The organism is Nocardia lijiangensis NBRC 108240, from assembly GCF_001613045.1.
In the GTDB taxonomy this organism is placed as follows: Bacteria; Actinomycetota; Actinomycetes; order Mycobacteriales; family Mycobacteriaceae; genus Nocardia; species Nocardia lijiangensis.
In genome coordinates this window covers 1-56,342 of the sequence record NZ_BDBP01000051.1, presented here as the reverse complement: position 1 = coordinate 56,342, position 56,342 = coordinate 1, and the positions used below count along the sequence as shown (strand labels likewise).

The 56,342-nt window shown below is 69.2% G+C and carries 58 protein-coding genes and 1 pseudogene (1 of these 59 running past the window's edge); 24 read left to right on the top strand and 35 right to left on the bottom strand.

The genetic code is table 11. The annotated features are described in order from the left end of the window. Positions 1-75: the beginning of an amino acid permease gene (locus tag NL1_RS20050; RefSeq protein ID WP_067841547.1), read on the bottom strand. It extends 1,467 nt beyond the left edge of the window; the window shows 75 of its 1,542 coding nt (coding positions 1-75); its start codon is at positions 73-75; the stop codon falls past the left edge of the window. A gap of 211 nt (positions 76-286) precedes the next feature. Here NL1_RS20050 and NL1_RS20045 point away from each other — a divergent pair, with 211 nt between their 5' ends. After that, a complete protein-coding gene (locus tag NL1_RS20045; protein ID WP_067841544.1) occupies positions 287-955 on the top strand; it encodes a TetR/AcrR family transcriptional regulator in 669 nt (222 codons plus the stop codon). Positions 956-966: 11 nt separating this feature from the next. Here the strand turns inward: NL1_RS20045 and NL1_RS20040 are convergent, their stop codons facing one another. From NL1_RS20040 to NL1_RS20010, 7 genes are all read right to left on the bottom strand, one after another. Beyond that, a complete protein-coding gene (locus NL1_RS20040; protein ID WP_169813594.1) occupies positions 967-2,409 on the bottom strand; it encodes a TerD family protein in 1,443 nt (480 codons plus the stop codon). A gap of 88 nt (positions 2,410-2,497) precedes the next feature. Further along, positions 2,498-3,028, bottom strand: a complete 531-nt coding sequence (locus NL1_RS20035; RefSeq protein WP_067841540.1) for a hypothetical protein — start codon at positions 3,026-3,028, stop codon at positions 2,498-2,500. A 130-nt stretch (positions 3,029-3,158) separates the two neighbouring features. After that, positions 3,159-3,959: a family 1 encapsulin nanocompartment shell protein gene (locus NL1_RS20030; protein ID WP_067841538.1), complete on the bottom strand. Its 801-nt coding sequence runs from the start codon at positions 3,957-3,959 to the stop codon at positions 3,159-3,161. Continuing rightward, positions 3,956-4,999: a Dyp-type peroxidase gene (locus NL1_RS20025; RefSeq protein ID WP_067841536.1), complete on the bottom strand. Its 1,044-nt coding sequence runs from the start codon at positions 4,997-4,999 to the stop codon at positions 3,956-3,958. Before NL1_RS20025 ends, NL1_RS20030 begins: the two co-directional genes overlap by 4 nt. Before the next feature lie 221 nt (positions 5,000-5,220). Continuing rightward, on the bottom strand, positions 5,221-5,547 hold the full coding sequence (locus NL1_RS20020) for a cupin domain-containing protein (protein ID WP_067841534.1): 327 nt from the start codon (positions 5,545-5,547) through the stop codon (positions 5,221-5,223). A gap of 173 nt (positions 5,548-5,720) precedes the next feature. After that, the gene (locus NL1_RS20015; protein ID WP_067841532.1) at positions 5,721-6,236 is read right to left on the bottom strand and encodes a dihydrofolate reductase; all 516 of its coding nucleotides are present in this window, start codon (positions 6,234-6,236) and stop codon (positions 5,721-5,723) included. Continuing rightward, positions 6,233-7,033, bottom strand: coding sequence for a thymidylate synthase (locus tag NL1_RS20010; RefSeq protein WP_067841530.1), 801 nt, complete (start codon positions 7,031-7,033; stop codon positions 6,233-6,235). Before NL1_RS20010 ends, NL1_RS20015 begins: the two co-directional genes overlap by 4 nt. Before the next feature lie 82 nt (positions 7,034-7,115). Between NL1_RS20010 and cobF the strand changes: the two genes are divergently transcribed. From cobF to NL1_RS19995, 3 genes are all read left to right on the top strand, one after another. Next, a complete protein-coding gene (gene cobF, locus NL1_RS20005) occupies positions 7,116-7,856 on the top strand; it encodes a precorrin-6A synthase (deacetylating) (RefSeq protein WP_067841528.1) in 741 nt (246 codons plus the stop codon). A 46-nt stretch (positions 7,857-7,902) separates the two neighbouring features. Beyond that, positions 7,903-8,772: an Fpg/Nei family DNA glycosylase gene (locus tag NL1_RS20000; RefSeq protein ID WP_067841522.1), complete on the top strand. Its 870-nt coding sequence runs from the start codon at positions 7,903-7,905 to the stop codon at positions 8,770-8,772. A gap of 62 nt (positions 8,773-8,834) precedes the next feature. Next, on the top strand, positions 8,835-10,346 hold the full coding sequence (locus NL1_RS19995; RefSeq protein ID WP_067841520.1) for a carboxylesterase/lipase family protein: 1,512 nt from the start codon (positions 8,835-8,837) through the stop codon (positions 10,344-10,346). Positions 10,347-10,374: 28 nt separating this feature from the next. On the opposite strand, the gene NL1_RS19990 is transcribed toward NL1_RS19995, so the two are convergent. The 3 genes from NL1_RS19990 to pdxR form a co-directional block, all read right to left on the bottom strand. Further along, positions 10,375-11,811, bottom strand: coding sequence for a dihydrolipoyl dehydrogenase family protein (locus NL1_RS19990; protein WP_067841518.1), 1,437 nt, complete (start codon positions 11,809-11,811; stop codon positions 10,375-10,377). Further along, positions 11,808-12,053, bottom strand: a complete 246-nt coding sequence (locus NL1_RS19985) for a DUF2630 family protein (protein WP_067841516.1) — start codon at positions 12,051-12,053, stop codon at positions 11,808-11,810. The genes NL1_RS19990 and NL1_RS19985 overlap by 4 nt, the downstream gene beginning before the upstream one ends. A gap of 128 nt (positions 12,054-12,181) precedes the next feature. Further along, entirely contained in the window at positions 12,182-13,594 is a 1,413-nt protein-coding gene (gene pdxR / locus NL1_RS19980; RefSeq protein WP_067841514.1) for a MocR-like pyridoxine biosynthesis transcription factor PdxR, read from the bottom strand. An 80-nt stretch (positions 13,595-13,674) separates the two neighbouring features. On the opposite strand from pdxR, the gene NL1_RS19975 reads away from it, so the two are divergent. Beyond that, on the top strand, positions 13,675-14,409 hold the full coding sequence (locus NL1_RS19975; RefSeq protein ID WP_067841512.1) for a pyridoxamine 5'-phosphate oxidase family protein: 735 nt from the start codon (positions 13,675-13,677) through the stop codon (positions 14,407-14,409). Here the strand turns inward: NL1_RS19975 and NL1_RS19970 are convergent. Then, positions 14,343-15,005 (bottom strand): DUF4386 family protein, encoded by a 663-nt coding sequence (locus NL1_RS19970; RefSeq protein ID WP_067841510.1) that lies wholly within the window; start codon positions 15,003-15,005, stop codon positions 14,343-14,345. The genes NL1_RS19975 and NL1_RS19970 overlap by 67 nt on opposite strands. A gap of 59 nt (positions 15,006-15,064) precedes the next feature. On the opposite strand from NL1_RS19970, the gene NL1_RS19965 reads away from it, so the two are divergent. Then, complete coding sequence (locus tag NL1_RS19965) at positions 15,065-15,766, top strand: TetR/AcrR family transcriptional regulator (protein WP_245673414.1); 702 nt, start codon at positions 15,065-15,067, stop codon at positions 15,764-15,766. A gap of 483 nt (positions 15,767-16,249) precedes the next feature. Here NL1_RS19965 and NL1_RS19955 read toward each other — a convergent pair whose 3' ends face one another. Then, positions 16,250-17,638 (bottom strand): hypothetical protein, encoded by a 1,389-nt coding sequence (locus NL1_RS19955; protein WP_067841504.1) that lies wholly within the window; start codon positions 17,636-17,638, stop codon positions 16,250-16,252. Positions 17,639-17,640: 2 nt separating this feature from the next. Then, positions 17,641-18,402 carry a crotonase/enoyl-CoA hydratase family protein gene (locus NL1_RS19950; RefSeq protein WP_067841502.1) on the bottom strand — a complete coding sequence of 254 codons (762 nt, stop codon included), beginning with the start codon at positions 18,400-18,402 and terminating at the stop codon, positions 17,641-17,643. A 122-nt stretch (positions 18,403-18,524) separates the two neighbouring features. On the opposite strand from NL1_RS19950, the gene NL1_RS19945 reads away from it, so the two are divergent. From NL1_RS19945 to NL1_RS19930, 4 genes are all read left to right on the top strand, one after another. Further along, positions 18,525-19,163, top strand: a complete 639-nt coding sequence (locus NL1_RS19945; RefSeq protein WP_067841500.1) for a TetR/AcrR family transcriptional regulator — start codon at positions 18,525-18,527, stop codon at positions 19,161-19,163. Next, entirely contained in the window at positions 19,150-20,772 is a 1,623-nt protein-coding gene (locus NL1_RS19940; RefSeq protein WP_067841498.1) for an acyl-CoA dehydrogenase family protein, read from the top strand. Before NL1_RS19945 ends, NL1_RS19940 begins: the two co-directional genes overlap by 14 nt. Positions 20,773-20,796: 24 nt before the next feature. Further along, positions 20,797-21,462 (top strand): nucleoside/nucleotide kinase family protein, encoded by a 666-nt coding sequence (locus tag NL1_RS19935; RefSeq protein ID WP_067841496.1) that lies wholly within the window; start codon positions 20,797-20,799, stop codon positions 21,460-21,462. Positions 21,463-21,641: 179 nt separating this feature from the next. After that, positions 21,642-22,247, top strand: a complete 606-nt coding sequence (locus tag NL1_RS19930; protein WP_084510778.1) for a potassium channel family protein — start codon at positions 21,642-21,644, stop codon at positions 22,245-22,247. Here the strand turns inward: NL1_RS19930 and pgi are convergent, their stop codons facing one another. Beyond that, a complete protein-coding gene (gene pgi / locus NL1_RS19925; RefSeq protein ID WP_067841493.1) occupies positions 22,248-23,885 on the bottom strand; it encodes a glucose-6-phosphate isomerase in 1,638 nt (545 codons plus the stop codon). 234 nt (positions 23,886-24,119) lie between these two features. Here pgi and NL1_RS19920 point away from each other — a divergent pair, with 234 nt between their 5' ends. Further along, complete coding sequence (locus NL1_RS19920; RefSeq protein WP_067841491.1) at positions 24,120-25,574, top strand: NAD-dependent succinate-semialdehyde dehydrogenase; 1,455 nt, start codon at positions 24,120-24,122, stop codon at positions 25,572-25,574. A 134-nt stretch (positions 25,575-25,708) separates the two neighbouring features. Here the strand turns inward: NL1_RS19920 and NL1_RS19915 are convergent, their stop codons facing one another. Continuing rightward, positions 25,709-26,002 (bottom strand): chorismate mutase, encoded by a 294-nt coding sequence (locus tag NL1_RS19915; protein ID WP_084510784.1) that lies wholly within the window; start codon positions 26,000-26,002, stop codon positions 25,709-25,711. Between the two features lie 385 nt (positions 26,003-26,387). Between NL1_RS19915 and NL1_RS19910 the strand changes: the two genes are divergently transcribed. Beyond that, positions 26,388-28,994, top strand: coding sequence for a UvrD-helicase domain-containing protein (locus NL1_RS19910; protein ID WP_067841488.1), 2,607 nt, complete (start codon positions 26,388-26,390; stop codon positions 28,992-28,994). Positions 28,995-29,170: 176 nt separating this feature from the next. Beyond that, positions 29,171-29,557 (top strand): hypothetical protein, encoded by a 387-nt coding sequence (locus NL1_RS19905; protein ID WP_067841577.1) that lies wholly within the window; start codon positions 29,171-29,173, stop codon positions 29,555-29,557. 85 nt (positions 29,558-29,642) lie between these two features. On the opposite strand, the gene NL1_RS19900 is transcribed toward NL1_RS19905, so the two are convergent. Together NL1_RS19900 and NL1_RS19895 are read right to left on the bottom strand one after the other, a co-directional pair. After that, positions 29,643-31,022 (bottom strand): DUF1731 domain-containing protein, encoded by a 1,380-nt coding sequence (locus tag NL1_RS19900; protein ID WP_084510777.1) that lies wholly within the window; start codon positions 31,020-31,022, stop codon positions 29,643-29,645. A gap of 64 nt (positions 31,023-31,086) precedes the next feature. After that, positions 31,087-32,370, bottom strand: a complete 1,284-nt coding sequence (locus NL1_RS19895; RefSeq protein ID WP_067841573.1) for a M23 family metallopeptidase — start codon at positions 32,368-32,370, stop codon at positions 31,087-31,089. 567 nt (positions 32,371-32,937) lie between these two features. On the opposite strand from NL1_RS19895, the gene sucC reads away from it, so the two are divergent. The 7 genes from sucC to NL1_RS19860 all read left to right on the top strand — a co-directional run bounded on the left by sucC (position 32,938) and on the right by NL1_RS19860 (position 41,494). Beyond that, on the top strand, positions 32,938-34,104 hold the full coding sequence (sucC, locus tag NL1_RS19890) for an ADP-forming succinate--CoA ligase subunit beta (protein WP_067841486.1): 1,167 nt from the start codon (positions 32,938-32,940) through the stop codon (positions 34,102-34,104). A gap of 11 nt (positions 34,105-34,115) precedes the next feature. Beyond that, a complete protein-coding gene (sucD, locus tag NL1_RS19885; RefSeq protein ID WP_067841484.1) occupies positions 34,116-35,030 on the top strand; it encodes a succinate--CoA ligase subunit alpha in 915 nt (304 codons plus the stop codon). A gap of 163 nt (positions 35,031-35,193) precedes the next feature. Next, entirely contained in the window at positions 35,194-36,261 is a 1,068-nt protein-coding gene (locus tag NL1_RS39930) for a DUF5336 domain-containing protein (RefSeq protein ID WP_067841482.1), read from the top strand. Between the two features lie 172 nt (positions 36,262-36,433). Then, on the top strand, positions 36,434-38,002 hold the full coding sequence (locus tag NL1_RS38770) for a cell division protein PerM (protein ID WP_067841480.1): 1,569 nt from the start codon (positions 36,434-36,436) through the stop codon (positions 38,000-38,002). 127 nt (positions 38,003-38,129) lie between these two features. Further along, positions 38,130-38,804: a phosphoribosylglycinamide formyltransferase gene (gene purN, locus NL1_RS19870; protein ID WP_067841478.1), complete on the top strand. Its 675-nt coding sequence runs from the start codon at positions 38,130-38,132 to the stop codon at positions 38,802-38,804. Further along, complete coding sequence (purH, locus tag NL1_RS19865; RefSeq protein WP_067841476.1) at positions 38,801-40,402, top strand: bifunctional phosphoribosylaminoimidazolecarboxamide formyltransferase/IMP cyclohydrolase; 1,602 nt, start codon at positions 38,801-38,803, stop codon at positions 40,400-40,402. Before purN ends, purH begins: the two co-directional genes overlap by 4 nt. 204 nt (positions 40,403-40,606) lie before the next feature. Beyond that, positions 40,607-41,494 carry a TIGR01777 family oxidoreductase gene (locus NL1_RS19860; RefSeq protein WP_067841571.1) on the top strand — a complete coding sequence of 296 codons (888 nt, stop codon included), beginning with the start codon at positions 40,607-40,609 and terminating at the stop codon, positions 41,492-41,494. An 89-nt stretch (positions 41,495-41,583) separates the two neighbouring features. Here the strand turns inward: NL1_RS19860 and NL1_RS19855 are convergent, their stop codons facing one another. The 5 genes from NL1_RS19855 to NL1_RS19835 all read right to left on the bottom strand — a co-directional run bounded on the left by NL1_RS19855 (position 41,584) and on the right by NL1_RS19835 (position 45,990). Continuing rightward, complete coding sequence (locus NL1_RS19855; protein ID WP_067841474.1) at positions 41,584-42,036, bottom strand: hypothetical protein; 453 nt, start codon at positions 42,034-42,036, stop codon at positions 41,584-41,586. Between the two features lie 206 nt (positions 42,037-42,242). After that, positions 42,243-43,031 carry an AAA family ATPase gene (locus tag NL1_RS19850; protein ID WP_067841472.1) on the bottom strand — a complete coding sequence of 263 codons (789 nt, stop codon included), beginning with the start codon at positions 43,029-43,031 and terminating at the stop codon, positions 42,243-42,245. Positions 43,032-43,046: 15 nt separating this feature from the next. Beyond that, positions 43,047-43,715, bottom strand: coding sequence for an HAD family hydrolase (locus tag NL1_RS19845; RefSeq protein WP_162272752.1), 669 nt, complete (start codon positions 43,713-43,715; stop codon positions 43,047-43,049). Positions 43,716-43,717: 2 nt separating this feature from the next. Beyond that, positions 43,718-45,322, bottom strand: a complete 1,605-nt coding sequence (locus NL1_RS19840) for an MFS transporter (protein WP_067841470.1) — start codon at positions 45,320-45,322, stop codon at positions 43,718-43,720. A gap of 41 nt (positions 45,323-45,363) precedes the next feature. After that, a complete protein-coding gene (locus NL1_RS19835) occupies positions 45,364-45,990 on the bottom strand; it encodes a DEAD/DEAH box helicase family protein (protein WP_084510776.1) in 627 nt (208 codons plus the stop codon). A 129-nt stretch (positions 45,991-46,119) separates the two neighbouring features. Between NL1_RS19835 and NL1_RS19830 the strand changes: the two genes are divergently transcribed. Further along, positions 46,120-46,704, top strand: coding sequence for a TetR/AcrR family transcriptional regulator (locus NL1_RS19830; protein WP_067841466.1), 585 nt, complete (start codon positions 46,120-46,122; stop codon positions 46,702-46,704). Positions 46,705-46,739: 35 nt separating this feature from the next. On the opposite strand, the gene NL1_RS19825 is transcribed toward NL1_RS19830, so the two are convergent. From NL1_RS19825 to rpmB, 6 genes are all read right to left on the bottom strand, one after another. After that, positions 46,740-47,732 carry an AvrD family protein gene (locus tag NL1_RS19825; protein WP_067841464.1) on the bottom strand — a complete coding sequence of 331 codons (993 nt, stop codon included), beginning with the start codon at positions 47,730-47,732 and terminating at the stop codon, positions 46,740-46,742. Positions 47,733-47,771: 39 nt separating this feature from the next. Then, positions 47,772-48,767 (bottom strand): beta-ketoacyl-ACP synthase 3, encoded by a 996-nt coding sequence (locus tag NL1_RS19820; RefSeq protein WP_245673412.1) that lies wholly within the window; start codon positions 48,765-48,767, stop codon positions 47,772-47,774. A gap of 413 nt (positions 48,768-49,180) precedes the next feature. Continuing rightward, a complete protein-coding gene (gene rpsR / locus NL1_RS19815) occupies positions 49,181-49,435 on the bottom strand; it encodes a 30S ribosomal protein S18 (protein WP_011211513.1) in 255 nt (84 codons plus the stop codon). A 32-nt stretch (positions 49,436-49,467) separates the two neighbouring features. Further along, positions 49,468-49,773 (bottom strand): 30S ribosomal protein S14, encoded by a 306-nt coding sequence (rpsN, locus tag NL1_RS19810; RefSeq protein ID WP_067841461.1) that lies wholly within the window; start codon positions 49,771-49,773, stop codon positions 49,468-49,470. Position 49,774: 1 nt separating this feature from the next. Next, positions 49,775-49,945 carry a 50S ribosomal protein L33 gene (rpmG, locus tag NL1_RS19805; protein WP_067841459.1) on the bottom strand — a complete coding sequence of 57 codons (171 nt, stop codon included), beginning with the start codon at positions 49,943-49,945 and terminating at the stop codon, positions 49,775-49,777. Positions 49,946-49,953: 8 nt separating this feature from the next. Continuing rightward, entirely contained in the window at positions 49,954-50,190 is a 237-nt protein-coding gene (gene rpmB / locus NL1_RS19800) for a 50S ribosomal protein L28 (protein ID WP_067841457.1), read from the bottom strand. A gap of 141 nt (positions 50,191-50,331) precedes the next feature. Here rpmB and mrf point away from each other — a divergent pair, with 141 nt between their 5' ends. The 3 genes from mrf to rpmF are packed head-to-tail and all read left to right on the top strand — an operon-like array spanning position 50,332 to position 52,098. Further along, positions 50,332-51,660 (top strand): ribosome hibernation factor-recruiting GTPase MRF, encoded by a 1,329-nt coding sequence (gene mrf, locus NL1_RS19795; protein ID WP_174553438.1) that lies wholly within the window; start codon positions 50,332-50,334, stop codon positions 51,658-51,660. Continuing rightward, a complete protein-coding gene (locus tag NL1_RS19790; protein ID WP_067841455.1) occupies positions 51,657-51,923 on the top strand; it encodes a type B 50S ribosomal protein L31 in 267 nt (88 codons plus the stop codon). Before mrf ends, NL1_RS19790 begins: the two co-directional genes overlap by 4 nt. 1 nt (position 51,924) lies before the next feature. Further along, on the top strand, positions 51,925-52,098 hold the full coding sequence (gene rpmF / locus NL1_RS19785) for a 50S ribosomal protein L32 (RefSeq protein WP_067841453.1): 174 nt from the start codon (positions 51,925-51,927) through the stop codon (positions 52,096-52,098). 423 nt (positions 52,099-52,521) lie between these two features. Here the strand turns inward: rpmF and NL1_RS19780 are convergent, their stop codons facing one another. The 6 genes and pseudogenes from NL1_RS19780 to NL1_RS38195 all read right to left on the bottom strand — a co-directional run. Further along, positions 52,522-53,562, bottom strand: coding sequence for a DUF1906 domain-containing protein (locus tag NL1_RS19780; RefSeq protein WP_067841452.1), 1,041 nt, complete (start codon positions 53,560-53,562; stop codon positions 52,522-52,524). A gap of 41 nt (positions 53,563-53,603) precedes the next feature. Continuing rightward, positions 53,604-54,371, bottom strand: coding sequence for an MHYT domain-containing protein (locus tag NL1_RS19775; protein ID WP_067841450.1), 768 nt, complete (start codon positions 54,369-54,371; stop codon positions 53,604-53,606). Positions 54,372-54,382: 11 nt separating this feature from the next. Further along, complete coding sequence (locus tag NL1_RS19770) at positions 54,383-55,012, bottom strand: GTP-binding protein (protein WP_245673410.1); 630 nt, start codon at positions 55,010-55,012, stop codon at positions 54,383-54,385. Then, positions 54,993-55,367, bottom strand: coding sequence for a DUF742 domain-containing protein (locus tag NL1_RS19765; RefSeq protein ID WP_067784301.1), 375 nt, complete (start codon positions 55,365-55,367; stop codon positions 54,993-54,995). The genes NL1_RS19770 and NL1_RS19765 overlap by 20 nt, the downstream gene beginning before the upstream one ends. Before the next feature lie 8 nt (positions 55,368-55,375). Beyond that, positions 55,376-55,786 carry a roadblock/LC7 domain-containing protein gene (locus tag NL1_RS19760; RefSeq protein WP_067841448.1) on the bottom strand — a complete coding sequence of 137 codons (411 nt, stop codon included), beginning with the start codon at positions 55,784-55,786 and terminating at the stop codon, positions 55,376-55,378. Beyond that, a pseudogene (locus NL1_RS38195) lies at positions 55,783-56,342 on the bottom strand (sensor histidine kinase); the annotation flags it as partial. The gene NL1_RS19760 and the pseudogene NL1_RS38195, both read right to left, overlap by 4 nt.

The window sequence follows — 56,342 nt, the reverse complement described above, 5'->3', positions numbered from 1 at the left end:
ATAGCCGAAACTGGCGAGGTCGGCGCTGTCGATGTTGGCGTCGGAGGGCGGAGGCGGGACGACTGTTGTGGCCATGAGCGGGGTCCTTCGGCGTGCGGCCAATATCTATCGCATGACAGTTTTACGTCCACGGTCGCGCTTTCGGTGTCCGCCATGTATCGCTTGCGGCAACGCCGGTAACTTCTGCGTTGCCTGAGTTTCTATCAAGTGACAGAAATCTCTCCGTCGAATGACGGTCGCCGATGGCGTGGACCGCGGCTGTGGATCACGGTGCCAGAATGGGAAGGTGGCAAACCTCGGTCCGGGCCGTCCCCGGCTGGAACAGCGACCTCGCCGCGGGCACACGCCGCGCGCGGAAATCCTTGACGCGGCGGGTGAGCTGTTCACCACCAACGGCTACGCCAACACCTCGACCAGGGCGGTGGCCGACGCCGTAGGCATCCGCCAGGCCTCGCTGTACCACCATTTCGCCGCCAAGGACGACATCCTCGACGCGCTGCTCGCCGAAACCGTCGCCACCCCACTCGAACTCGCCGAGCGCCTGCGCGCCGAAGCGGAGCCCGCGCCCACCCTGCTGTATGCGCTGGCCTGGTTCGATGTGCGGCAACTCTGCGCGGCACGCTGGAATCTCGGTGCGCTGTACCTGCTTCCGGAGCTGCGCACCGAGCGGTTCGCGGCGTTCCGCCTGCGTCGCGACGAATTGCGCGGGCACTACGAGACATTGGCCGAGGCCGTGATCGAAGGCGCGGGCGAGGCGGGGATCCCCGGCGCGGAAGCGCTGCCGTTCCGGCTCGTCGAGACGGTGATCAGCATCCGGTCCGACGAGGGCAGCGCGCCCGCCTACGCCGAGCAGACCATTCCCGACGCCGCGCTGCGCATGCTCGGCTGGGCAGGAGACCTCGAGGAGGCGCGCGGCGACGCGGCCGTTCTCTTGGAACGGCTCGCCGAGGACTGAGACCGCTACGGTCAGCCCTTGCCGCGGCCCGCCTTGAAGCCGAAGTCCCAGTTGTACATTCGCGCGATCTCCATGACACCGGCGCCGGGGCGGCCCGCGGGCGGGCGGATGAAGGTGCCCTCGCGGCGGACCACCAGTTCGCCGTTGATGTTCTCGATGTGCGCGAGCACGGCGTCGCGCGAGTCGTCCATGCAGCCGTCGAGCGTCATTTCGATCGGCGGGCAGTTCAGCGGGTAGAGCGTCGCGGTGGCCTGGACGCCACGGAAATCGTTGGCGCCCTCGTAGATCGAGGTGAAGACCAGGATGCGGCGGAACTGGGCGGTGAAATCCAGGTTGATGTCCAGGTTTTCACCGGTGGCGCTGCCGCCGGTGCGGTCGTCCTGGTCCAGCCGGATGAACGGCGGTTGGTCCAGGGCGCCGAACGAACGGTCCAGGGAGCGCACCGAACCGATCCGGCCGTCGGCCAGCTCGAAGAAGCAGCTGAGATCCAGATCCAGGCCGCCTCCGCCGCGCCGCCTGCCGAACAGGCCGCCGCCGCGGTGGGATTGGCTGGTCCAGTTCAGGTTGATCCGCATGGTGCCGCCGGTGGCGCCCTGCTTGGTGAGCGACACCGAGGGCGCTTCCTTGGTGAGCGAGATCTTGCTCATGTTCACCGGCGCGCCGCCGCCCTGCGGAGGCGGCGGGGGAGCGTACTGCTGCTGCGCAGGCGGCGGTGCGTACTGCTGCTGTGGCGGGGGTGGCGCGTACTGCTGCTGAGGCGGCGCGAATTGCGGTGGTGGCGGGGCGTATTGCTGCTGCGGGGGCGGTGGTGCGTACTGCTGCTGGGGCGGCGCGTACGGCTGTTGCTGCTGCGGCGGCGCGTACTGCTGGGCAGGCGGCGGCGTGAACTGCTGGGTCGGCGCGGGAGGCGGTGTCTGCTGCTGCGCCGCGGGCGCCGGATCGTTGTCGACGGCGATGCCGAAATCGGTCGCCAGCCCGGCCAATCCGGAGTCGTAGCCCTGGCCCACCGCGCGGAACTTCCACGCACCTTGGCGGCGGTACAGCTCGCCGAGGACGAACGCGGTCTCGGTGCTGGCGCCGGTGCTGTCGAAGCGTGCCACCTCGGCGCCGTTCGAGGCGTCGAGCACCCGCACGTACAGGCCGCGGAACTGGCCGAAGGTGCCGCCGTCGGAGGATGCCGCGATGACGACGGTCTCGACCTGCGGTTCGACCTGCGCCAGCTGCACCGACAGCACGTCGAGCACCGTCGGGCCCTGCTGCTTGCCCTCGTGCCGGACCGCGCCCGACGGGTGCAGCGGCTGGTTGTAGAAAACGAAGTCGTTGTCGGAGCGGACCTTCCCGCCGACCAGCAACAAGGCCGAGGCGTCCGCGTCCGGAACGCCCGGACCCGATTGCCACCCCAGCTCGATGCGGACCGCGGACATCGGCACCGCCACGTTGGCGCCCTTCATCATCGACACAGCTGTCAACGTATACGACGCGGGTGGTGCTCGTCATCCGTGTTCGCCGCGACGGGCGCGACCGATTGAGACGCGCGCGGGATCAGCGCGTCGGCGGGGCGATGTTCCAGTGCGTGCTCAGCGCACCGGCGATCTCCGGCAGCACGGTCACCGGAACGTGCTTGTGGCGCAGCATCTCCCGTATCTGCCTCACCTGGTTGCGTTTGCGAAGGTCATAGGCGCCCGACACGGGGCGAATGACCGGCGGGATGGACAGCAGCACCAGTTCGCCGTGCCGCTCGTCGCTGCCCGCCAGATCGAGGGCCAGCGACCAGCGCGCCTGGTCGTCGAGGGTGAATCGGCCCGCGACCACCCGATCCCATTCGATGCTGGATTCCGCCCACGGCGTGCGGCGGTAGATGGCGCCCTCGGTGAGCACGATCGCGTCCCGCCCGAACAGCGCAACCAGGAGGGCGATGCCGCCGATCCCGCCCGCGAGCAGGCCGGTGAACACCCGATGCAGTCCGAAACCGGAGACGATCGCGGCGCACACGAGGACGGTCACCGCGATACCGAGCACGCCGTACAGCACGGCTCGCCGAGTCGGGACCACGCCCGCGCGCACCATCGTCATTCTGTCTCGCTTCCCGCGTACTACGGGCCTCACCGTACCCGCTCGTCCAGTTGGGCCGACGCGGGTGACGCCGTGCGTGCCCGGTACGCCGGGCCGAGACGCCCGGCATACCGACCGCTCGCGAGCAGCGTCAGGCGCGCAACGCGACCGCCGCCTCCGCGGTGTAGACCAGGAACTGCAGACTCTGCTGGAAGTAGAGCTGCACCGACTCGGCGTCGTGCGAGAGGTAGCCGATGGAGAGGTCCTGGCCGAGGCTCAGGTCGAAGTCGCCGCCCCGGGTGGTCAGCACGAACGCGCCGTCGATGGCCGGGGCCCAGATGATCTGGCCCTCCGGGATGAGCCGCTCGATGTGGGTGCGGATCGGGTGGCCGTGGTCGGAGGTCTCGCTCACCGCGGTGTAGAGGTCGGCGCTCAGCAGCACCGAGTACGGTCCGTCGACGCCGGCCAGGCGCAGCGCGCTCAGCGATTGCGCGACCGCCTCCGGGACCAAGCGCGGATCGCTGGGCACCTGGATCGCCTCGTTCGACGAACTGGCCCGGATACCCGTGATGTTCGCGCCGGGATAGCCCTCGAAGATGGCGCGGTCCTCGGCGAAGGCGATGCGTCGCGCGGCCTCCTTCACCGGGTCCAGATCGGTGTCCTTGGCGCCGCGCTCGACGTTGTCGAGTTCCTCGCGCGAGAGCGTGAACGGCACCCGCAGCTCGACCAGCGGCGCGACGACGCGCTGGCGCGCCTGCACGCCCTCGTCCGGTGCGTCGATCGCGGTGGTGCGGCCGAGCCCGACGGCGGAGTAGGCGGCGCCGTGCGGGCCGGACACATCGACCACCCGGCGGCCCGCGATATGCCGCTTGAAGGTGCGGCCCGCCTCTTCTTCGATCGCCGTCCATGCCTCGGAGGTGATCGGCGCGAGTTCGCGATGGAGGTTGTTCACAGCGTGCTCCTTTTCAACGTGCCGATACCGAGTGAGCCATCGCCCGCCACGGCGGACATAGAAACGTCGTTGGGCGGCAAAGATTCCCCGCCCGTCTCCGCGGCGGCCGCGTCCGGCGGAGGCGGCAGCTCGTCGAAGAAATCCAGTGGTGGCGTGAAGAACAGCGTGCCGGTGACCGCGACGGAGAAGTCCAGAATGCGGTCGTAGGCAGCCTCTTCGGTGCCCTCGAACATTCGCGAGAGCATGGTCTCGGTGACGCTCGGGGTGGCCGCGTAGGCGATGTAGTAGGTACCGAACTGGCCTTCGCGCACGCTGCCGAACGGCATGTTGGCGCGCACGATCTGGCGTTCGGTGCCGTCCGCGTCGACCACGGTGTTCACCGCGACATGCGAATTCGCGGGCTTGTCCTCGTCGGAGAGCTCGAAATCGTCCAGTTTGGTGCGGCCGATGACCTTCTCCTGCTCCTCGACCGTCAGCGCGCGCCACTCGTCGAGCGGATGCAGGTACTTCTGCACGATCACGTAACTGCCACCGGCGAATTCGGGATCCTCGGAGCCGATCAGCGCGGCGCCGACCGCGGACGCGCCCTCGGGATTCTCGGTGCCGTCCACGAAACCGAGCAGGTCGCGCTGCTCGAAATAGCGGAAGCCGACGGTCTCGTCGACGATGGTCGCGGCGCCCGCCAGCCGATCGCCGATCACCATCGCCAGCTCGAAACAGGCGTCGTGCACCTCGGACCTGATATGGAACAGCAGATCGCCCGGTGTGGAGGGCGCCCGATGGTGCGCGCCGACGAACTCACGCAGCGGATGCAGCTCGGCGGGCCGCGGCCCGGCGAACAGGCGGTCCCACGCGTCCGAGCCGATCGAGGCGACACAGCTCAACCCGGCGCCCGGTAACCGGAAACCGACCGAACGGCGCAAACCCGGCAGATCGGCGAGCAGATCACGCACCGCCGCTTCTCCGCCATGGTCGATGGTGGCGACGAGGAAGATCGCGGCCGGCGTGAGCGGTTCAAGGATCGGCTGCGGCTCACCCATGAGCGGAGTCTATTGGCGCGCTGGCGCGCGCGTGTTCGCGGCCCTTATGTCTCGCTTCCCAGCGGTCGAGACTCGCGCCTGCGGCGCATGCGCTTCGACCGCTGGGAAGCGAGACGGCCGCGAACGGTCGCTCGTCGGGCTCGCTCCGTGGGTGGTTGGGAGTGCGAGGAAGGCGCGTTTGCTCTGAGCGTGCGCGGATGGGCGGGCTGTGGGGAGGCGGCCTACTTCGCGACCGTCAGCAGGAATGCGACGTCGTCGACCGCTTTCACGCTGTGCCTTGCCTTGGGGACGACGAGCAGGTCACCCGCCGAGCCTTTCCATTCGTTCGCGCCGCTGATCAAGGTCAGGGTGCCGGTGAGCACCAGCAGGGTGGCGTCGCCCGCGTTGTCGTGTTCGGCCAGGCTCTGGCCCGCGGTGAGGCCGACGACGGTCTGACGCAGCGTTTGGGCGTGGCCGCCGAAGATGGTCTGCGAGCTGCGCCCGCTGGTGGCAGTTGCGGCCAATTTCAATTGCTGACGAGCGACCGCGGTCAGGGATTTCTTGTCCATGGACTGCCTTTCGCGTCACATCCGCCGGTGCAGGGCTGGTGTCACCGGCTCGGTGCGCTCGGGCGGACGATGGTCCGCGCCGCCGCATATCCAGGAGTATGCCCGACCTGGGCCGTCCGCGTGCCCGGTTTGCCGGGCCTGCCCGTACCCGGCGTGTTGCCGGGCGGGTCCGATCAGACCGCGGCGCGGCGCAGATACCGGCGGATGCGAAAGCGCAGACCGGTGGTGGACGTGCGCCACGGCTCCGGCTCATCGGCGTGCCATTCCGGACCGATCGCGGGGGCGTGCGCGTCGCCCTGAACGCTGATCTCCACTTCGGTCACCACCAGTTCGGTCGCGAAATCCATGGCGGTGCGGTAGATCTCGCCGCCGCCCGCGATCCACACCGAATCCGGCGCGCTCAGCTCCAGCGCCTCGGCCAGCGAACCGGCGCGTTCGGCGCCCGGCGCCGACCAGTTCGGCTGCCTGGTGACCACGATGTTGCGGCGCCCGGCCAGCGGGCGGAACTTCGGCGGCAGCGAATCCCAGGTGCGCCTGCCCATGATCACCGGGTGGCCCCAGGTCACGGTGCGGAAGTTGGCCATGTCCTCGGGGACGCGCCAGGGAATGGTGTTCTCGAAGCCGATCACGCCGTCGGGGGTCTGCGCCCAGATCAGGCCGATGGCGCGGGTGCGCAGCGCCGAACTCATACCGCCACCGGCGCCTTGATCGCCGGATGGTGCTGGTAGCCAACGACTTCCACGTCTTCGTAGGTGTAGTCGAACAGGCTCGGCGCGCGGCGAAGGCGCAGCTCGGGGAACAGGTACGGCGCGCGGCCCAGCTGCTCGGTGACCTGATCGACGTGGTTGTCGTAGATGTGGCAGTCGCCGCCGGTCCAGATGAAGTCGCCGGGTTCCAGCCCGGTCTGCTGCGCCACCATGTGGGTGAGCAGCGCGTAACTGGCGATGTTGAACGGCACGCCGAGGAACAGGTCGGCGCTGCGCTGATAGAGCTGGCAGGACAGCTTGCCGTCGGCCACGTAGAACTGGAAGAACGCGTGGCACGGGGCAAGCGCCATCTTGTCCAGCTCGCCGACGTTCCACGCGGAGACGATGATGCGGCGCGAATCCGGGTCGGTGCGCAGGGTGTCGAGCACCTGGCCGATCTGGTCGATGTGCGCGCCGTCGGGGGTCGGCCAGGAACGCCACTGCACGCCGTAGACGGGGCCGAGTTCACCCCGCGGGTCGGCCCACTCGTCCCAGATCGTGACGCCGTGCTCGCGCAGCCAGCCGACGTTGGAGTCGCCGCGCAGGAACCACAGCAGCTCGTACACGATCGACTTGAGGTGCACCTTCTTGGTGGTGATCAGCGGGAAGCCCGCCGCGAGGTCGTAGCGCAGCTGATGGCCGAACACGCTGCGGGTGCCGGTGCCGGTGCGATCCGCCTTCGCGGTCCCGGTCTCCAGCACCAGCCGGAGCAAATCCTCGTACTGCGTATCCGTCGCCACGAGTGGCAAGCTTACTGTCGGGCTCGCGCGGACCACCGCCTGGATTGCCGCCCGGAGTCGGGATGCTGGCAAGCTCACGCGCATGCGCAAGCTCTTCGTGATCGGCATCGGTGCGGGCGACCCGGACCAGGTGACCGTGCAGGCGATCAAGGCCATGCGGCAGGTCGACACGTTCTTCGTGATCGCCAAGGGCGTCGAGAAACAGGAGCTGCTCGACGTGCGGACCACGATCCTGGCCGAACACGTCGAGCGGCCGTACCGGGTCGTGGAGATCACCGATCCGCCGCGCGATCGCGATCCCGCCGACTATCGCGGCGTCGTCGCGGACTGGCACGAGCGCCGTGCCACGCGGCTCGCGGAGGCTTTCGCGGCCGAGGAGGGCGTCGGCGGGATCCTGGTGTGGGGCGATCCTTCGCTCTACGACAGCACCCTGCGCATGGTGGAGCTCGTGCTCGACAGCGGGCGGACCACCTTCGACTACGAGGTGATCCCCGGGGTGACCAGTGCGCAGGCGCTGGCCGCGCGGCACCGCATGGTGCTGCACCGAATCGGTGAACCGGTGCACGTCACCACCGGCCGCAGGCTGCGTGAGGAGGGGCTCGGTCCCGGTTCGACGCTGGTCATGCTGGACGGCGAATGCTCCTTCACCGAGGTGCCCGGCGCCGATGTGCACATCTGGTGGGGCGCCTACCTCGGCATGCCAGACGAGACGCTCGTCGCGGGTCCGCTGCGCGAGGTGGAGGCGGAGATCCTGCGGCGGCGGGCCGGGCTGCGCGCCGAGAAGGGCTGGATCATGGACATCTATCTGCTGCGCCGCGACTGATCGTTCGTCGGCCGCGCTGTCGGTGGTCCCTAGTAGCCTGGGACGCGTGCCCGAGCTACCGGAGGTGGAGGCGTTGGCGCAGTTCCTGCGGGAACACGCGGTCGGCGCGGTGGTGGGGCGTGTCGACGTCGCGGCGCTCAGTGCGGTCAAGACGTTCGATCCTCCGGTGACGGCATTGTCCGGGCGGGACGTGACCGGCGCCGATCGCTGGGGCAAGTTCCTCGGCATGGACTGCTCGGGAATCTGGCTGATCACCCACCTGTCCCGAGGCGGCTGGCTGCGCTGGATCGACGAACCGAGCCCGACCCCGCCGAAACCGGGCGGCAAGAGCCCGCTGGCGCTGCGGGTGCACTTCTTCACGCCCGAGGGCGCCACACCCGCTTTCGACTTGACCGAGGCGGGCACCAAGAAGCGGCTCGCGGTGTACATCGTCGAGGATCCGAAGAGGGTGCCCGGCATCGCGCGGCTCGGACCGGACGCGCTGGACGTCACCGAGCCGCAGTTCGCGGAAATCCTGCACAGCGCGTCGCAGCGGATCAAGACGGCCATCGTCGACCAGTCGCTGCTGGCGGGCATCGGCAACGCCTACTCCGACGAGATCCTGCACACCGCCAAGGTCTCGCCGTTCGCGAACACGAAGACCCTCTCCGCCGAGAAGATCGCGCAGCTGTACGAGGCGATGCGCGCCGTGCTCACCGACGCTGTCCAGCGCTCGGTCGGCCAGGACGCGGCGCGGCTCAAGGGCGAGAAGCGCTCCGGCATGCGGGTCCATGCCCGCACCGGGCTGCCGTGCCCGGTCTGCGGCGACACCGTCCGCGAGGTCTCCTACGCCGAACGGTCCTTTCAGTACTGCGCCACCTGTCAGACCGGAGGCAAGGTGCTCGCCGACCGCCGGATGTCGCGCCTGTTGAAGTGAGCCCGGTCGATGGCCGAAAGCGTTCGCCGCAGGTGAGAACCTGATCCAGTTACCATCGATCAATGGTGGCAACGATCGACATCGAGACCGCCGACGGTGTTGTCCGCGGTCGCCGCGGTCGCCGCGTGCTGCGCTGGCGCTCACTGCCCTACGCCGCACCGCCGGTGGGAGACCTGCGATTTCGCGCTCCGCAACCGGTGCCACCGTGGACCGGAGTGCGCATCGCCACCGAGTTCGGTTCCGCGTCCATGCAGCACCGGGCGGGCGCCCGCATCGGACCGCGGACCTACCAGCCGACCAGCGAAGACTCGCTGACGTTGAACGTCACCGTGCCCGCCGCGCCGTCCGCGGGCCCGCGACCGGTGCTGGTGTTCATCCACGGCGGCGGCTACCTGATCGGCACCTCGGCGCTGACGCTCTATTCGGGCTCCCGGCTCGCGCTGCGCGGCGATGCGGTCGTCGTGTCGCTGAACTACCGGCTCGGCGCCTTCGGCTATGTCGACTTCAGCGGCTTCGGCACGCCGCAGCGGCCCTTCGACTCGAACCTCGGCCTGCGCGACCAGGTCGCGGCGCTGAAATGGGTGCGGCGCAATATCGCCGCGTTCGGCGGCGACCCGGACAACGTCACGATCTTCGGTGAATCCGCGGGCGCGCACGCCGTGCTCGCGCTGCTCGCCACCCCCGCCGCGCGCGGACTGTTCCACCGCGGCATCGCCCAGAGCCCGCCCGCCGATTGGGCATTGAACGCCGAGGACGCCGCGACCTTCGCCCGCCGCTGCCTCGACGCCTTGGGCGCCGATCCCGCCGACGCGGCCCGCGCCCTGATCGAGGCGCCCGCCAACGACATCCGTAAGGCCGTCGACCGCACGAGCAGGGCGGTATTGAGCGAGCTGCCTGGCCTGTTTCCCATCTGCCCGGTGATAGACGGCGAATACTTGCCGCACTCCCCGGTCGACGCGATCTCCGACGGCACCGCGCACCGAGTGCCGCTCATCATCGGCACCAATCGCGAAGAGGGGGCGCTGTTCGCGCGGTTCGCCGACATGCTGCCCACCAATCCGGCTCGCCTGCACAAGATATTCGAACGCGCCGGTGCGGACACCGAGGCCCGGGTCACGGCGGCCTACCCGGGCTACCCGCAGCCGTCGGTCGCGGTGCGCATGGGCGGTGACTATGTGTTCTGGCGTCCCTCCGTCACGGTCATGGAGGGACACAGCCGTTACGCCCCGACCTATGCCTACCGCTACGACTTCGCCCCGCGCGCACTGCGACTCGCCGGCGTCGGCGCCACGCACGCCATCGATCTGATCCCGGTTTTCGGCGCCGCCGACAGCCCAATTGGGCGCGCCTTCACCGCGGCCGGCGGGCGCCGCGGCCTGCTCGCGGTGACCGATCAGTTCCAGGACAACTGGATATCGTTCGCCCGCACCGGCGTACCGCTGCCGTCCTGGCCCGTCTACACCGAGACCAGCCGAGCAACCCTGATCATCGATCACCCGACCCGGCTCGAATACGACCCGGAGGGCGCGAAACGATTGGCATGGAAGGGCATTCGCGTTCCGACCCTGACCTGAGCCGAATTTCGTTCTCGGCCATGCCGTGTCACCGGCGGCGAGCCTCCAGCAGGCGCAACCAGATCTCGCTGACCGTCGGGTATGCGGGCACGGCGTGCCACAGGGTGTCGAGCGGGACCTTGCCGACCACCGCGATGGTGGCGGCGTGCAGCAGTTCGCCGATCTCCGGTCCGGCGAAGGTCGCGCCGAGCAGGGTGTCGGCGGCGGTGTCGATGACGATTTTGGCTCGGCCCGAATAGTTTTCGCGGGCGAGCGAGGAGCCCGCGACCGCGATATCGATTTCCACGGTGTCGACGCGGTAGCCCGCGCGGCGGGCTGCCGACTCGGTGAGGCCGACCGAGGCCACCTCGGGGCTGGTGAACACCACCTGCGGGACCTGCTCGTGGTCGGCGGTCGCGGCGTAGCGCGCGCCGGTGAGCGGACGCTGCTCGGCGCGCGCAGCGATCACGTCGCCGCACACCCTGGCCTGGTATTTGCCCATATGCGTCAGTGCGGCACGGTGATTCACGTCGCCCACCGCGTACAGCCACTGGCCGGGTACGTCGCGCGCGGACAAATGGTCGTCGACCTCGACGTAGCCGTCCGCCAATCCGACTGCGGCGAGCCCGAGTTCGGCGGTCGCCGGTCCGCGCCCGGCCGCGACCACGATCTCGTCGGCCTCGATCGAGCCGGTGTGCGCGCCGCGCGTCTCCACGGTGACGGCGCCGCCGTGGATCCGGCCCTCGCCGGTGTCCTTCGGCTCCGAGCGCGTGACGCGCGCCGGTTCGGTCTCGAACAGCACCTGGACGCCCGCCTCGGCGAGCGCACCCGCGACCCGCTCGCCCGCGAACGGCTCGGCGTTGCCGAGCAGCGCCTTGCCGCGCACCAGCAGGGTGACCTCGGCGCCGAGCATGGCGAGCCAGGTCGCCGATTCGCAGGCCACCACGCCACCGCCGATCAGCACCACGCGCCGCGGGACCTCGTGCAGGTTGGTCGCGTCACGCGAGGTCCACGGCAGGGCGTCGCGCAGGCCGGGCACATCGGGGATGCGGGCCCGGGTTCCGGTCGCCAGCACCACCGCGTGCCTGGCGCGCAGCGTGCGACCGCCGACCTCGACCAAGCGTTCCCCCGCGAGCCGGCCCGCGCCCTTGATCACCTCGATGCGGCTCTGTTCGGCCCACTCGACCTGGCCGGTGTCGTCGTGGTCGTGCACGATCCGATCGCGGTGGGCGAGCACGGCCTCGACGTCCAAGTCCTTCGCATCGATTCCCGGCACAGCGCGGACGGCGGCCAGCAGATGCCCGGGACGCAGCAGTGCCTTGCTCGGCATGCAGGCCCAATACGAACATTCGCCGCCGAGCAGTTCGCGCTCGACGATGGCGGCGGTGCGTTCGCTGCCCGCGATCGCGTAGGCGGCGGCGTTCTCCCCGGCGGGGCCGCCGCCGATCACGATGACGTCGTATTCGGCGGACGGGTCGGAGCTCACTGCAGATAGCCCTCGACCTGGCGCGGCGAGCTGACCTGCGCGTCGTCGGGGGAGGCGCCCGCGTAGATCCTGGCCCTGCGCTGCCGCAGCAGGTCCCAGCACTGGTCGAGCATCACTTCCAGCTCGGCGAGCCGCTGCCGTTCGGTCACCGGGTCCACGTCGCCGGAGGTCGCCTTCGAGCGCAGCTTGTGCTCGTCGTCGACCAGTTGCTTGATGCGTTCCAGGATGTCCTGTTCGGTCATGAGTCACCACTTCGATACTCGGAGGTATACGGCAGGGCGTGCAGTGACCGGGTGCGGTCATGCACCATGCTACGACCGGGCCGGGTCGGTTCGGTTGCCCGCAATGAGACAGTGCGGCCGGCGGACGGTCAGGGGGCCGGATCGCCGCAGGCCACCTCGGCCAGGCACTCGGCGGCTATCGGGACGGCCGCGCGCAGGTCGCGCGAGCCCGGCGCCGCGTACCCGAGCGCGATGCCGAAGCTGCTCGGCGGCGTGGATCTCGTGTCCTGCTGGGACGAGAGGTGATGCCTGGACAGCCCGTCAAGGACGACGCCATGAGCGGCAGCCGTGTCGACCGCGCGCTGTTCGGCCTCCGCTGTCGGCAGCGGCACCACGACGTGCGAGCCCGCGTCGTCACCGAGCACGGTCAACCCGCGGCGGCGCAGCTCGGTGACGACCAGTTCCCTGCGCGGCGGGAGCGCGCGCCGCAGCCTGCGCAGGTGCCGGGCCAGGTCACCGTGCGCGGCCAATTCGACGAGGACACGCTGGCCCGCGGGACTCGGCGAGGTGCCGGTGCGGTCGCGATGTGCGAGCACCGCAGCGGCCACCCACGGGGCGGCGACCAGCCAGCCGACGCCGAGGACGGGGGAGAGGATCTTGCTCGTGGTGCCGAGGTGCACGATCACGTCCGGAGCCATCGCGGCGAGCAGCGGCAGCGGCGCGGTGTCGTAGCGCAATTCGCCGTCGTAGTCGTCCTCGATGACGAATATGCCCGCCCGCCTGGCGAATTCGACAAGCTGCACGCGACGGGCCGCGGGCAGCAGCGCGCCGAGCGGAAACTGGTGCCCCGGAGTGCAATACACCGCCTTCACCTCGCGCGGCAGGTCCTCGACGCGCAGACCCTCGGCGTCGACCGGCACCGGAAGCACGCGGATGCCCGCGGCCAGAAAGGCGCCCGCCGCACGCTGGTAGCCGGGGTCCTCCATGGCGACGGCGTCACCGGGTCGCAGCAGGGCGGCGGCGAGTTCGCCGACCGCGGAACTGGTTCCGGCCGTGGCGAGCACCACGGTATCGCTGCCCGCGCTCAATCCCCGGTGGCGCAGCAGGTGTTCGGCCACGGCCGCGCGGTATTCCGGTTCGCCCGCGCGGTCCTTGCGCACCACCGGCGGCTGATCGGAGGCGGCGCGCCAGGCGCGGCGCCACGCGGTTCGGTCGATGGCCTCCACACAGGGCGCGCCGGGGGCGAGGTCGTAGCCGGGGCCCTCGGCGTGCGGGTCCACGATGACGTGGTGCTGGGTGGGCGCGGCGGCCGGGGCGGTGGTGAGGTACGTGCCCGATCCCCGTTTGCCCGCGATCCAGCCTTCGGCGTGCAACTGGTCGTAGGCCGCCGCGATCACCGTCCGGCTGACGCCGAGTCGCTGCGCCAGCGCCCGCGACGACGGCAGCCGGTCCGAGGCGCGCAGCAGACCGGAGGTGGCCGCGGCGCGCAGGCCATCCGCCACCTGCACCGACAGCGGTTCGGGCGCGTCTCGATCGAGCGCGAGGGGGAATTCGTCGAGCAACAGGCCACCTCGAATTGGACTGTGAGAATCAGGATGAATTGGCTATTCCAGGATGCCACTTCGTAGCGGACGCTGATCTCATGACGCACTCGACCAGCGCCCGCCCGCCCCTGTCGCCGACCCCGCGCAGCACGCTGACCCGGGAGAAAGAACGCGGCCGCAGCGACCGCGCCGAACTGGATGCGGTGCTCGACGCCGGTCTGATCTGCCACCTCGGCGTCCTCCTCGGCGGCAGCCCGGTGGTGCTGCCGACCGCGTACGGACGCGACGGCGACACGCTCTACCTGCACGGATCGACCGGCGCGGGCAATATGCGCGCCGCACTGGCCGACGACATCTCCGTCGCGGTCACGCATGTCGACGGCATCGTCTACGCGCGCTCGGCCATGCACTTCTCCATGAACTTCCGCTCGGCGGTCATGCACGGCCGCGCGGTCGAACTGACCGACTCCGACGCGCGCATGCACGCCCTGCGCGTGATCGTCGAGCACGCCGCCCCCGGCTCCTGGAACCGGGTGCGCCCGCCGAACAAGAAGGAACTCGCCGCCACCATGGTGCTGGCGCTCGACCTGACCGAGGCGTCGGTCAAGGTCCGTGAGGGCGGGCCGCGCGACGATCCGGCCGATGCAGACAGTCCGACGTGGGCGGGTGTGCTGCCCCTGCGGCAGGTGTGGGACGCGCCGATCGATTCGCCGGACCTGGCAGCCGGGATCGAGGTTCCGGCCGATGTGGTGGAACGGAGTGTGGATCAAACTTTCGGGGCGCGGCCGAGCAAGACCGCGAAGGTCACCAGCCATGCGCTCCACAGGATGTAGCCGATGAAGTTGGCGGTGTCCACGTACGACAGTGCGAGCGGGGTGAGGGCGCCGAGCGCGATCAAGGCTGCGCAGGCGTGGCCGAGTGTGGTGAACCAGAGGGGGAAGGTCTGTCGTAAAGCGAGGCAGACCACGGTGATCCACGCGGCGGTCAGCAGGTAGCCCAGGGTTTCGCCGAGTGCGGTGCCCAGGATTGTGCCGAGTAGTTCGAAGGTGTGCACCGCGGAGGAGTCGGGTCCTTCGGCGGCGGCGCGGTCGGCGAGGGTGGGGACGAGCAGGGGCCAGCGCAGCAGGCCGATCGCTTGGACTACGGCGGCCGCGACGCCGACGTGGACCGCGCGGCGCATGGTGGCCGAACGGTCGAGTCGGCCGATCAGCATCGCGAGCGGGGCGAGCGCGAGGGCAGCGGCGGCGAGCACCGTGAACCACGTGACCACCGCGAGCTGGTTCGCGCGGAACAGGTCGAGCACTTCCGGGGCGGGCTGTTGCAACACGTCAGGGTAGTCGAAGACGGCGCCCAACCCGAGGAAGGCGACGTTGAGGGCGACGGGGGCGGCGACGAGCAGGGCGATGGTCGGCCAAGGCCTGGTGGGCACGATTCACTCCATTCTGGCTGTACGGAGTACAGCTAGCTGTACGCGGTACAGTCAAGCGCGTGTCCGCAGCGAAGTCAATGCCCCAGGGGGAGCGCAGGATCCGCCCCGAGCGCCGGTCCTTCACCGAGGCTCAGGTGGTGGACGCCGCGTTGCTCCTGCTCGACGAGGGCGGTGCGGCGGCGGTCTCCATCCGGGCGGTCGCGGGGCGGCTCGGGGTGAACCCGAACGCCGTCTACACCTACGTCGCGAGCCGCGCGGACCTCGAGCGCGCGGTGATCGAACGGGTGCTCGGCGCGGTGCCACTGACGGTGCTCTCCGATCCCGCCGTCGAATGGCGTTCGGCCATCATCGAATTCGCCGTCGAACTGCGCCGTCGCGTGCTGGAACACCCGGCGGTCGCGGCGCTGATGATGACCGCGCCCATGGACGGCGCCGCGGCGCGCGACGTCGGCGAAGCGCTGCTGACCTGTCTCGCCAGGGGCGGCCTGTCCCCGGACCGCCGAGCGCGTGCCGCCTATGCCCTCATGGTGCAGGTGATCGGCGCGATCGCGATGGAGGTCGCCGAGACCGACGGCCGCCCGCCGCTGCCGCCCGAATCCGAGCGCATCGCGCAACGTCGCGCCGCCCTCGAGGAAATCCCCGCCGAACACTGGCCGCACACCCACGAGAGCCGCGACCTGATGGCGCAGTGGATCGGTTCCGAACAGTTCGCCTGGAGTCTGCGCGCGCTGTTGAACGGACTGGCCCGAGAGGGGGCCTGATGCGCGCATGCCGCCTGGGCGTCAGGTCCGTCGATGGCCGGGTGGTCTTCGCCGCCGGAGCATTAGGACAAGCGCCTACCGCGTAGCTGAGCGGCGGGTGGGATCGGAAGCGTTGGCGGGTGCCAGGCAGGTCGCCACGAGGTGCCGTCGAGCCCCTGGCGGGAGGCGGCTTCGACGGCGAATTCGGCCAGCGCCGTGCCTGATTCGATGGCGGGGTCGAGTCCGTCCACGGACGCCGATGGGGTTATTGCTGCGGCGGCGCAGGTAGCCCGCCAGGCGGCGGGCAGCGATAAGGCTGCGGTCGTGGGTCACTACGAGGTGCCGTCGAGCCCGAGGTGGTCGGCGGCCGCGACGGCGAGTTCGCACAGGTCCCTGGCGGATTCGATGGCGGCGTCCAGGCAGGCCGAGGGCTGGACGCCGCGGCGTAGGTAGCTGGTTAGGCGGGTCGTGGCAGGTGGGCGGGGGTGAGGCTGGGCTCGTGGGTCACCACGAGGTGCCGTCGAGTCCAAGGCGGGCGGCGGTTTCGACGGCGAGTTCGGTTAGTGCCGTGCCTGATTCGATGGCGGGGTCCAGGCCGGTCAGGGACAGGATGTAGTCCTCGCCGCTGCGGCACAGGTAGCCGGAGAGGCGGGTGCGGGGGAGGTGGGCGGGGGTGAGGCCGGGGTGGATGGCGCGGGCGGCGACGCCGGTGCAGGGGTGGGTGCCGAGGGTGCGGAGGGAGTTGGGCAGGGTTCCGATGTTGGAGCACAGGATGTCTCGTTCGCCCGCGCCCTTGGACAGGGTGTAGGCCCAGCGGTCGGGGATCACCTGGAGCAGTTGCTCGGGCATGCCGCCGGGGCTGGACATCCGGCGTTCGTACGCGGCGCGGGCCTTCGTGCGCAGGGTCGCGGGGGTGTCGGTGCGGTCGACGACGATCTCGGTCATCGCGAGGTCGTTGTCGACGCGTGGTTCGTCGCGGGTGTCCACCGGGAGGCTCGCTCCGATCGTCGGATCGGCAAACCCGATGCCCCACAGCAGGTCCGCGACCAAGTGGATGAACAGGCTGTTCGCGGTGCCGCCGTGTTCCTCCGCCACCCTGTCCCATTCGGCGGCGCCGAACTGCACCACCGCACTGTGCACGCGCAGTTCGTGCCCGCCCGCGCGCACCGGCGCGCTGGACACGGGACGTTTCGGAATGCCCTGGCGCAGCGCCCTGATCGTGCCACTCACGACGATCGACCATTGGCGGAACGCGTCCGCCCAATCGGACTCGCGAGCAGCTGTCGGCCGGGCCGAGCTCGGTTCCGCGGCCGGGTCTACCGCGACTCCCGGCTGCTGCGAACCGGCCTCGGCCGCAGCCGGACCGGGAAGCCGATCGGTATTCGTGCTCGCGCCACTGGCCTGACCAGCACCCGCGGACCCCGCCCGGGTATCGGCTGCCGCCTCCGCCACGCCAACCTCTCGCAGCGCAACATCCACCGCGTGCACCAGCCCCCGCGCATCCGCCAACGCATGCGAACACGTCAGCACCACAACCGACCCACCATCCGCGAGCCAGGCCGCGGCGAGACGCCAACCCGGCCCGAACTCCGGATCGAGTTCCGCCCCAAGCCCATCCGCCCACGGCAACAACTCGGGGACCTGAAGCGGATCTTCGAGGAAAACCAGGGGATGGGCTCGGGTGTTCATCCGCCAACCGCGACGCGCACCGGGAACATGTGGACGAACCACCCTGCGCCCCAACGGCCCCGAGCGCAGTGCGTCGTGAATCTGTTGCAGCAGAGCGGGTTCGATGCGGTCGAAGGTCCGCCACAACCCCTGGAGGGCGATGGGGGTGCCGAGCCCGCGGTGGGTGCGCAGGAAGATCTCGTCGACGACGCCGAGGCGGTCCATTCTCAGCCGGAGGCTCCGTGTCGTCCCGCGCCCGCGGCGAAACGCTGGGCGCCGTCGAGCGCGCCGTCGGCCAGGGCGGAGAGTCCGTGCCGGAATTCGTTGCGGATGGCCGCGTCCTCGTCCATGCCGTCCTGCTCGAGCAGCGACATCCGGTCCGAGCGCAGGCAGGTCTGCGGCAGTACGGCGAGTTCGGCCGCGAGTGCCTCGGCGGCGTTGCGCGCCTCGCCGGTCGGCACGACGCGGTTGATCAGGCCCATCCGGAGTGCTTCCGGCGCGCCGACGGCCCGGCCGGTCAGCACCAGATCCATGGCGCGGCCCGCACCGATGATGCGCGGCAGCCGGACCGTGCCGCCGTCGATGAGCGGCACGCCCCAGCGGCGGCAGAAGACGCCGAAGGTGCTGTCCTGCTCGGCAACTCGCAGATCGCACCACAGCGCGAGCTCGAGTCCGCCCGCCACCGCGTAGCCGGAGATCGCGGCGATCACCGGTTTGGACAGTGTCATCCTGGTCGGGCCCATCGGGCCGTCGCCGTCCTCGTCCGTGCGGTTGGACCGCTCCGTCCCCAGCGCCTTCAAATCGGCGCCCGAGCAGAAGGTGCCACCGTCGCCCCAGAACACCGCGACGGCCGCGGTGGAGTCGGCCTCGAACTCGCGGAAGGCGTCGGCCAGTGCCAGGGCGGTCGGCCCGTCCACCGCATTGCGCGCCTGCGGCCGGTGCAGGATCACCGTCGTCACAGGCCCGTTCTTCTCGACACGAACGCTCACTGCCGCCCCCTCTCGAGTGCCGTCCCCGCCGCGGCGGGGGTGCTGTATGGATGGCTCACGTTCTCGACCATACGACGGCCCGGCCCTTGTGTGAAGAAGTGAATCCATGATTCACTTCTTTCGTGGCGTACCGCAGGACCCCTGCCGTCCAGGCCCGCCTGGACGCTCAGGAGCAGCTGATCGTGCAGGCCGCGACCAAGGTCCTCTCCGAGGCCGGGTTCGCGGGCCTGTCGATGGCCGCGGTCGCGAACCGGGCCGGAGTGGCCACTGGAACCGTGTACAAGCACTTCGACGGCAAGGCAAACCTGGTGACCGCGGTCTTCCGCACCGTCGTCGCCAGGGAGGTCGCCGCCGTCACCGCGGCGGCCGAGAAGGGCAGCGCGGTGGAGCGGGTGACCGCGGCCGTGGAGACCTTCGCCGGGCGCGCCATGAAAAACCCCAAGCTCGCCTACGTGCTGCTCGTCGAGCCGGTCGATACGGTGGTCGACGCCGAGCGCCTGCATTTCCGCCGCGCCTTCGCCGAGGCCTTCGAATCCGCGGTCGCCGACGGTGTCGCGCACGGCGAACTGTCCGCGCAGGACCCGCGCACCAGCGCCGCCGCCTTGGTCGGCGCCATCGGCGAGGTGCTCGTCGGTCCGCTCGCCACCGAGCCGCACGCCGAATCCGTTGTCCCCCAACTCGTCACCTTCGCGATCCGTGCGCTCGGCGTGCGGCCGCCGGCGAGCGCCGAAGAAACAGGAGTGTCCGATGCAGACGCATGAGGTCTTCAACCAGGTCCCGAACATCGTGCCCTTCGACGCCGCGCAGAACCCGGCGCTGCTGGAGGGCCTGCACCGCGAGGGCGCGGGCTGGGCCGAGGACGAGGTCCGCGAACTCGGCAGGCTCGCAGGCGGTTTCGCGGCGCAGGAGTGGGGCAGGCTGGCCAACGAGTACCCGCCGGTGCTGCACACCCACGACCGCTACGGCCATCGCGTCGACGAGGTCGAGTTCCACCCGCACTGGCACGATCTGATGAGGGTGGCGGTCGAGCACGGTCTGCACGGCTCGCCGTGGACCGACGACCGGCCCGGCGCGCACACCGCCCGCGCCGCGAAGTTCTACACCTGGGGCATGGCCGAGGCGGGGCACATGTGTCCCATCTCCATGACCTACGCGGTCGTGCCCGCACTGCGCCACAACCCCGAGCTCGCCGCGCGCTACGAGCCGCTGCTCGCTTCGCGCACTTACGATTTCGGGCTGCGCGAACCGTCCACCAAGGCCGGGCTGATCGCGGGCATGTCGATGACGGAGAAGCAGGGCGGCTCCGATGTGCGGGCCAACACCACCACCGCGACCCCGCAGCCGGACGGCAGCTACCGCATCGTCGGGCACAAGTGGTTCACCTCCGCGCCGATGTCGGACATGTTCCTGACGCTGGCGCAGGCGCCTGCGGGCCTGTCCTGCTTCCTGCTGCCCCGTGTCCTGCCGGACGGCACCCGCAATCCCATTCGCATCCAACGGCTCAAGGACAAGCTGGGCAACAAGTCCAACGCCTCCTCGGAGATCGAGTACGAGAACGCCACCGGCTGGCTGGTCGGCGTGGAAGGCGCGGGCGTCAAGACCATCATCGAGATGGTGAACATGACCCGCCTGGACTGCGTGATCGGCTCGGCAACCAACATGCGGGCGGGCACCGTCCACGCCGTGCACCACGCCAGGCACCGAGCGGCGTTCGGCGCCAAGCTGATCGACCAGCCCGCCATGCGCAACGTGCTCGCCGACCTGGTGATCGAATCCGACGCGGCAACCACCGTGATGATGCGCCTTGCCGGCGCGACGGACCGGGCGAGCGGCGATCCCGCCGAGGCCGCGCTGCGCCGCATCGCTCTCGCGGTCACCAAGTACTGGGTGTGCAAGCGGGCTCCGTCGCACGCCGCGGAGGCGCTGGAGTGCTCGGGCGGCAACGGATATGCCGAGGAATCGGGGATGCCGCGGCTCTATCGCGAGGCGCCGCTGATGTCGATCTGGGAAGGCTCGGGCAATGTGGCCGCGCTGGACGCGCTGCGCGCCATGGGCCGTCAGCCGGAGACCGTCGAGGCCTACTTCGACGAGATCACGATGGCCAAGGGCGCGAACCCGCGCCTGGACGACGCCATCGCCAAGATCGGCAAGGAACTGGCCGACCTCAGCGACATCGAATACCGCGCCCGCCGCGTCGTGGAATTGATGGCGCTGGTCATGCAGGGCGCGCAGCTGGTTCGCCACGGTCACCCCGCGGTTGCCGACGCGTTCTGCGCCACCCGGCTCGGCGACGACTGGGGCATCGCCTTCGGGACCCTGCCGACCGGCGTCGACACCGGCGCCATCATCGAACGCGCCTTCGCCGGGTGACCGTCGCTCGGTAGTGTCACCGCGGTGAGCGAGGTCGAGGTTCCGCTGCACCGGCTGGTGCGCAGGGTGCTGGATCGGGCGGCCGAGCGTCCGGAGCGGCGGTATCTGCTCGGCATCGCGGGACCGCCCGGAGCCGGGAAGTCCACGCTCTCGGTGCTGCTTCGCGACGCATTCCCGGCCGCCGAGATCGCGCCGATGGACGGCTACCACCTGTCCAACGCACGGCTCCGCGCGGCGCGCAGCCAGGCCCGCAAGGGCGAGCCGGACACCTTCGACGTCGCGGGCTTCGTCGACAACCTGCGCCGCCTGCGCGCCACCCCGCGCGGCACACCGGTGCCGTGGCCGACCTTCGACCGCGCCACGGACGAGCCGACCCCCGCGGGCGTGGTCTTCACCGATCAGCCGGTCGCCGTCGCCGAGGGCAACTACCTGCTGCTCGACGACGTCGACGGGCACGGCTGGTCGGCCGTCCGCGCGGAACTCGACGAATGCTGGTACCTCGACGCCGACCGCGAGGTGCTGGAAGAGCGTCTGCTGGAACGGCATCTGCGCGGCGGGAAGCCGGCGGAGGCGGCCAGGATCAAGGTGAGGGACAGCGACCTGCGCAATGCCGACCTCGTCGGCGCGACCCGCGAGCGCGCCGACCTCGTGCTGCGCGAGAAAGACGGGCGCTACTTCGTCGTCGGTTGATCTCCGGCCTGCCCGGTCTGCGCGACGGAACTTCGTGACGTGGGAGTCGAGTCGTTGCCGCTGATTGCCGTGCGCACCGAGAGCAGCTGGACGTCGAGGGGGCGTCCATGCGGCAAAGTCCCGCGAATCGCCCGGCGTGGGTGAGGCACCGACCATCCCACCGCGCCGATCATGGACCCATGACGGAGTCGCATCGGGTTTCGGGGAGAGTGCACGCCTTGCGGACCGCCGCCGTGCTGCTGTGCGTGCTCCTGTTCTACTACGGCGTCCCGATCGACTGGGCCGCGACTCCCGACTGGCCGGGCCGAATCCTCGGGCTGGTGGCCTTCCTAGCGGGCATCGGCGGGCTCATCTGGCTGACGGTGCGCCGCATCGAGCGCTACCTGCGCGCGCCACATGTGACCGGCGGACGAGTGGACGGCGTGCTGTTGCTGCTGTGCGTGGTGGCGATGTTCTTCGCGCTGTTCTACTACCGGCTCGGGGTGCACTACCCCGGCCAGTTCGAGGGATTGTCGACCCGCACGGACGCGCTCTACTACACCATCGTCACGCTGGGCACGGTCGGCTACGGCGACGTCTACGCCGTCGGCCAGGCCGCGCGCATCGCCACCATGGTGCAGATCGTCTTCGACCTCGTCGTCATCGGCAGCTTGCTGGCGATCGTCTCCACCGGCGTCGCCCGGCGGCTGGAGGCGGCCGCGGCGCGTCGACCGGACAACGCGCCGCCCTCGGACGACACGAAGCCCGGATCCGGCGACGGTCCCCGCCAGGACGGGCACGACTGATCAGCGGTTGGCGCGATACCAGCGGATGAGCGCGTCCGTGGACGAATCGTCCTGCGGTGCCGGGTCTTCGGCGGCGGTGAGCAAGGGAGCGAGCGCCAGCGCCTGCTGTTTGCCGAGTTCGACGCCCCACTGGTCGAAGCTGTCGATGCCCCAGATGCTGCCCTCGACGAAGACCTGGTGTTCGTAGAGGGCGATGAGCTGACCGACCACCGAGGGCGTCAGCTGTGGCGCGAGGATGGTCGTGCTCGGGCGATTGCCCGGCATCACCTTGTGCGGCACCACCTTCGGGTCGGCGCCCTCCGCGACGATCTCCTCGGCCGTCTTGCCGAACGCGAGCACCTTGGTCTGGGCGAACAGGTTGCTCATCAGGATGTCGTGCATGCTGCCGGTACCGTCACGGGTCGCCAGATCGTCGGTGGGACGGGCGAATCCGATGAAGTCGGCGGGGATCAGGCGGGTGCCCTGGTGCAGCAGTTGATAGAAGGCGTGCTGGCCGTTGGTGCCCGGCTCGCCCCAGAAGATCTCGCCGGTGGAGGTGGTGACCGGGGTGCCGTCGGCGTGCACCGACTTGCCGTTCGACTCCATCGTGAGCTGCTGCAAATAGGCGGGGAAACGCGCCAGGTCGTTGGAATACGGCAGCACCGCGCGGGATTCCGCGCCGAAGAAATTCGCGTACCACACGCCGAGCAGACCGAGCAGCACCGGCGCGTTCGCCTCCAGCGGCGCGGACGCGAAATGCACATCCACGGCGTGCATTCCGGCCAGGAATTCCGCGAAGCGCTCCTTGCCGATGGTGGCCATCACCGAAAGCCCGATGGCCGAGTCGACCGAATAGCGACCGCCGACCCAGTCCCAGAAACCGAACATGTTCGCGGTGTCGATGCCGAATTCGGCGACCCGCTCCGCATTGGTGGACACCGCGACGAAATGCTTGGCGACCGCGTCCTCGCCGAGCGCGGCCACCAGCCACCGGCGCGCGGCGGTGGCGTTGGTCAGGGTCTCGAGCGTCGAGAACGTCTTGGACGCAACGATGAACAGCGTGGTCGCCGGGTCGAGGCCGGCGAGCTCGGCGACCAGGTCGGCGGGGTCGACGTTCGAGACGAAGCGGGCGCCGATGCCCGCGTCGGCGTAGTGGCGCAGCGCCTGGTGCACCATCACCGGCCCGAGGTCCGAGCCGCCGATGCCGATATTCACCACGGTGGTGATCCGCTCACCGGTGGCGCCGCGCCACTCACCCGAGCGCAGCGCGTCGGTGAATTCGCCCATTCGGCGCAGCACTTCGTGCACCTCGGCGCCCGCGTCGGCGCCGTCGATGATCATCGACTCGCCCGCGGGCAGACGCAGGGCCACGTGGCCGACCGCGCGGTCCTCGGAGGTGTTGATGTGTGCGCCCGCGAACATCGCGTCGCGCCGCTCGGCCACCCCCGCCTCGTGGGCCAATTCGACGAGTAGCTGCAAAGTTTCCCGGGTGACCCGGTGCTTGCTGTAGTCGATGTGCAGGTCGCCCACCTGGACGGTCAGCTCACGACCACGGTCGGGATCGTCCGCGAAGATCTCCCGTAGGTGTCGCTCGGAGACGGCGCCGTAGTGATCGTGCAGTTTCCGCCATGCCGCCGATGCGGTGATGTCGCTGCTCACGTCCGCCGAGCGTACTCACCGCGCCGCGCCGACGCACGGCTGAGGCGGGCAATCTCCGGTCGCGTCGGGGCTGCGCGCGGACGGCGCGTCGGTCGCTGCGCGGACGGCGTGTCGGTTGCGGTGCGAATGGCGTGTCGGTTGCGGTGCGGATCGCGCGTGGTCGCGGTTCTGATCGCGCGAATTTCCGGGTTCGAGTCGAGCATGGGCGACGAGGTCGAGGCCTAGGCTGGCCGCATGGTGTCCGAACGCGAACTACTCCAATCCGTACCGACGCAGCTGTGGATCGGTGGGCCCGTCGACGCCGAGGGCGGCGCCACCTTCCCGGTGCACAATCCCGCGAACGGGGAGGTGCTGATCCAGGTCGCCGACGCGAGCCCGCAGGATGCGGTGCGCGCGCTCGACGCCGCGGTCGCCGTGCAGGCCGAATGGGCCGCGACCCCGGCCAGGCAGCGGGGCGAGATCCTGCGCGCGGTGTTCGAGCAGATCACCGCGCGAGCCGAGGAATTCGCACTGCTGATGACCCTGGAGATGGGCAAGGCGCTGCCGGAGAGCCGTAACGAGGTGCGCTACGGCGCCGAGTTCTTCCGCTGGTTCAGCGAGGAAGCGGTGCGCGTGCACGGCCGCTACCTGCACGCGCCGTCGGGCACCGGCCGGATCATGGTGCACAAGCAGCCGGTGGGGCCGTGCCTGGCCATCACGCCGTGGAACTTCCCGCTGGCCATGGGCACCCGCAAGATCGGTCCCGCGCTGGCCGCGGGCTGCACCATGATCGTCAAGCCCGCCTCGGAGACGCCGCTGACGATGCTGCTGCTCGCCAAGCTGTGCCAGGAGGCCGGGCTGCCCGAAGGGGTGCTCTCGGTCATCACGACCAGTCGTTCCAGCGCCGTGACCGGGCCGCTGCTGGAGGACCCGCGGCTGCGCAAGCTCACCTTCACCGGGTCCACCGAGGTCGGCAAGAAACTGGTGCAGCAGTCCGCGCACGGCCTGTTGCGCACCTCGATGGAACTCGGCGGCAACGCGCCGTTCGTGGTCTTCGACGACGCCGACGTCGACGCGGCGGTGCAGGGCGCGATGCTGGCCAAGCTGCGCAACGGCGGCGAGGCGTGCACCGCGGCCAACCGGTTCCACGTGCAGAACGGGGTGCTCGAGGAGTTCACCGCCAAATTCGCCGAGGCGATGACGAACTCGGTCACCATGGGCCCGGGCACCGACCCGGAGACGACCCTCGGACCGCTGATCAACGAGGACCAGCTCACCACCGTCGGCGAGCTCGTCGACGACGCGGTCGCGGCGGGCGCGCGGGTTCGCCTCGGCGGCAAGGCGCCCGGCGGTCCCGGCTGGTTCTACCCGGCCACGATCCTCAGCGACGTGCCGCCGCAGGCCAGGATTCTGCGCGAGGAGGTGTTCGGCCCGGTCGCGCCGATCGTCGGTTTCGAGACCGAGGAGGAGGGCCTCGCCGCCGCCAACGACACCGAGTTCGGCTTGGTCGCTTACGTCTACACGAGGACGCTGGACCGCGCGTTGCGGGTGGCCGAGGGGCTGGAATCGGGCATGGTGGGCGTCAACCGCGGCGTCATCTCCGATCCGGCCGCGCCGTTCGGCGGCGTGAAGGCCTCCGGGTTCGGCCGCGAGGGCGGCATCGAGGGCATCGAGGAGTATCTGACGACCAAGTACATCGCGCTGACCTGACCGGACGCGCCGAGGTGGCCTGAAAACGCAAGGACCGCCCCGGGGTTCGAACACCCGGGGCGGCCTGGGGAGGCGGTGGTCTTGCGATCACCGCAAGGTTCGCGCGCCGCTCGACGCGGCAGGAGAACGAGGGGTCAGTGGCCGAGGCGGCCGCGCCCGAGGCGCAGCAGCAGCATGGCGAGGGTGTGACCCTCCTGGCCGAGCTCGCTGAAGCGTTCCAGCACCTTCATCTCGCGACTGTGCACCAGTCGCGGGCCACCGGAGGCCATCCGAGTCCGTCCGATCAACCGGGAGATCTCACTGCGTCGCTTGATGGCGGCGAGGATCTCGGCATCGAGCTGGTCGATCTCCTTGCGGAGCTTGTCGATCTCCGCCTCGGTCTGCGGCAGCGCCGCGTCGGACCCGGTGGTCGTGGCAGAAGTGCTCATCATTCATCTCCTCGTGTCAGAACGTGGATCGGCGGGTGCGCGCGGCGCGTTACCGTCCGGTTCTTTCACCGTGAAACAGACCTGGGGGGCTTCTATAGTCCCCCCAGAAGCGTGTGGTCGGCTACAAGGCTCCGCGATACCGATTTCCGGCGGGTAACCGAATCGGATGTATCGCGGCAACGCTGACCATGGGGGCCAGTCTGCCACGCGGCCGAACCAATGCAAAACGTCTGATTTTGTGAATCTGCTGAGAACGAGTCGCACAGATTTGCAGGGTCCCGCGCCGCGAGGTGTTCACTGAATGTTAGCCGGTGGTCGCGGCGTGGCCGCGAGCGCACCCGGGGGCTTCGCCTGTGTCGGTGTCCGCCGGTAGCGTGGATGGGCAATGGATATCACGGTGGCTCCCCAGACGCAGGCCGGTCGGAATCGGCATCAGGACGTGAACCCCGCTCCGCAGCTCGAGGCCGATGCGGCCGCGGCCGCGGGGCAGTCCGGCGCGCCGCCTTCACTAGCGGAACAGGCGCAGCGTCGCGCCGACGAGCAGTCCGAGCGTCGCGCCGAGCGGGATCGTCAGCGGGCCGAGGAAGCCGAGCGGCTGCTCGACGGGCTCAATCCGCAGCAGTGCGCCGCGGTGATGCACACGGGTTCGCCCCTGCTGATCGTCGCGGGCGCGGGCTCGGGCAAGACCGCCGTGCTGACCCGTCGCATCGCCTATCTGCTCGCCGCCCGCGGTGCCACGCCGGGCCAGATCCTGGCGATCACGTTCACCAACAAGGCTGCCGCCGAGATGCGGGAGCGGGTGATCGGACTGGTCGGACCGCGCGCGAACAACATGTGGGTTTCCACTTTCCACTCCAGTTGCGTGCGGATCCTGCGTATGCAGGCGGCCCTGCTGCCCGGCTTGAATTCCAATTTCTCGATCTACGACGCCGATGATTCGCGGCGGTTGCTGACGATGATCAGCCGCGATTTCGACATCGATACGAAGAAATACTCCGCGCGACTCCTGGCGACCGCGATCTCGAATCTGAAGAACGAGTTGATCGGGCCGGAGCAGGCCACCGCCGACGCCGAATCGGACGACACCGAGCTCCCCGGTTTGGTGGCTCGCGTGTACACCGAATACCAGCGGCGGCTGCGCGCGGCCAACGCGCTGGACTTCGACGACCTGATCGGCGAGACGGTCGCTCTGCTGCAGAACCACCCGCAGGTCGCGGAGTACTACCGCCGCCGCTTCCGGCACGTGCTCGTCGACGAGTACCAGGACACCAACCACGCACAGTACGTGCTGGTGCGGGAACTGGTCGGCCATCACACCGCCGCGGTGGAGCAGGACGAGGACGAGGCGGGGGCGCCGCCGAGCGAACTGTGCGTCGTCGGCGACGCCGACCAGTCCATCTACGCCTTCCGCGGCGCGACCATTCGCAACATCGAGGAATTCGAGCGCGATTTCCCCGACGCGGAGACCATTCTGCTCGAGCAGAACTACCGCTCCACCCAGCACATTCTGTCGGCGGCGAACGCGGTCATCTCGCGCAACGAGGGCAGGCGCGAGAAGCGACTGTGGACCGATTCCGGCGAGGGCGACCTGATCGTCGGCTATGTGGCCGACAACGAGCACGACGAGGCCTCGTTCGTGGCACGCGAGATCGACAGGCTCGTCGACCAAGGCGAGGCCAACTACGGCGATGTCGCGGTGTTCTACCGCACCAACAACAATTCCCGTGCACTGGAAGAGATCTTCATCCGGATGGGTCTGCCGTACAAGGTGGTCGGCGGCGTCCGGTTCTACGAGCGCAAGGAGGTTCGCGACATCGTCGCCTACCTGCGTGTGCTGGAGAATCCCGACGACGCGGTGAGCCTGCGCCGCATCCTCAACACCCCGCGCCGCGGCATCGGCGACCGGGCCGAGGCGTGCGTCGCCGTGCACGCCGAACAGCGCGAGATCGGTTTCGCCGCGGCGCTGCGCGATGCCGCCGACGGCAAAGTCGCGCTGCTCAACACCCGCGCGCAGCGTGCGATCTCCGGATTCGTCGATCTGCTCGAGGAGATCAGGGCGGCGGGCGTGCAGGCCGACGCCGACTTCCCCGACGTGGGCAACGTGGTGGAGGCCGTGCTCGATCGCACCGGGTACCGCGCCGAACTGGAGGCGTCCGACGACCCGCAGGACGGCGCTCGGCTCGACAACCTGAACGAATTGGTCAGCGTGGCGCGCGAGTTCAGCTCCGAGGCCTACAACAACGCGGTCGCGGCGCGCGAGGAGGGCATCGTGCCCGAACTCGGCGAAGGAGAACCGGACCCGGGCTCGCTCGCGGCGTTCCTGGAGCGCGTCTCGCTGGTCGCCGATACCGACCAGATTCCGGACGAGGGCTCCGGGGTGGTCACCATGATGACGCTGCACACCGCCAAGGGCCTGGAGTTCCCGGTGGTCTTCGTGACCGGCTGGGAGGACGGCCAGTTCCCGCACATGCGCGCGCTCGGCGATCCCACCGAGCTGGCCGAGGAGCGCCGCCTCGCCTACGTCGGCATCACGCGGGCCCGGCAACGGCTCTACGTGACCCGCGCGGTGGTCCGCTCCGGCTGGGGGCAGCCGGTGTCCAACCCGGAGTCGCGCTTCCTCCAGGAGATCCCGGGCCACCTCATGGACTGGCGTCGACTGGAACCGGCCGGTTCCTCCGCCTCGCGCGGCATCCGCAGGCGCGGTGACGACGACGGGCTGGAACGCGACTGGACCCGCGGCGACGGCTGGTCCGAGCGGCCCGGTGTGCGCCCCGACCGCGGCCCGCGCCGCCCGGCCCCCGGCGGCTCCGCGCGCAACAACACCAATCTCGTGCTCGCGGTCGGCGACCGCGTCAGCGACGACAAGTACGGCCTCGGCCGCGTGATCGCCGCCGAAGGCTTCGGCCCGCTGGCGACGGTGACGATCGACTTCGGCACCGCGGGCAAGATCCGGTTGATCCCGCAGTACAGCCGGACGCTGGTGAAGCTCTGAGGCTGATTCGCCACGGCGGGCAGCGGGAGGTCGGTGAGCGCTGTGCGGGGCGGCGTCGGTTGAGGGTGACCAAGTGACAGCGGCGGAGGTACGTTCGACCCTGCCGGGGGCCGCGAGAACGCGGTAGCGTCCGGCAGGTGGAGACCATCGCGCAACATCTGGTGTGGTTCCTGCCCATGCTGTGGCTCGGCATGGTGCTGGCCATCTCGTTCCTCGAAGCGCCGCTGAAGTTCCGCGCGCCGGGCGTGACCCTTGCCTTGGGGCTCGGTATCGGGCGGATCGTGTTCCGCGCGTTGAACATCGCGGAGGCGGTGCTGGCGGTGGTGCTGGTGCTGAGCGCCGTGGTGCTCGGCCCGAACGCGGCGACCTGGATATGGCTGGGCCTAGCCGTCGCGATCCTCGCGACCCAGATCCTTGTCATCCGCCCACCCCTGACCCGCCGCTCGGACCGAGTGCTGGCGGGGGAGGAACTGCCCCGCTCGCACGCGCACTACTGGTACATCGGGCTGGAGGTCGCGAAGGTGGTCGCGTTGATCGGGCTGGCGATCGTCGCCGCGGCTTGACGCCGCTGAACGCCACACACTCTCCGCACGCCCTACACAGGCGGTGCCTATGTAGGGCGTACAGAAGGTGTGTGGTTGGGGCCGCTCAGTGCGGCAGCAGATCCCGCAGCGCCTCATCCAAGTGCGAGTACCGGAACTGGAAGCCGGTCTTGCCGAGCACCGCCGAGGTGGCGTGGCGACCGGTCAACCCCAGTGCGGCATCCGTGCGCAGGAAGATCGCGCCGAGCTTCAGTACAGGTGCCGGGGTCGGTGGTGCGGGTGGGCGGTGGAGGTGGCGGCGGAGTGTGGCCATCAGTTCTCGGTTGCGCACCGGAAAGTCGGTGGCGGCCACCAGAATTCCGTCCGGCAGGGTGACCGTGGGGTCCAGGCCGAGGGCCGCGCGGACTATGCCCAACCAGTCTTCGATGTGGATCCAGCTGAACCACTGGTCCCCGCGGCCGACTCGCCCGCCGAGGCCGGCGCTGGTCAACTGGCAGAGGCGCCGCAGTGCGGGCGCGTGGGGGTCGAGCACGATGGACGTGCGCAGGATGGTGTGGCGTTTGGTGTTCGCGCCTTCGAAGGCGCGCTCCCACGGCTCGGCCACGCCGGTCATCTGCGGGAGCCCGATCGGCAGCGGAGTCGTTTCGGTGCAACGGATCTCGCCCGCGTCCGACCAGATCGCCGTGGTGCTGGCCTGCACCCAATAGTCGACGGGCGCGGCTAGCTTGCCCGCGGCCGCCACCAGGGCGCTGGTGGGATCGACTCGACTGCTGCGCAATTCGGCGACGTTGCTTTCGGTCGGGCGGCAGTCCACCAATTGCCCCGCCAGATTGACGATGGCAGTAGGACCCGGATTAGCAAGTGCCGCAACCCATTTACCCACCGACTTGCCGTCCCATTCGACTTGGTCGAACGGCAGCGCGGGGTCGCGGCGGCGGGTCAGGATGGTGACTCGCTGCCCGCGGCAGACGAGGTCGGCGGCGAGCTGCCTACCGAGTGCGCCGCTGCCGCCCGCGATCACCGCGGTCAGCGCGTCGGGTTCCGGAGCGAGACCGGCCAGTCGGGCCAGCCGTGCGAAGCAGACGCGCAGGTCCTGTTCCAGCAGGCGGGCGACCACGGTCCGCGCCGGGCGGGCCGACGGTCCGGAAAAGGTCAGTTCCTGGGTGAGGTTCGTTCCGCCGTCGGCGGGGGTGAGGCGCCAGGTCAGCCGCATCCGGCCCGCCGGTTCCGGCTGCTCGATGGTCAGTTCGCGCTGCGGACGCAGGACGGTGATCGCGAACGGCGGCGCCGTCCGACCGTGTAGCGCCCCCACGAAACGTCCGCGCGGGAGGTAGTCGCCGGTCGTACCGACCTCGACGGGACCGTGCAGCCGCACCGAGGCGACAGCCGGATTCCACTCGGGCCACCGCGCGGGATCGACGACCACCTGCCACACGAGTTCCGGTGGCAGCGCCAAGAATTGGGTGTACCTCGTTGTACGAGCCATACCCCGACGCTAGAACGCGGACGACGGCACGGGAAGCGTGCCCTTGCTCACCCGCGCCGCGTCGTCAGTCGCGCCGGGGGCCGAGGCCGATGCCGCGGGTGGCGAGCCAGGGCAGCGGGTCGACCTTGTCGACGCCGTTGAGCCAGACTTCGAAGTGCACGTGCGGGCCGGTGGAGAAACCACGGTTGCCCATGGTGGCGATCTGGTCGCCCGCCGTCACCCGCTCGCCCTGCGAGACCGTGGCGGTATCGATGTGGCCGTAGATCGTGACGGTGCCGTCGTCGTGCATCAGGCGCACCCACATGCCGAATCCGGCGGCCGGACCGGCCTCTATGACGGTGCCGTCGGCGACCGCGTAGATGGGGGTGCCGATCGGGCCCGCGACGTCGATGCCCAGGTGCTGGACGCCCCAGCGGGCGCCGAAACCGGAGGTGAAGTTGCCCGCGGCGAAGCGTGCGAACAGCGGGCGCAGCTTCGCGGCCTCCGCGGCGGCGAGATCCTCCGCGTACTTGCGGCCCTTCTCCAGGATGTCGTTGAACTGGCCGAGATTCGCCGGGGTGGAGACGTTGAGCACCTGCGGCGAGTCGGGCGAGGAGTTCGGGTCGGCCAGGCTGACCGACTGGGCGGCGATCTCGTGGATCTGTCCCGCGGCCTCGTAGTCGATGGTCTGTGACGGCTGCTCGGGCGAGGCCATCGCGGCCTGTCCCGCGGCGACGACCGCGCCCGCGGCGACGGCGACGACCGCGGCACGCCCCTTGAGCGCGGCGGGCGGCGCGGGCATCCGGTGCGCGCCACCGCGTCTGTTCGGGTCTCTCGCGGGGATGACGGTCGGCGTGGCCGTGCCTTCGGCGGCTTCTGCCTCGGACCAGGAGTCCTCGCCGGACCAGGAGTTCTCGGAGGACCAGTCGTCCTCGGCGGGTTCGGTCCACGCGCCGTCGCCCTCGGCGAACCAGCCGTTGTGTGCGTCCTGCCCCCAGGAGTTGTCCGTCTCCTGCGCCCACTCCGCGCCGGGCTGCGGGGTCCACGCGTTGTCGGCGGCAGGCGTCCACGCCTCGTCCGCGTCGGGCGACCAGGAGTCGCTCGCGGCCCACGCGCCGCCGTCGGACCACGAATCCTGTTCGTTCCACTCGGCATTCGAGGACCAAGCGGACGCGTTCTCGTCCCCGTGCGCGCCGCTCGCGGCGTATCCGGTCGCGGCAGTGCCCGCGGCGCCGGCGTAGGGGTGGTTGGACGACGGGAAGGTGCGTCTGCCGTGATCGCCAGGGGCGAAGGGTTCGTCGTCGTCGTCGCGATAGCGATGTCCCGAGCGAGTGTGATTGTCGGGAAAGAGGGTGGAGCGATGATTCATCGGCGGTGCCACATCATGGAGCGGGAGATGGTCACGGTGCCGAGAGATCGGCAGAAGGTCGATGTCGGAGGCTCGTGCAAGGATCGGCTCACCGTCTGCGGAGCGCTGTGCTGCATCAAGGCTTGCCGTCCTCCTAAATCCCTTGGAACAACGGAGTCGTGACCTAGTTGTGACATCGACCTCAATTACGGTAACGAAACGATTGCGGGGTCCGCAAGCGCTACGGCCAATCTGTCCAAGCATGTGAGATTGATCACCGTAACACCACGGAATAACTCACTGTTTTCGGGGCACGCGAGTGAGGTTGGCTGACGACGGTTCGTAGTAGATCGGCATACGATCCTGGCTTCGGTGGCTCTACCTGGCAAACCGGCAACAAACTACTCGCCAGTAGCCTTGGCCAGCGGTTTTTCTGTACCGATGACGCCGCCCGTGACCTGCGCCACTTAGGATGAACGTGGCCGATTGGCCCTCCATGTGACTGGTTAGAGTCCGACCCGACCCGCTTCCGACGTCGGGCCGCCAACAAAGACGTTGTCATCACAACGCAGACGAGACGGTGAGTACATGGATCTCTTCGAATATCAGGCGAAGGAGCTCTTCGTTAAGCACGGAGTGCCTTCGTCCGAGGGCCGCGTCACGGACACGGCCGAGGACGCCCGCGCCATCGCGGAGGAAATCGGCAAGCCGGTGATGATCAAGGCCCAGGTCAAGGCCGGTGGCCGCGGTAAGGCGGGTGGCGTCAAGTACGCCGCCACCCCGGAGGACGCGCTCACGCACGCGCAGAACATCATCGGCCTGGATATCAAGGGCCACATCACCAAGAAGATCCTTGTCGCCGAGGCCAAGGACATCGCGGAGGAGTACTACATCTCCTTCCTGCTCGACCGCTCCAACCGGACCTACCTGGCCATGTGTTCGGTCGAGGGCGGCATGGAGATCGAAGAGGTCGCCGCGACCAAGCCCGAGCGCCTCGCCAAGGTGCCCGTCGACGCCGTCAAGGGTGTCGACCTCGCGTTCGCGCGTTCGATCGCCGAGCAGGGCCACCTGCCCGCCGACGTGCTGGACGCCGCCGCGGTGACCATTCAGAAGCTGTGGGAGGTGTTCGTCAACGAGGACGCCACCCTGGTCGAGGTCAACCCGCTGGTGCGCACCCCGCAGGACGAGATCCTCGCCCTCGACGGCAAGGTCACCCTGGACGAGAACGCCGAGTTCCGTCAGCCCGGGCACGAGGCGTTCGCGGACAAGGACGCGACCGACCCGCTGGAGCTGAAGGCCAAGGAGAACGACCTCAACTACGTCAAGCTCGACGGTGAGGTCGGCATCATCGGCAACGGCGCGGGTCTGGTCATGTCGACCCTCGACGTCGTCGCCTACGCCGGCGAGAACCACGGCGGCGTCAAGCCGGCCAACTTCCTCGACATCGGTGGCGGCGCCTCGGCCGAGGTGATGGCGGCCGGGCTCGACGTCATTCTGGGCGACGCGCAGGTCAAGAGTGTGTTCGTGAACGTCTTCGGCGGCATCACCGCCTGCGACGCGGTCGCCAACGGCATCGTCAAGGCGCTGGAGATCCTCGGTTCCGAGGCCAACAAGCCGCTGGTCGTGCGCCTGGACGGCAACAAGGTCGACGAGGGTCGCAAGATCCTGGTCGACGCCGCGCACCCGCTGATCACGCTTGCGCAGACAATGGACGAAGGCGCCGACAAGGCCGCCGAACTGGCAGCGGCCAAGTAAGGAATCCGGAAATGTCTATCTTCCTGAACAAGGACTCGAAGGTCATCGTCCAGGGCATCACCGGTGGCGAGGGCACCAAGCACACCGCACTGATGCTGAAGGCGGGCACCCAGGTCGTCGGCGGTGTCAACGCGCGCAAGGCGGGCACCACCGTCGCGCACACCGACAAGGACGGCAACGCGATCGAGCTGCCGGTCTTCGGCACCGTCGAAGAGGCCATGAAGGCGACCGGCGCGGACGTCTCCATCGCGTTCGTCCCGCCGAAGTTCTCCAAGGACGCCATCATCGAGGCCATCGACGCGGAGATCCCGCTGCTCGTGGTCATCACCGAGGGCATCCCGGTGCAGGACACCGCTTACGCGTGGGCCTACAACGTGGAGAAGGGCAACAAGACCCGGATCATCGGCCCGAACTGCCCCGGCATCATCACCCCCGGCGAGTCGCTGGTCGGCATCACCCCGGCCAACATCACCGGCAAGGGTCCGGTCGGCCTGGTCTCGAAGTCCGGCACGCTGACCTACCAGATGATGTACGAGCTGCGCGATTTCGGCTTCTCGACCGCCATCGGCATCGGCGGCGACCCGGTCATCGGCACCACCCACATCGACGCCATCGAGGCGTTCGAGAAGGACCCGGAGACCAAGCTCATCGTCATGATCGGCGAGATCGGCGGCGACGCCGAGGAGCGGGCCGCGGCCTACATCAAGGCCAACGTCACCAAGCCGGTGGTCGGCTACGTCGCGGGCTTCACTGCCCCCGAAGGCAAGACCATGGGCCACGCGGGCGCGATCGTCTCCGGTTCGGCGGGCACCGCCCAGGCGAAGAAGGACGCGCTGGAGGCCGCGGGCGTGAAGGTCGGCAAGACGCCGTCCGAGACCGCCGCGTTGGCTCGCGAGATCCTGGAGAAGGCCAGCATCAGCGCCTGATCCTTCCGAAATCGTTACGAGGGCCGCCTTTCTGCAGGGAAGGCGGCCCTCGTCGTCGCCTATCAGGGCTTCCTGCCAGTTGCTTAAGGGTGACCCGAACGGGCGAGTGCAGTAGCGTCAAAGTGATCCAGCCGAACAACGACTCGACGTAGGAGACGACGACATGTCATACCCGACCGGGGGCTCCGGGTACAACACACCCGCGACGCCCTCCGCACCACCCAGCCTCGGCCAGACGAGCAGTGGTGCCAGTACAGGTGCGAGCGCTTCCGGTTCCGATGCCAAGGGCCTGCCGTTCTTCCTGGTGGTCGGTGTCGCTGCGCTCGGCGTGATCAACTTCTTGCTCGGATTCCTGCCGTTCTCGGTGGAAGAGGTCGAGCGCTCCGGCGCCACCATCACCGGCGACAGCTACAACGGCTTCACGCCGTTCGGCGCGACCGGCGCGCTCGGACTGCTGCTGCTCGGCGGTCTGCTCGCGGGAGTTTCGGTGCTACCCAAGCAGAATTGGAAGGGCGCCGCCGCTGCCGCATCGGCCGCGGGCTTCCTCGCCCTGCTGTTCCAGACCATCTCGCTGCCGGATCCGCTGACCCCGGAGTTCGGCGCGTGGGTGCTGATCTTCCTCGCGCTGGTGCAGACCGGCGTCGCGATCGCCGCGGTGCTGTTCGAGGCGGGCATCATCAAGGCGCCTGCCCCGAAGCCCGCGACCGCGCAGGGCGCGCAGGCTGGTTTCGGCCAGGCTCAGGGCGGCTACGGTCAGCAGCAGTTCGGCCAGGCCGGTCAGTACGGCCAGAGCCAGCCGAGCCAGCCGGCCTACGGTCAGCAGCCCGCCCAGTCCTACGGCCAGGCCGGCTACGGCACCGGCCCGCAGTACCAGTCGCAGCCGCAGCAGCAGCAGCCGTACGGCCAGAGCCAGCCGAGCCAGCCGACCTACGGTCAGCAGCCGGGGCAGTCCTACGGTCAGCAGCCCTACGGCCAGCAGCCCGGTTACGGTGCGCCGCAGCAGGGTTCGCCGTACGGCGCCGCACCCGCGCAGCAGCAGCCGCCGCAGCCGCGTCCGGACGAGGGCGCCACGCAGCACTTCGGCGGCGCTCAGCCCGGCCAGCAGCAGTACGGTGCGCCCGGCTACGGCCAGAGCCCGCAGCAGGGTCAGCCGTTCGGTGGCGAGAAGCCGTCCGACCCGGCCAGCGACGCCACCCAGGCTTTCCGTCCGTCGGACGACAACAACAAGTAATAGAAGCAGGTTTCCGCGAGCACCTACCCCTCCGGGTGGGTGCTCGCGGCGCGCCTGACCCGCTCACCTCGGGAAAGGTGTGACGCTGAAGTGCCATGAGGGAACGCAGTGAGCGAATCATGTGCCAGCGCGCCGAGTACATGCCGGAGCCGAGCGTCAGCGAGGACAGTGCATGAGTCCCAGGAACTCTCTCGTCCGCTGGACCGGTGGGGACTCCGACGCCTCGGAATCTCCGATGCGTAGCGGTCATCCGCCCGAAGCCGACGACGCCGGGTTCCTGTCTCTGACTCCGGAACGCGCCAGGATCCTGCTGCTGGTCGCGGCTCGCCCAGCCGCCTTCGCACTCAGTGCGATTGCGGTGCTCGTGCTGGTCACCTTGCTCGCCGCGGGCAGCGGGCTGGCGGGGGCCGCGGGTGCGATCGCGGCGAGCTGGCTTGCGGTGCACCAGGTTCCGCTGGTGATCGGAAAGACCACGCTCGGCTTGCTTCCGCTGCTGCCGACCGCGCTGTTGCTCGGCGCGGCGGGCCGGGAGTGCTATCGGGCAGTGACGCCGAACAGTTCGCGCACCGAACTCGGCTGGGTCGTCGGGGCGGCGCTGGGCGGACCGCTACTGTTCACCGCCGTCTGCCTGGCGGTGGCCGAGGATGCCTCGGCCGTGGTCGCGCTGCAACCGCCGGACACCCTCGCGGCCTTCGGCTGGGTCGCCTTCCTGCATCTCGGCGCGGCGGGCGCGGGCATCGCGCTGCGGATGCGCCGCCGGATGTTCGATCTGGCGCTCGCGCCGGAATGGGTGATCGCCGGAATCTACGGCGCGGGCCGCACCGTGCTGCGGCTGCTCGGCTGCGCGGCCGCGGTCACACTGGTGTCGTTTCTCGCCCACTGGGGCGACATCGGCGACACCTATCGCACCGCGGGGAATGCCTGGGGATTCATCGGTCTGACGCTGCTCTCGCTGGCCTACCTGCCCAACGTCGTGCTCGGCACGCTGGGCGTGCTGATGGGCGCGAGCGCGAATTTCGGCGCGGCCTCGATCGGTCTGTTCGGCGTTGTCGGTGGGCCGGTCCCGGCGGTGCCGGTGATGGCGGCGGTGCCGACCGGGTCTGCGGCGGCCTGGTGGTCGGCGCTGCTGGTGATTCCGGCCGCGGTCGGCGTGCTCGGCGGTGTGGACGCCGGGCGCACCTCCGGCGATCGCCTCACCGCCCCGTGGGCGACACTGACCTCGGCGGGCGCGGCGACCCTGTCGCTCGTGCTGCTCGGCGCGCTCGCGGGCGGGGAATTGGGCACCTTCGGGCCGGTCGGCCTCGAGCTGCCGATCTTCGCCGTGGTGAGCTTCGTGTGGCTGGCCGCGGCGGGCTACGTCGGCCTGGTCTGCGCCCGGTACTTCATCGGGCCGGTCGGCGCGGTGCTTCCCGGCCAGGACTACTACGACGATGACGACGCGGACTACTACGACGCCGACGCGGACTACTACGACGACGACTACGAATCCGACGGTCACCACCGTCACGCGGACGACGACTACCGTGACGACGACTATTACGACGACGAGTACTACGACGACGATCAGTACTACGACGACGACCCGTACGACGACGACCGAGACGACGCACTCGAAGCCGAGCTCGTCGACGAACCGCCCACCCTCGCCACACCCCAGCGGCAGGCGGCCCCCGACATCGTCGACGCGGAAGTCGTCGAGACCGATCCGGACCTCGACTCCCGGGCCGACGGCAGGCGCTAGCCGACGCCGCGGGGGCACACATAGCATCCCGGCGGCCTCGGCGGGCCCGCTACCGGTGGAAAGCCGCGAACAGGCCACCGACTAGGCTTTACTCCGGCGGCGCCCCGATTCGGCCGCCGTCCGACCGATACGCAGGAGTAGAGCGCTGACGTCTCCGCATGCCCAGTGGGTGCCCGCCGCCGCGCCCGCCACCGTAGTCGTGCTCGCCTCGGGCACCGGGTCGCTGCTGCGCGCGCTCCTCGACGCGGCGAGCGCCGCGGGCTATCCGGCCAAGATCGTCGCGGTGGGTGTCGACCGTGTCTGCGCTGCCACCGAACACGCCGACGCCACGGGCGTTCCGCATTTCCGGGTGGCGCTGAAGGACTTTCCCGACCGCATGGCCTGGGATACCGCGCTGACCGACGCGGTGGCCGCCTACGAGCCGGATCTGGTGGTCTCGGCCGGTTTCATGAAGATCCTCGGTCCCGCGTTCATGAACCGCTTCGGCGGGCGGATCATCAACACCCATCCCGCGCTGCTGCCGTCGTTCCCCGGTGCGCACGGCGTGCGCGACGCGCTCGCGTACGGGGTGCGGGTCACCGGCTCGACGGTGCACCTGGTCGACTCGGGCGTCGACACCGGGCCGATCCTCGCGCAGGAGCCGGTGCCCGTGCTGCCCGACGACGACGAGGACGCCCTGCACGAACGGATCAAGGTTGTCGAGCGACGGCTGCTGGCGGAGGTAGTCGCCGCCGTCGCGACGCGAGGCATTGTCACCGACGGACGAAAGGCAGTAATTCCAGATGAGCGGGTGCGCCAGTGAGTGAGCGTAGCGAAACGACCGCGGTTCCGGCCGAGCGCAAGGCGATCAGCAGGGCGCTGGTGAGCGTCTACGACAAGACGGGCCTCATCGAGCTCGCGACCGGTCTGCATGCGGCGGGCATCGAGCTGGTCTCCACCGGTTCGACCGCGGGCAAGATCGCCGACGCGGGCATCCCGGTGACCAAGGTCGAGGACCTGACCGGGTTCCCTGAGACGCTGGACGGCCGGGTCAAGACCCTGCACCCCCGGGTGCACGCGGGCATCCTCGCCGACTCGCGCAAGCAGGAGCACGTCGACCAGCTGGTGGAACTCGGGGTCGAGGCGTTCCAGCTGGTCGTGGTGAACCTCTACCCGTTCACCCAGACCGTGGCCAGCGGCGCGAGCCAGGACGAGTGCGTCGAGCAGATCGATATCGGCGGTCCGTCCATGGTGCGCGCGGCGGCGAAGAACCACCCGTCGGTCGCGGTGGTCGTCGACAGCGGGGACTACGACGACGTGCTCGCCGCGGTGAAGTCCGGCGGCTTCACCCTCGCCGAGCGGACCGCATTGGCCGCCAAGGCTTTCCAGCACACCGCGAGCTACGACGTCGCGGTGGCCAGCTGGATGACCGGTGTGCTGGCCCCCGGTGTGGCCGAGGAGCAGGCGAGCACGCCGTTCCCCGGCTGGATCGGCGGCAGCTGGGAGCGCGCCGCGGTGCTGCGCTACGGCGAGAACCCGCACCAGGCCGCGGCGCTGTACACCAACAACGACGGTTCGGTCGGTCTCGCGCAGGCGGAGCAGTTGCACGGCAAGGAGATGTCGTACAACAACTACACCGATGCCGATGCCGCCTGGCGCGCCGCCTACGACCACGAGGCGCCCGCGGTGGCGATCATCAAGCACGCCAACCCGTGTGGCATCGCGATCGGCGCCGACATCGCCGAGGCGCACCGCAAGGCGCACGCCTGCGACCCGGTGAGCGCGTTCGGCGGCGTGATCGCGGCCAACCGCGAGGTCACCGTGGAGATGGCCGAGCAGGTCGCCGACATCTTCACCGAGGTCATCGTGGCCCCGTCCTACGCGGACGGCGCGGTGGAGGTGTTGCAGCGCAAGAAGAACGTGCGCATCCTCGTCGCCGAGGCGCCGCAGCGGGCGGGCGCCGAGCTGCGTCCGATCAGCGGCGGAGTCTTGTTGCAGCAGCGCGACATCCTCGACGCCGCGGGTGACGACTCGGCCAATTGGACACTCGCCACCGGCGAGGCCGTGGACGCGCAGACCCTCGCCGATCTCGAATTCGCTTGGCGCGCTTGCCGCGCGGTGAAGTCCAACGCCATCCTGCTCGCGCACGACGGCGCGTCGGTGGGCGTCGGCATGGGACAGGTCAACCGGGTGGACGCGGTGCAGCTCGCGGTGCAGCGGGCGGGGGACCGTGCCAAGGGCTCGGTGGCCGCCTCCGACGCGTTCTTCCCGTTCCCGGATGGCCCGCAGCAGCTGATCCAGGCCGGTATCCGCGCCATCGTGCAGCCGGGTGGTTCGGTCCGCGACCAGGAGACCATCGACCTGGCCCGCGCGGCCGGAGTGACGTTGTACCTCACCGGTTCTCGCCACTTCGCGCACTGAGCCCGAACTTCACGCACTGAGTCCGACGAACGCGGAGAGCGATCCCGAAAGGGGTCCGCTCTCCGCGTTTTTCGTGTTCAGGCGGGCTGTGCAGCAATCGATGTGCCGGAGCCGCAAGGCTTTTCGGTAACAAACTGGACGTCTGGATCTCATTATCCGGTATGGAATCCCCGGAATAGTATTTCCATGGTGCAGAATGTACGCATGCGTATCGTGGTCGCCGGGGCTTCGGGGTTCCTCGGCAAGTATCTGGTCTCCAAGTTGAACGACGAGGGCCACGAGGTGGTCCGACTAGTGCGCCGGGAAGCCGTGCGACCGGACGAGATCAGTTGGGACCCTTATGGTTCCAGCTTCGACAGCGGCATCGTCGCCGGCGCGGGTGCGGTGATCAACCTGTGCGGGGCCACCGTCGCGGGCAAGCGCTGGTCGCCCGCCTACAAGGAGGAGATCCGCGACAGCCGCATCGTGCCGACCAGGGTGCTCGCACACGCGGTGGCCGAGACCGGCGTCCCGATCCTGCTCAACGCCTCGGCCGCGGGCTGGTACGGCGACAGCGGAGATCAGGACGTCGACGAGTTCGCGCCGCACGGGCCGGACTTTCTGGGCACCATGTGCCGGGATTGGGAGGCCGCGACCGACGAAGCCTCCGCCGCGGGCGTCCGGGTGGTCACGCTGCGCACGGCGAACGTGCTCTCCGCGGACTCCATGATGGTCGAGCGGCTGCGCCCGCTGTTCCGCCTCGGTCTCGGCGGCAAGTTCGGCACCGGCCGTCAGTACCTGCCGTGGATCACCCTGCACGACTGGCTCGAGGCGGTGAGCTGGCTGCTGACCTTCTCGGTCTCGGGCCCGGTCAACCTCTCCGCCCCGGAGACCGTCACCAATGCCGAGTTCACCGCCGCCTTCGCCGCGGCGCTGCACCGGCCCGCCGTGCTGACGCTGCCCGGCGCGGTGCTGAAGCTGATCGGCGGCGAGGGCGGCGCGGAGCTGCTGCACGGGCACAAGATGGTGCCGAAGGCGTTGGTGGGCAGCGGTTTCGAATTCACACACAACACGCTGGATCAGGCCATGGGATACACCTTCGCCACGCACTGAGCGTCGCGCCGAGCGGGCGGTGGCCGTCCGCTCGGCCGAACGGCGGCGCCACCACCGGGCCGCATCGCGCGGACCGGTGACCGTCCGGGTCAGGCGGCGCTGAGCACCGCCCGGTCGCCGAGCGGCGCCTTCAGCGGGATCTCCATCGTGCCGAACACCGCGATCATCACGCACATCCGCCCGACGGCGTCGGCTCGGGTGCCGCCGCGCAATTCCACCGTGACCGTCGTGTCGGTCTCGGTGGTCACCGCGTCCACGCCGTAGCACTCCGGCGCGCCCGTCTGGAAATTCACGGCGATCTTGTCGTCCGCGACGCGCGCCCACGACGTGAACGGGATCGGATGCGCGCCGACGATCGTCGGATCGGCCGTGAACGGCTGGCCTTGCGGCTGCGCGACCTCACTCGGCGGGGCAGGCGCGGACGTGATCGCGCCGGGGGAGGTGTTCTGTTGCGCGCCATCGTCATCCGAGCCGCCGCATCCCGCGACGGCGAGACCGAGCAGCAGTGCGACGGCGGCGAGCGAGATGCGTCGGCGATTCATGCCGACCACCCTAGGGGACGAAGTCCGTGGACCGGCCCGCGCATGGCTGCCGGAGGTGCACCCAGATGGCACTGCGGGACTTAGCCGATCGAGAACCTCACGCACGGCGGAAAACAACGTGGGACCCCGGGACTAGCTCTCGGGGTCCCACGTCTTTCGCGTGAATGGTCTGATGGCGCTTCGGCGCCTTGCACTTTCGCCCGCGATCAGTACCGCATGGCGTAGGAAACCTTGCGCCACAGCGATTTCTTGCGCTGGGCTTCCTTGAACCGGTCGTCCTCCTCGAGCACCTCGGTCGCGGCGCTGACCCGGCGCTTGGCCTCGGCGATCGCCTCGTCGACCGGCATCACGGTCTCCAGGTCGAACAGTTCGATGATCCGCGAGACCCGTTCGTGCACGGTCCCGCCGACCACCTCGTAGGGCAGCCCGATGTCCTTGACCACTTGCAGCAGCGTGTCGTCGGAGAGCTTGCGGAACGGTTCGGACACCGGGCGGTGGCCGTCGGCCTTCATCTCGAACTCCACGGGCAGGTGCACATAGGCGTCGTAGAGCCGGGCGGCCCGTTGCTTGACCACGTCGCCGATGATGTCGGTGTACTCCCGCAGCGGCGCCTTGCGCCCGATGCCCGCGGCGGCCTTCACGGTGCGCAGCAGCAGCCCCGCGCCGGGATTGATGCCGACCGCCATTCGCGCGGTGCCGTACACCCATTCGTGCACCACGGAACCGTCGGAAATGAAAGAGCCGTCGCAGGATTCGTTGTGCACCCGCTCCTCGAAGCGGCGCAGCCCGAGTTGCAGCAGCTCGATGGAGTTCAGCTCCATCACCGTCTTGCCGGGCGCGAGATCGATCAGCAGCTCACGGGAGGTGAGCGCGTGCGTGCGTGGAATGCCGGTGGCGATCGAGAGCGTCTCGGTCGTCGTGCTCTTTCCGACGCCGTAGGTGCCGGAGATGGCCAGCTTCAGGCTGTCGCGGCGCTGTCCGCCGACTAGGTACACGGGTTCTCCGATCGCTCAGTGGTCGTCACGCAGCACTTCCCAGCCCCGCGCGGTCGCGACCTGTTCCAGCGCGGGATCGACAGGGACGACGGCCGGGTGGCCGACCGTTTCCAGCACGGGTACGTCGCTGAGGTGGTCGCCGAAGCCGAAATCGCCCGAAAGATCGTGTTCGGGATACCTCGCCGCGAACGCCTCCACCTCGGCGCGCTTGGCCGCGCCGATGAGAGACTTGCGCACCGCGCCGGAGTACACGCCGTCGCGCTCTTCCAGCTCGGTGCACAGCACGCCCGCGCAGTCCAGTTCCCGCTCGATGGGCCGCAGGCAGGCGCGGAAGGAGCCGGACACCAGCACCGTCTCCACGCCCTGCGTGCGCAGCTCGCGCAGGCGGCGCACCACGGGCTCGCGGTAGAGCCCGTCGGCGCGCACCCGCTCGTGCCACGTGCGCGCATGGTCTTCGACCTCGCGGACCGGGATGTCGGCCCAGAGCAGGTAATAGCTCCGGTTCAACGTCTCCCGGTCCGCTCCGTTTGCGGCCAGGCGTTGCATGCGCTGCTGATGCATCGCCAGCACCTCCGCGCGCCCCGTACCTTCGAAGAAGTACAGCGCGAAGTGCTGCAGCGTGCTGATCCGCAGCAGGGTGTGGTCCACATCGGTGAACGCGAAGCGCGGCCTGGTCGCCAGCACGGTCAGGCCACCGGCGTGGGCTCGGTGGCGCCTTCGGTGGGCACGCCGGGGGTGGCCAGCGCGGCCTCGTCCAGATCGCTGCTGCGCAGCGTGAAGAACGCGATCGCGCCGGAGATCGCCGCGAGCACCGCGGCCAGCACCATGGCGTTCTCCAAGCCGCTGACGAACGCCGATTCCGCGGCGGCGCGGACCGATTCGGCGACCGACTCGGGCAGTTCGGCCGCGACGACGGCGGGACCGCCCGCCGCCACCGCGTCGCCGGCCTCGGCGGCCCGGTCGGCGAAGACCGTTTGCGCCGCCTCGGACTCGGTGAAGGCGCTGCCGACCCGGTTCTGGAAGAACGCGCCGACCGCCGCGATGCCGATGGCCAGACCGGCCTGCTGGAAGGTCTCGTTCACGCCCGAGGCCATGCCCGCCTTGTCCGGGCTGGTGACCGCGATGGAGAACGCGGCGCGCGGCGGGTTGAAGACGCCCATGCCGAGACCGATCAGCACCATGCCGGGGATCAGCGCGGTCCACGAGGAGCCCGGCTCCACGAGCAGCACCGCGATCAGGCCTGCGGCGATGAGGAACTGCGAGGCGCCGACCAGGATCGCGGGCGGCAGCTTGGCGACCATGCTGCCCGCGATCGCGGCGGCGACGAACAGCAGCAGCGTCAGCGGGAGGAAGCGGACGCCGCTGGCGAAGGCCGAGTAGCCGAGCAGGTTCTGCACGTAGGAGATGAGCAGGAACAGCGCGGGCATCACCGAGAGCGCGCACAGCGCGGTCACCACGGACAGACCGTTGAAGGTCCGGTTGCGGAACAGGGTGAGGTCGAACATCGCGTGGCTCGGCCGGGAGATCTGCAGCCAGGTGAAGGCGGCGAGCAGCACCAGCGCCAGCGCGAAGCAGCCGATGATCCGGCCGCTGGCCCAGCCGTCCTGCTCGCCACGCATGAACCCGAGCACCAGGAAGAACAGACCGGCCGAGAAGGTCACCATGCCCGTCCAGTCCACGGGCGGCGGTGTGTCGCTGCGGGATTCGCGCATCTTCAGGTAGCCGACGGCGAGCGCGGCAATGGTCACCGGCACGTTGATCAGGAAGATCCAGCGCCAGCCCGCGGTCTCGGTGAGGGCGCCGCCGATCAGCGGGCCGAACGCGATCGCCAGACCGGCGACGCCACCGAACACGCCGAAGGCCATGCCGCGGTCCTTACCGCGGAACTCGTGCCCGAGCAGCGCCGGGCCGACCGCGAAAAGGATTGCGCCGCCGAGGCCCTGGACCAGGCGGGCGACGATCAGCACGAAATCGTTGGGTGCCAGACCACACGCCAGCGACGACAGCACGAAGATCACCAGGCCTGCGTCGAAGACCTTCTTGCGGCCGATGCGGTCGGCGAGCGAGCCCGCCGCAAGCAGCACCGCGGCGAGGCCGAGTGCGTAGGCGTCGAGGATCCACTGCAGCGCGGAGAACGACGAATCGAACGCCGCCCGGATATCGGGTAGCGCGACGTTGACGACGGTGAGGTCGAGCATCAGCATGAAGGTGGCCAGCGCGACGACGACAAGCGTCCAGATTGCGCTGTCCGATCGCTGTGGTGGCTTGGTCAAGGCGCCTCCGGATGCCATGGGAATTCCCCTCCAGGTGTTGTGCGGCGACGGCTGTTGTTTCACGCGGCTTGCAGCGCTGCGGAGACCGCGTCGGGCACCGGCATCAGCTGCGGCAGCTGATACATGCCGGCCACCCGGGTGACGATTTCTTCGATGGACCCCCCGATCACCAGATAGGGAACGGTCCCGTCGTGCAGGGTGTCGAGCAATAGTCGATCGATGGTGCTGCGGTATCGGTCATCGCCTTCGCTGGCCGATTTCCGGTCGATCCGCAGATGGACGAACCCGTCGTAGGTGACATTTGCCCGCCGCGTCACGATTCCGCCGTGTGCAAGCAGGTACCGCTTTTCGAAGATGCGATAGGGCAGGTCCCGCGGGTTCCACACCCAGTGCCGGAGCCTGCGGGTCCGCCGCAGCGCCTCGGCCGCCACCCATTCCTGGAGCACCGAACCGTCGGAGACGAAACCCGAGGTCAACCGGGCTTCGGAATCCACGCGCTGTTCGAAGCCGCGCACCGCGGCGTCGACCGTCGGCGCGAGCCTGCGGTCGGCACCCGGGGTGGCCAGGTGGGTGGAGATGGCCGCGTAGTCCAGGCCGGTGGCCAGCGCGAGAGCGGTGCAGACGGTGGTCTTTCCCGTTCGCGGTGCGCCGGTCACGGCCAGTCGTAGCGCGGGTGCATCCTTCATCAGGCGTCCTTGTATCGCGGGTGCCCGCATTTTCGCGTATCCCCTTGCTGGCAAGTGGAATACGCGAGCGCGAAATACGGTCTCACCGGGTTCATCGAAAATCTAGTAATCAAGTGATAACTTGTCAACATGAGGGCCAGACTGAGCGCGGCCGAGCGTCGCGAGATGATTCTCGAGGCCGCGGGGCGGGCGTTCTCGCGCGGTGGCTACGCGGGCACCAGCACCGACGTCGTCGCGCTGGAGGCCGGGGTCTCGCAGCCGTACGTGGTGCGCATGTTCGGCACCAAGGCCGACCTGTTCCAGGAGGTCTTCGACCGGGCCGTCGCAGCCCTGCTCACCGCGTTCGCCGCCGAACTGGAGGATCCGGAGGTCGCGGCCTCGCCCGAGGTCTGGAGTCGGCTCGGCGGGGTGTACAACCGCCTGGTCGAGAACCGGGACGTGCTGGTGGTCCTGCTGCAGGGGTTCAGCGCGGCCGCCGGTCATCCGCAGATCGCCGCCGCCGCACGGCGTTTCGTCTCCGCGCTGTACACCCTGCTGGTCGAACGCACCGGCTGTAGCCCCGAGCGCGCACGGGAGTTCATCGCCAATGGGATGCTGCTCAACGCGCTGCTGGCGATGAACGCCACCGAACACGCCGATGACCCCGCGTTGGCCGCGCTCGCGGAATGCGCGCTCGGCCACGACTGCGGGTTCGACGCTCCTGGACCGGAGTGATTCGCCACCGGAGGCCACTCCGACGCCCGGCATTTCTAGTCGGGCAGCTGGTGGGCGAGCAGGCAGAACCCGGTGACGCCCTGGAATTCCTTGATCAGCAGATCCGCGCTGCGCCAGCGCTGGCCGCCGCGGTCGATGGTCGAGGTGCGGCGGATCTCCACCGTGCCGTCGAACGACTCGGCCGAGGAGCGGCGCGGCCCGTCGGCGAAGAATTCGAGCTTGCGCATCCACAGGGTGTTGCTGTTGCGCCGATCCAGCCCGTCCATCTCGTAGAGCAGGATCTGGGATAGCTGCGCCGCGCCGACGATGGCGTCGATCGGCGAGACCGAATCCCAGTAGGCCGATTCCGCGCCGACGTAGCCGCCCTCGACACCGGTGCTCACCCGCTGCCTGCCGCTGATGCGGGAGACGGATTCGTCGACGGTCAGGTCCGTCGCGGTCAGCGTGTGGTCCTTCACGCCGTTCAGGTAGTAGTGCGGCGCGGGTCCGTGGATGTCGCTGAGCTGTTCGACGTGGTCGACGCCCGGCACGTCCAGTGCGCCGGAACCGACCGGATGCACCATGGTCAGTGTGCCGGTCAGGTTGCCGACGCGGAACTTGAAGGCGGTTTCGATCTCCTCGGCATCCTCCGCGGCGGTGGTGGCGGTGATCTCCGCCTCGACCGGGATGTGCTCGAGGTCCTCGTGCGGTGCGGCACCGGCCCGCACGGCCGCCTGGCGCACCCACATGCGCGAGGATTCGGCCGGGTTCAGGTCGCGAGCGTGGGTGATCGCGGCGTCGCAGAGCGAGGCGGCGAGCATGACCGTGTCGACGCTGCTGACGTGCGGCACGAGCTCGCGGTGCTTCTTGGTCGACCATGCGGCCGGGTAGCTCAGGCGCGCCGTGCCGGAATGCTTGGCGCCGAGCTGGGTGGAGCGGCGGATCTGGAGGTCGATCAGTTCCGGGCTGACCTTCTTGTAACCCTCACCGAAATATCGATCGGACCGTGGTCCGAGGGGCTCGTCGTAGCTGGAAAAGGAAACGGTCATGGCAGAGCAACTTTCGAAGAGCGATCGAGCAATTCGGTTTCAGGCAACCTGGGGCAGGTCGAAAACCTGTCCCGCATACGACAGACCGGCGCCGAAAGAAACTTGCAGAGCAAGTTGTCCCGGCTTCGCCCGGCCAGAAGACACCAGGTCATCGATCGCCAGCGGAAGGGCGGCGGCGGAAGTGTTTCCGGTCCGTCGGACGTCGTCTGCGATCACTATCGATTCGTCCTGCCAGCCGAGTTTGCGAGCAACCCCGTCGATGATTCGCAAATTCGCTTGATGCGGGATGAATACCTCGACGTCGGCGAGCGTGATACCGCCGGCGTCTGCGATTTCGGAAACTATCCGGGGCACAGCGGCGGTCGCCCAGCGGAATACTTCGGTGCCCTCCATGTGCAGGAAGGGAGTGTCCGTCGTGGTCGGCGCTGCGCGCAGCTCCTCCCAGGTGGGTTCCTGCCTGATCAGGCGGGACTGCGTGCCGTCGCTGCCCCATATGGTGCGCCTGATGTGCCCGGATTCGGTGCGGCCGACGAGCGCGGCCCCGGCGCCGTCGCCGAAGATGGGAGCCACCGACCGATTGCTGAGATCGATGACGTGGCTGAGTTTTTCGGAGCCGATGACGAGAATGTTGTCGGCTTGGCCCGCATTGATCAGCGCGGCGGCTTGGCCGATGCCGTGTGCGTAGCCGGAGCAGCCTGCCGAAATGTCGAAGGCGGCGGGGCCTGCGCAGCCGAGTTCGGCGGCGACGATGGCCGCGGCGGCCGGAGTCTGGTTGAGATGGGTCGAGGTCGCGATCATCACGACGTCGATCTGGCTAGCGGACATTTTGGCGGCATCGAGCGCTTTCTGCGCGGCCGATGCGGCCATCGAAATTACTGTTTCGTGATTTCCGGCGAATCTACGTTCGGTAATTCCGGTCCGCGTGAATATCCACTCTTCGTCGACCCCCAATTCCGGGGCTAGATCGGAATTGAAAACAATTCGATCGGGCCGGTATGATCCGACCATCAAAACTCCGGCTTGTAAAGCCGTCATACTTCCCACCCCCGAGAGGTGAACGCGTCAATTCTGTATGCATCAATGTATCACTCGGCCTGAATTCGGGAATTAGATCACATTGCTATAACGCCTGTATAACAGGCAACTGTGACGAAGGTCACGTTTTTTCATAGACTGTTGACATGGCTCGATTATCGACGTTCGACAGAGCCGCTACATGCAGATAGCCGTCAATTAACTACTAATTGGTAATCGAGTGATTTTCGCCCGGAGAATCATCGGCGTACGAGTTCGCGCCGGTTGTTTCGGTTCGCTCGATCGATAACTGTGAATTGTCCGCCGCGCGGGCGCGGGTGGCGACCGGTCGACTGCAGGCGGATACGACAACGGCGGGGGCTCGGGTGTGTGTCACACCCGAGCCCCCGCCGTCGAGACTGGAAGAGCCCGCGCTACCGGCTGGTGAACGGCAGCAGGGCCATCTCGCGGGCGTTCTTCACCGCGACGGCGACCTGGCGCTGCTGCTGCGGGGTGAGCCCGGTGACGCGCCTGCTGCGGATCTTGCCGCGGTCGGAGATGAACGTGCGCAGCAGGTTCACGTCCTTGTAATCGACCGTCTCGATCCCCGCGGCGATGAGCGGGTTCTTCTTGGGGCGGCGGGCCTGTTCGGCGCGGACCTTCTTCGACGGTGCTCGCTTGACTGCCATATCAGGGGTTCCTTCTACGGGATCGGTGGTTCTTACCAGCTCGATTTGTGCACACCGGGAAGCTCTCCCCGGTGGGCCATCTCGCGCACACGCACACGGGAGAGACCGAACTTCCGGAGGTGGCCGCGCGGGCGTCCGTCCGCGGCGTCCCGATTGCGCAATCGTACCGGACTGGCATCGCGCGGCAGGCGCTGCAGGGCCGCCTGTGCGGCGGCGCGATCGGCGTCCGACGTGGCCGGACGGCGGATGAGTTCCTTCAGTTCGGCCCGGTCAGCGGCGTAGCGGGCGACCACGGCTTTGCGCTGCTCGTTGCGCGCGATCTTCGACTTCTTCGCCACCTCAGCGCTCCTCGCGGAAGTCGACGTGCTTGCGCACCACCGGGTCGTACTTCTTCAGCACCAGGCGATCCGGGTCGTTGCGCCGGTTCTTGCGGGTGACGTAGGTGTAGCCGGTGCCCGCGGTGGACTTCAGCTTGACGATCGGCCGGATGTCGGTGGATTTCGACGCCATGGCGCTCCTCAGATCTTCTCGCCACGAGCCCGGATGCGAGCGACTACGGCCTCGATCCCGTCCCGGTCGATGGTTTTGATGCCCTTGGCCGAGACGTTCAGCGTGATGCGGCGGTCCTCGCTGGGCAGGTGGTAGGTCTTGCGCTGGATGTTGGGGTTCCAGCGGCGGCTGGTCCGCTTGTGCGAGTGCGACACGGTCTTGCCGAATCCGGGCTTGCGCCCGGTGACCTGGCAGTGGGCCGACATGCGGGCTCCTCCATTCGGGGATGGCAGCCGGCGGAGCCGGCGGGGCGGGCAGGGGGAGATGACAATCATTTTCGACAACGGCTGATTGGCACTGTACCGTTGCCGAGTAGCAAATGAAAATCGTTATCGAAAGGGGTTCCGGTGGTTGTGCCTGATCCCGCCCTGCTCCCACCCGAGCCTGATCGCCGGACGCCGGTGGTGCTGGTCGCCGGTCTGCCCGGACGTGCCGCGGCGGGCGTGGACCGCGTTGCCTGCGCGCTGCTCGGCGGCGACGGCGCGGTCGTCGTACGTCACGAGCTGAGCGAGCTGCGCGAGGGCATCGTGCGACGCACGGTCCGCACCGCGACGGACACCAGGACCGCCGTGCTCGAACTGGCGCACGGCTGTGTCTCCTGCACGCTGCGCGCCGACTTGCTTCCGCTGCTGTGCACGCTGGCCGCGCGAGAATCGGTGCGGCGCATCGTGCTCGCGCTGGACCCGGCCTTCGAGGCCGAGGCGGTGTGCCAGGCCATCGCGGATGTCGTGGTGACCGGAGTCGTCGGTCGTGCGGACGGCCCCGCCGGGCGGAACGTGCGGATCGAAGCCGTGCTGACCTGCCTGGACGGCCGGGAATGGTTGTCCGACGCCACCGGCGACGAGACCCTCGCCGAACGCGGGCTCGCCGCCGCGGACGACGACCGCACCGTCGCGCAGGTCGCGGTCGGCCAGGTCGACTTCGCGGACGCGGTGGTGACCATCGGTCCCGCGCTCGACGGCGTGGATCAGGCCAGGCTCGGCGCCGTGCTGACCCGCCTGGTGCCGGACGCACCCGTCGCCTGGATCGATGACCTGGACGCGGTGACCACCGCGGACGTCGATGCCCTGCTCGCCCGGATCCCGGCGCAAGCGCGCCGCGGGCGGATCTTCGACGCGCACGCGCCGCTGTTGCGCGGACAGCCGCCGCTGGTGGCCGAGGACGGCGTCGCACTGATCGAGTTCGCGGCGAGCAGGCCGTTCCACCCCGGCAGGCTGCACGACGCCCTCGATGTGCTGTTCGAGGGCGTGGTCACCGCGCGCGGCAGGCTCTGGCTGGCCACCCAGCCGGACGAGGTGGTGTGGCTGGAATCCGCGGGCGGCGGGCTGCGCGTCGGCGGCGCGGGCCGCTGGCTGGCCGCGATGAGCGAAGACGAAGTGGCGCAGGCGGATCCGGCCCGGCGGGCGCTCGCGGCGCTGCGCTGGGACGAGCGCTTCGGCGACCGGGACGTCTCGCTGGTGATCCTCGCGCACGACGCCGATCCGGCCGAGATCCGCCGCGCCCTGCACTGGGCGCTGGTCGAAGACGACGAGCTGCGGCTGGTCGAACGCGCGCCCGAGCGGGTCGCGCTGTGGGACGACCCGTTCGGCGACTGGCACGCCGACCCGTGCGACGACGCCGCGGGCCTGGTCGACGAGGTCGTGCAGCCCAAGAGTCGAGGAGGAGAAGGAAAGTGAAGACAGGTATCCACCCGGACTATCACCCGGTGGTGTTCGAGGACTCGAGCACCGGCAAGCGGTTCCTGACCAGGTCCACCGTCACCAGTGCGCGGACCGTCGAATGGGAGGACGGAAACGTCTACCCGCTGCTGGTGGTCGACGTGACCGCCGACTCGCACCCGTTCTGGACCGGCGCGCACCGCGTGCTGGACACCCAGGGCCGGGTCGAGAAGTTCGAGCGCAAGTACGGCAGGCGCGTGCGCGCCGGACAGGAGGCCTGAGATGGCGGTGCCCAAGCGGAGGATGTCGCGGTCCAACACCCGCAGCCGTCGCGCCCAGTGGAAGGCGACGCCGCCCGCGCTGGTGCCGGTCACCGTCGGCGGGGTGGTCCACCAGGTGCCGCGCCGCCTGGTGCAGGCCGTGCGCCGCGGGCTGATCGACCTCGATCGCCGCTGAGCCAACCCGGCCGTCGACGGCCGGACACGGGAAACGCGTCGGGCCCTGCGCACCATAACGCGCTCGACACCCCCGCGTGCGCCGAACGCGCCGCGCGATCGGTGCCCGGTTTGCCGGGGTAGCGGAAGACTCGGGTCACCGCGATCGTGATGTTGTGGCAACCGATCGGCTATCAGTGTGTCGCGCATCACATGGAATTATTCCTGAATTCTCGCGTGCGACAAGGTAACTGGGCCGTGAATTGCATACTGAGAGTTGGTTTTTGGCCGTCGTAAAAGTCTCCGTGTAGTGATGATTTTGTGCTCACACGCCGGTACCCTCATCCGAGAGGGCGGGTTCTTCCGGTTCCTGGAAGAACCCGCTCATCGCCAAATTCGGCATTCTTCCACGTAAACCGTTCTCGCGAACGATGTTCGGCGACGTCTAGGTCTTGCCGTTTCGCGGTACGGACTCCGCGTCCGAATGTCCCGGCAATCCGGGCAAATCCGGCAGCAGCGATTCCAGTCGGGCCAGCTGCGCACCGATCAATTCCGCCGGACCCTCGATCAACGAGAGCGGCCACGGCCAGCGGTGTCCCTCCAGGCGCTGTACCTCCTCCACCAGGTCCGCGGTGGTGGCCTCCAGTTCACTGATCTCCGTGCGCAATTCGCCGACCTGGGTGCGCAACGCCGCGGTGTCGCCCTCCAGCTCGTCGATGCGGCCTTGCAGCTCGTCGATGCGGGTCAGCGCCGCCGCCAGCCCGTCGACCAGCGTCAGATGCCTGCCGTCGGCGTCCGTGCCCAGCTGCGGCCACCCCGCGAGGCCGGGGCCGCGCAGCTGGGTCTGGATGTCGCGCAGCACCGCGTCCTGCTCCGGCGTCATGTCCGGTTCCTCCTGTACGAAATCCCACTGGCCGAAATCCGCTGTCTCGGCGACGTTCACATCGCAGAGCACGCCGTTGACCCGAATCTGGCGCAGCGTCTGGTGAATAGCGCGCCGGGTCTCCACATTGCCGCCCGACCACGCGTCGGTCTGCCAGGCCCAGGACGCGCTGCCCGCGTCCAACGCCCGGCTCACCGACCAATACCCGCCGTAGATGCCGACATTCGCGCGGCCGAGCACGCTGGCGGCCCCGTCCAGATACGCGTTGATCGGCACCTGATCCTGCGGGGTGGCGTCGAAATCCGCCGAGAAGTAGATGGGCCGGTCCGAGCGGCCGCCGCAGCGCAGCACCTGCGAGAGGCCCGCCCGCGCGTCCACGATGCCCGCGTTGTAGCCGTCCAGCATGCGGGCGGCGGTGGTCTCCCAGTTGGAGACGAGGGAAATGCCGTGCGCCCGAAGGTCGTCGGCCTCCGCGGGGGTCAGCTGCTTGCCGGGCAGACTCGGTCCGCCCGGCGTCAGATAACGCACCACGAAATCGAAACCCGCCGCCCGAATGGCGGCGCCCCCCGGACGTCCACCGGCGTAGTCCAGGCCGAACCGCATGTGTCCCACTGTAAGACGTAGACGCTGCGGTCCGCCGGGGTTCAGTGCGTGAACTCGGGCCGCCGCGCCGGTGCGGGCGGGGTCGACGGCGTGCGACGGTCGGGGGCGACCAGCACCGCGGTGATCGGTACGGCCAGCGAGAGCATGCCGATGACGAACATCGGCACCAGGAAGGAGAACAGGTCCTCACCGCTCGGGATCGTCTTGCGCGGATCGATCCGCAGCTCCACCCCGGCCATGCGCAGGTAGTGCATGCCGACGACGGCGCATCCGAACAGCGCCGCGGCGCCGACGACCGCGGCCGTCGGCCACGAGCGCAGGACGAACCACAGTATGCCGAGCGAGATCACGACGCCGAGCACGCCGGAGGCGATCACCTGCCACAGTCCGAACTCGATGTCGCCGCGCACCTGCACGGCGCTCATCCCCAGGGCCAGCATCAGGCTCAGTCCGGCGCCCATCAGCAGACCGCCGCCGAGCAGGCGGGGCAGCCGCAGCGTCCGCCCGAGCGCCATCAGCCCGCCGAAGACCGCGAGGACGGCGAGCACCGCCGCTCCGGTGAGCCGGGCGACGTCGTAGCGGATCAGTGCGTCGCCCGAGGGCGTGACACCGAGCATCGACACGAAAACCGCCAGCCAGGTACCGATTCCGCCGATGGAGATCGCCGCCGAGGCGAGCCAGACCAGCCGGAACTTGGACGTCACCGACTTGGTCGACTGGCGGATGCAGATCAGTCCGATCAGCGCGCCCGCCATCGCCACCAGGATCGACAGGCCGAGGACCCAATAACCCATGGAGAAGTAGGACAAGACAGCGACCCTCACACCTGTCCGACGGGCTGCTCGTGCTGCTGTGCCGCGAGCCGCTGGATCGCGTATTCGGTCACCGCGGCGAGGGATTGGCGCACTTCCATCGCATTGCGCGCATCGATGTCGACGATCGGGACCCCGGACCGCACCGAGAGCGCCTCACGCAGCTCGGCCACCGGGAACCGCGGGGCATCCGGAAAACGATTGACCGCCACCAGGAACGGCAGGCCGCGGGCCTCGAAGAAGTCGACGGCGGCGAAGCTGTCTTCGATGCGGCGGGTGTCCACCAGCACCACCGCGCCGATCGCGCCGCGGATCAGGTCGTCCCACATGAACCAGAACCGGCGCTGGCCCGGCGTGCCGAACAGGTACAGCGTCAGGTTCCCCGGCAGCACGATGCGTCCGAAATCCATGGCGACCGTGGTGGTTTCCTTGCCCGGCGTGGCGGCCAGGTCGTCGATGCCGTCGGAGAAACCGGTCACCATCGCCTCGGTGCGCAGCGGGACGATTTCCGACACCGCGCCGACGAAGGTGGTCTTGCCCGCGCCGAAACCCCCTGCGACAACGATTTTCGTCGACGCGGTGCGGTTGTCCAAGGATGCCGAGCCGTACGGCTGGGAGTTATAGGGCGCGGAGTCCACGCAAAGTCCTCTCCATCAGGGTCCGGCGCTCGTCGTAGCTCGCCTGGTCACTCAGGGTCGAATGCACGCGCAGCGTCCCGGCGACGACGAGATCGCCGATCACGACCCGGACCAAACCAAGCGGCCGTTGTAGCTGAGCCGATATCTCGGCGACCGACAGACGTGCGGTGCCCAGCCGCACTATATCGGTCCGGATATCGCCGACCGGCCATTCGAAATGGGCAGTGTAGGAGATGGTCTCGATGACCGCCTCCAGGGGAAGGTCGACCGCGGGTTCGGTACGCCCCGAGGTCAGGGCATAGGGACGAACGCGGGTGGGTGGTATGCCCGGCCCCCCGCCGGATGGGGTAGACATCGCACGCTCTACACGGCCGTCCGGGCGGTGGCTTGGACCACCGAACCGACCCGGTCGACCAACAGCGCCATCTCGTAACCGATCCGGCCGATGTCGTGCGTCTTGTTGGCGAGCACAGCGAGATGCGAGCCGTTGCCGACCGTCATCACCAGCAGGTAGCCGCGCTGCATGTCGACGATCGACTGCATCACCTTGCCGCCGTTGAACAACTGGGCGGCGCCGCTGGACAGGCTCGCCAGGCCTGCGGTGACCGCGGCCAGCTGCTCGGCGCGATCCGAGGGCAGGTGCGGGCTGGTCGCCTGCAGCAGGCCGTCGGCCGACACCAGCACCGCGTGGGTGACGCCCGGTACATCCCGGGTGAACCGGGTGACCAGCCAGTTCAGATTCTCGTCTGTGGTGTTGCCTGGTTTGTCGGTCATGCAAGCCCTCCGTCGTTGTACTGGGCGTCGGCCCGCCCGCTGCGGACCCCGCTGAGATGCCTGGTCAAGCTGGTGCGGATCTCGTCAGGATTCCGCGTGTTGGATTCGTTGGCCGGCGCCAGTCCGCCAGGGACCAGCTGCGCTCCCGGCTGCCGGATGGGCAGGCCGCCGGAGGTGCGGCCGGAGTTGGTCGGATTGCTCGCCTCCGCGGCGGCGGCCCAGCCGACGTCGGCGGGGGACGACCAGGATTCGCCGTCGTTCTCGGATCCGGCGGAAGCGGGTTCGACCAGCCACTCCGAGACCATGCGCTGGTAGATCGGCGTCGGCGATTCCGGGTTCACCGGTCGCAGACCGGTGACCGTGGCCTGCGCGGCGTTCGCGAGGGCCGCAGGCTCGGGCACCTCGAAGGTGGCGGTCTCGGCCCAGACGTCGACCTGCACGGGTTCTTCGCGCGCGGGCGCCGGTGCGGGCGCGGGCAGCGCCAGCGGCTCCACGGGGCGCGGCGTGCCGTTCTCGGTACGCGCCCGCATCGGCAGCGGGCCGCCGCGGCCGGGAT

Excerpts from the sequence above, each read along its gene's own strand:
- NL1_RS20040 (WP_169813594.1), bottom strand. The coding sequence starts at position 2,409 with ATGATGAAGGGCGCCAACGTGGCGGTGCCGATGTCCGCGGTCCGCATC.
- NL1_RS20035 (WP_067841540.1), bottom strand. The coding sequence starts at position 3,028 with ATGACGATGGTGCGCGCGGGCGTGGTCCCGACTCGGCGAGCCGTGCTG.
- NL1_RS20025 (WP_067841536.1), bottom strand. The coding sequence starts at position 4,999 with ATGGGTGAGCCGCAGCCGATCCTTGAACCGCTCACGCCGGCCGCGATC.
- NL1_RS20020 (WP_067841534.1), bottom strand. The coding sequence starts at position 5,547 with ATGGACAAGAAATCCCTGACCGCGGTCGCTCGTCAGCAATTGAAATTG.
- NL1_RS20015 (WP_067841532.1), bottom strand. The coding sequence starts at position 6,236 with ATGAGTTCGGCGCTGCGCACCCGCGCCATCGGCCTGATCTGGGCGCAG.
- cobF (WP_067841528.1), top strand. The coding sequence starts at position 7,116 with ATGCGCAAGCTCTTCGTGATCGGCATCGGTGCGGGCGACCCGGACCAG.
- NL1_RS19995 (WP_067841520.1), top strand. The coding sequence starts at position 8,835 with ATGGTGGCAACGATCGACATCGAGACCGCCGACGGTGTTGTCCGCGGT.
- NL1_RS19985 (WP_067841516.1), bottom strand. The coding sequence starts at position 12,053 with ATGACCGAACAGGACATCCTGGAACGCATCAAGCAACTGGTCGACGAC.
- NL1_RS19975 (WP_067841512.1), top strand. The coding sequence starts at position 13,675 with ATGACGCACTCGACCAGCGCCCGCCCGCCCCTGTCGCCGACCCCGCGC.
- NL1_RS19955 (WP_067841504.1), bottom strand. The coding sequence starts at position 17,638 with ATGGACCGCCTCGGCGTCGTCGACGAGATCTTCCTGCGCACCCACCGC.
- NL1_RS19940 (WP_067841498.1), top strand. The coding sequence starts at position 19,150 with ATGCAGACGCATGAGGTCTTCAACCAGGTCCCGAACATCGTGCCCTTC.
- NL1_RS19930 (WP_084510778.1), top strand. The coding sequence starts at position 21,642 with ATGACGGAGTCGCATCGGGTTTCGGGGAGAGTGCACGCCTTGCGGACC.
- NL1_RS19920 (WP_067841491.1), top strand. The coding sequence starts at position 24,120 with ATGGTGTCCGAACGCGAACTACTCCAATCCGTACCGACGCAGCTGTGG.
- NL1_RS19915 (WP_084510784.1), bottom strand. The coding sequence starts at position 26,002 with ATGAGCACTTCTGCCACGACCACCGGGTCCGACGCGGCGCTGCCGCAG.
- NL1_RS19910 (WP_067841488.1), top strand. The coding sequence starts at position 26,388 with ATGGATATCACGGTGGCTCCCCAGACGCAGGCCGGTCGGAATCGGCAT.
- NL1_RS19905 (WP_067841577.1), top strand. The coding sequence starts at position 29,171 with ATGCTGTGGCTCGGCATGGTGCTGGCCATCTCGTTCCTCGAAGCGCCG.
- NL1_RS19900 (WP_084510777.1), bottom strand. The coding sequence starts at position 31,022 with ATGGCTCGTACAACGAGGTACACCCAATTCTTGGCGCTGCCACCGGAA.
- NL1_RS19895 (WP_067841573.1), bottom strand. The coding sequence starts at position 32,370 with ATGAATCATCGCTCCACCCTCTTTCCCGACAATCACACTCGCTCGGGA.
- sucC (WP_067841486.1), top strand. The coding sequence starts at position 32,938 with ATGGATCTCTTCGAATATCAGGCGAAGGAGCTCTTCGTTAAGCACGGA.
- sucD (WP_067841484.1), top strand. The coding sequence starts at position 34,116 with ATGTCTATCTTCCTGAACAAGGACTCGAAGGTCATCGTCCAGGGCATC.
- NL1_RS39930 (WP_067841482.1), top strand. The coding sequence starts at position 35,194 with ATGTCATACCCGACCGGGGGCTCCGGGTACAACACACCCGCGACGCCC.
- NL1_RS38770 (WP_067841480.1), top strand. The coding sequence starts at position 36,434 with ATGAGTCCCAGGAACTCTCTCGTCCGCTGGACCGGTGGGGACTCCGAC.
- NL1_RS19860 (WP_067841571.1), top strand. The coding sequence starts at position 40,607 with ATGCGTATCGTGGTCGCCGGGGCTTCGGGGTTCCTCGGCAAGTATCTG.
- NL1_RS19855 (WP_067841474.1), bottom strand. The coding sequence starts at position 42,036 with ATGAATCGCCGACGCATCTCGCTCGCCGCCGTCGCACTGCTGCTCGGT.
- NL1_RS19840 (WP_067841470.1), bottom strand. The coding sequence starts at position 45,322 with ATGGCATCCGGAGGCGCCTTGACCAAGCCACCACAGCGATCGGACAGC.
- NL1_RS19835 (WP_084510776.1), bottom strand. The coding sequence starts at position 45,990 with ATGAAGGATGCACCCGCGCTACGACTGGCCGTGACCGGCGCACCGCGA.
- NL1_RS19830 (WP_067841466.1), top strand. The coding sequence starts at position 46,120 with ATGAGGGCCAGACTGAGCGCGGCCGAGCGTCGCGAGATGATTCTCGAG.
- NL1_RS19825 (WP_067841464.1), bottom strand. The coding sequence starts at position 47,732 with ATGACCGTTTCCTTTTCCAGCTACGACGAGCCCCTCGGACCACGGTCC.
- NL1_RS19820 (WP_245673412.1), bottom strand. The coding sequence starts at position 48,767 with ATGACGGCTTTACAAGCCGGAGTTTTGATGGTCGGATCATACCGGCCC.
- rpsR (WP_011211513.1), bottom strand. The coding sequence starts at position 49,435 with ATGGCAGTCAAGCGAGCACCGTCGAAGAAGGTCCGCGCCGAACAGGCC.
- rpmG (WP_067841459.1), bottom strand. The coding sequence starts at position 49,945 with ATGGCGTCGAAATCCACCGACATCCGGCCGATCGTCAAGCTGAAGTCC.
- rpmB (WP_067841457.1), bottom strand. The coding sequence starts at position 50,190 with ATGTCGGCCCACTGCCAGGTCACCGGGCGCAAGCCCGGATTCGGCAAG.
- rpmF (WP_067841453.1), top strand. The coding sequence starts at position 51,925 with ATGGCGGTGCCCAAGCGGAGGATGTCGCGGTCCAACACCCGCAGCCGT.
- NL1_RS19780 (WP_067841452.1), bottom strand. The coding sequence starts at position 53,562 with ATGCGGTTCGGCCTGGACTACGCCGGTGGACGTCCGGGGGGCGCCGCC.
- NL1_RS19765 (WP_067784301.1), bottom strand. The coding sequence starts at position 55,367 with ATGTCTACCCCATCCGGCGGGGGGCCGGGCATACCACCCACCCGCGTT.
- NL1_RS19760 (WP_067841448.1), bottom strand. The coding sequence starts at position 55,786 with ATGACCGACAAACCAGGCAACACCACAGACGAGAATCTGAACTGGCTG.